Raw genomic sequence first — 57,671 nt, forward strand, 5'->3', positions numbered from 1 at the left:
TGAAGAGCAAATACAAGGAAACCGCCCGCGGCGGCCTCGCCGTGAACATCATCGAATGCTGAAAAGCACCCTCTCCCCAGCCCTCTCCCGCAAGCGGGAGAGGGAGCTTGTCTCCCCTCGCCCTTCAGGGAGAGGGGCCGGGGGAGAGGGTCGCCCCAACCCGCACCGACTTTCGCTTTGGAGCCTTACATGACCGACCTCGCCAAAACCCCGCTGCACGCCCTGCACCTCGAACTCGGCGCCCGCATGGTGCCCTTCGCCGGCTACGACATGCCGGTGCAGTACCCGCTCGGCGTGCTCAAGGAGCACCTGCACACCCGCGAGCAGGCCGGCCTGTTCGACGTCTCGCACATGGGCCAGGTCCTCCTGCGCGGCGAGAACGCCGCCCGCGCCCTGGAAAGCCTGGTACCGGTGGACATCCTCGACCTGCCGGTGGGCATGCAGCGCTACGCGCTGTTCACCGACGACAACGGCGGCATCCTCGACGACCTGATGGTTGCCCGCCTCGCCGACGACGAACTGTTCGTGGTGGTCAACGCCGCCTGCAAGGAGCAGGACCTGGCGCACCTGCAGAAGCACCTCGGCGGGCAGTGCGAAATCGAATCGCTGTTCGAGTCCCGCGCCCTGATTGCCTTGCAGGGGCCCAAGGCTGCCCAGGCGTTGAGTCGCTTGGCGTCGGACGTAGCCGGCATGACATTCATGCAATTCACCACGCTCGAACTGATGGGTGTGAATTGCTACGTCAGCCGCTCCGGCTACACCGGCGAAGACGGCTACGAGATTTCCGTTCCGGTCGAGCATGCAGACGCTCTGGCGCGTGCCCTGCTCGAGCAGCCGGAAGTCCAGCCGATCGGCCTCGGCGCGCGCGACTCGCTGCGCCTGGAAGCCGGCCTGTGCCTCTACGGCCACGACATGAGCACCGCCACCACGCCGATCGAGGCCAGCCTCGGCTGGGCCATCTCCAAGGCCCGCCGCGCCGATGGCGTGCGCGCCGGCAACTTCCCCGGCGCCAGCACGGTGTTCGCCCAGCAGGGTGACGGCGTACCCAGCAAGCGCGTCGGCCTGCTGCCGCAGGAGCGCGTGCCGGTGCGCGAAGGCGCCGAGATCGTCGATGCCGAGGGCACGGTGATTGGCCAAGTCACCAGCGGCGGCTTCGGCCCCAGCCTCGGTGCCCCGGTGGCCATGGGTTACGTGAGCGCCAGCCACGCGGCCTTGGACAGCGAGGTCTGGGCCCTGGTGCGCGGCAAGCGCGTGGCGATGAAAGTTGCCAAGACCCCCTTCGTGCCGCAGCGCTATTACCGCGGCTGAGGACTGTTGCTCTTGTAGGAGCGAGCTTGCTCGCGAACAAGAGCTTCGCGAGCAAGCTCGCTCCTACGAAAAACGCCGAGCCTTCGGAGCAAGAACATGACCGAAACCCAGATCACCCCGCGTCCGCAACCTTTGCAGGCCGGCGTAAAACTGCGCGGCGCCGAGAAGGTCGCGCGCATTCCCGTGAAGATCATTCCCACCGAGGACGTGCCGCGCAAACCGGACTGGATCCGCGTCCCCATTGCCACCTCGCCGGAGGTGGCCCGAATCAAGCAACTGCTGCGCAAGCACAAGCTGCACAGCGTTTGCGAGGAAGCCTCCTGCCCGAACCTGGGCGAATGCTTCTCCGGCGGTACCGCCACCTTCATGATCATGGGCGACATCTGCACCCGTCGCTGCCCCTTCTGCGACGTCGGCCACGGTCGGCCAAAGCCGCTGGATGCCGATGAGCCAAAGAACCTGGCCATCGCCATCGCCGACCTGCGCCTGAAATACGTGGTGATCACCTCGGTGGACCGCGACGACCTGCGCGACGGCGGTGCCCAGCACTTCGCCGACTGCCTGCGCGAGATCCGCAAGCTGTCCCCGGGCATCCAGCTTGAAACCCTGGTGCCGGACTACCGTGGACGCATGGACATCGCCCTGGAAATCACCGCCACCGAACCGCCGGATGTATTCAACCACAACCTGGAAACCGTGCCGCGCCTCTATCGCTCCTCGCGTCCGGGCTCGGATTTCGAGTGGTCGCTGGACCTGTTGCAGAAGTTCAAGCAACGGGTGCCGGGAGTGCCGACCAAATCCGGCCTGATGCTGGGCCTGGGCGAGACAGACGACGAAGTGATCGAAGTGATGCAGCGCATGCGCGAGCATGAGATCGACATGCTCACCCTCGGCCAGTACCTGCAACCGTCACGCAATCATTTGCCGGTGCAGCGCTTCGTCCACCCCGACACCTTCGCCTGGTTCGCCGAGAAGGGGGCCGAGATGGGATTTGCCAACGTGGCCTCCGGGCCGTTGGTGCGTTCCTCGTACCATGCCGATCAGCAGGTCCACGGCGGCCGGAAGATCAACTGATTCGGTGGCTTTGCGCGGCCCCTGTGGGGGCGAATTCATTCGCCAAGGGCCGCGCAGCGGCCCCGTAGGGTGGTCCGTGCCGAAATGAGCATTGGCTGTTGTCGACAGCCCAGTTAACTTGAGACAAACTCACCGAGTTACGATTTATCTCAAATTCCGCTCATGGAGGGCCGCCATGCTCGAGCTGCGCCATCTCAAGACCCTGCACGCCTTGCGCGAAGCCGACAGCCTGGTGGAAGCCGCGGAACGCTTGCACCTCACCCAGTCCGCCCTCTCCCACCAGTTCAAGGAACTGGAAGAGCGCCTGGGCATGCAGCTGTTCGTGCGCAAGACCAAACCGGTGCGTTTCACCAGCGCCGGATTGCGACTGCTGCAACTGGCCGACAGTCTCCTGCCGCAACTGCGCAGCGCCGAGCGCGACCTGGCGCGTCTGGCCGGGGGCACTGCCGGCCGTCTGCACATGGCCATCGAGTGCCACAGCTGCTTCCAGTGGCTGATGCCCACCATCGACCAGTTCCGCGACGCCTGGCCGGAGGTGGAGCTGGACCTGGCTTCGGGTTTCTCGTTCGCCCCTCTGCCTGCTCTGGCGCGGGGCGACCTGGACCTGGTGGTGACTGCCGACCCGGTGGACCTCGCCGGTATCACCTATGTGCCGCTCTTCACCTACGAAGCCCTGCTGGCTGTGGATAACCAGCATGCCCTGGCGAGCAAGCCGTTCATCGTCCCCGAGGACCTGGCCAGCCTGACCCTGATCACCTACCCGGTGGAACGCGATCGCCTGGACGTCTTCACCCGCTTCCTGGAACCGGCGGACGTGGAGCCCGCCCAGGTGCGCACGTCCGAACTCACGGTGATGATGATGCAATTGGTGGCAAGCGGCCGTGGTGTCTGCTGCCTGCCCAATTGGGCATTGCACGAATACAGCTCGCGCGGCTACGTCACCGCCAAGCGCCTGGGCGAGAAAGGTCTGTATTGCACTCTGTTCGCGGCCATCCGCGCCGACATGCTGGATGCCCCCTTCATGCGCGACTTCCTGCTGACGGCGAAGGACACGTCGTTCGCAACGCTGGAAGGGGTCAGTGCGGCGCGGTGAACGAGCCGCCGTTCCCTGTGGGGGCGAATTCATTCGCAATGGGCGGCGCAGCCGCCCCGTAGGTTGGTCCGAGCGGAGCGAGGCCCAACGGTCCCGGCATCGGCCGCGAAACGTTGGGTTTCGTTCCTCTACCCAACCTACAAGTGCCGCCACGTAGGTTGGTCCGCTGCCTCAGCGATCCACCATCGGCGGTGCCTCGCCCCCTAGATCAACGCTCGGATGCATCGGCAGCGACGGCCCCAGATATTCGTTGGCCTGCTGGATATCGTCCGCCCCCAGCGACCCCACCGAAGCCGCCAGGCGCAAGCGCGAAAGCAGGTAGCGCAGCTTGGCCTCCAGCAGGTCGCGGCGGGCGATGAACGCCTGTTCCTCGGCATTGAGGATGTCCAGGTTGGTACTGGTGCCAGCCTGGAAACCCTTGCGCGCGGACTCCTGGGCGCGTTCGCTGGATACCACCGCGGTCTCCAGGGCCCGGACCCGTTGCTCGCCGCTCTGCACCCCACGGAATTCGCGGGTGGTGCCGGACAGCACCTCTTCGCGGCTGGAGTTCAACTGATCATTGGCCAGCTCCCGGTTGGCCGAAGCCTGGCGCACCTGGGCGCTGGTGGCGCCACCGGTGAAGATCGGCATGCGGAACTCCACGCCGACCGAACCGTATTTGTTGTGCTGGTTCTGGGTCGAAACCGAATCGCTCTCCGTGTCGTTGTAGGCGGCGACGAAATCCAGGGTCGGCCAGTGCCCGGCCTTGGCCCGGTCCACCTCGAAGTCCGCGATATCCAGGCTGCGGCTGCGGGCGATGATGGTCGGGTTGTTGGCCCGCGCATCGCTGATCCAGTCCTGCAGGGTCGGCGGCTCCAGCGGCGGGGTGGGAAACTCGGTACGCAGGGTGGACATCTCTTCCGGCAGCACGCCGAGCAGCTCCTGCAGCAGACGTCGCGCCACCAGCAGGTTGTCCTCGGCCTCGATCAACTCGGCCTGGGCCAGGTCGCGTCGGGCAGAGGCCTGATCGACGTCGATCACGGTGCCGTCACCCAGTTCGAATCGGCGCTTGGCGGACTTCACCTGGTTCTCCAGGTTGTTCAGCTTGACCTTGGCCAGATCGATGGTTTCCAGCGCCAGCAACACGGCGAAGTAGCGGCTGGCCAGGCTGACCGCCGATTCCTGGGTCTTCACATCGAACACCGCATCACTGAACAGGGTTCGTTGCTTGCCCTGGCGGTACTCGGCCATCCGCTGCTTGTTGAACAGCGGTTGGCGCAACTCCACCACCGCCCCCTTTGAGTCGTACTCCAGGTCATTCTCCACCGAGTTGCCCAGGACGTTGTCCTGCTCGCTGGTGCCGTCCACCCGCTTCCAGTAGGCGGTACTGCTGATGTTCGGCAGCAGGCCAGCCTTGCCCAGTTCCTTGTATTCCTGGCCGGCCTGGCGTTCGTGGACCGACGCCAGGTAGGTCGGTCCCTGGGTCTGGTAGACGCCCCAGGCTTCGCTGAGGTCCATGGCCGCCGCAGGCAGGGCGACGGCTCCGAACAAACCGGCTATGGCCATCCGGGCTCTCATGTCACTGCTCCTTGAATGCGTTTCCGACACGGCCCAGCAGCGGCTTCATCAGGTAGCTCATCAGGCTGCGTTCACCGGTCTTGATGGTTACGGTGGCCGGCATGCCTGCGCGGATATTGTTCGGCCCGAGCATCTTCATGCCTTCTTCGGTCACTTCCACCTGGGTCAAGTAATAGGGCTGTTTGCTGGCTTCGTCCACCAGCCGGTCGGCGGCAACCGTCAGCACCCGTCCCGGAATGTTGGGAGTCTGTGCGTGGTTGAAGGCCGGGAAGGTGATGTCCACCGGCAGCCCGGGGACCATCTTGTCGATGGCCTGCACCGGAACCTGGGCGTCCACCTGCAGGGGCTCACTGTCCGGTATCACGTCCATGAGCCGCGCGCCGGGCTGGATGATCCCGCCGACGGTGGTGATGGTCAGGCCCAGGACGATGCCGTCGATGGGCGAACGGATCACCGTGTTGTCCACCTGGTAGTCCACCGAACGCAACCGCTCGCCGAGGGAGGTGGCTTCCTTCTGCACATCGGTCAGCTGGGATTCCACTTCCTTCTGGAAATCCTGCTCGCGCTGGAGGATGCGCAGCTTGAGTTCGGCGATCTGGTTACGGGTGCGGCCGATATCGGCGATGTTCTGCGCCATGGAGCCATTCAGTTCCGAGGCATTGCGCTCCAGTTCCAGCATACGGTTGCGCGGGATGTAGCCTTCGGCGGCCAGGCTGCGCACGCCTTCCAGTTCCTGGCCAAGCAGGCTCGACTGGCTGGCGCGGGTGGCCTGGACCTGGCGCAGGCCCTTGAGCTGCTCTTCGGCACCGTTGAGGTTCTCGTGGAGGATGCCGATTTCACCCAGCAGCGCCTTGCGCCGGGTCTGGAACAACCGCTGCTGCAGGGCGATGGATTCCATCAGGCGCGGATCGCCGCTGAAGCGCTCCAGCAGTTCCGGGGCGAAGGTCACGGTGTCGGCGCCATCGCGCTCGGCAACCAGACGGTCTTCCACGGTCTTGGCGACGATGTACTGGGAGCTGAGGGCGCCCTGCTCGGCGATGGCCTGGGTCGGGTCCAGGCGCACCAGCTCCTGGCCGGCGCGTACCTTGTCGCCTTCGCGCACGAGAATGGCGTCCACCTCACCGCCGGTGAGGTGCTGCACGGTCTTGCGCGCATTGGTGACGTTGACCGTGGCGTTGGCCACCACGCCGGCATCCAGCGGGGCCATCACGGCCCAGACCAGGAAGCCGCCGAATCCTGCCAGCACCATCCAGACACCCCAACGCGCCGGCCGGGAGTCATCCATGTCCACCTGTGTCGGTTCTTCGACCCGTACCAGGGCCTTGCTTTCGCTTGCCGCTTGCATGATCGATTACTCCTTTGCCCGCACGGACGCGAGGTTGGGCGTGCCCACGGAGGGCATGACGCTGGCCTGGCGCAATGCTGAGAAGACCTCATCACGAGGACCGAACATCTGCATACCGCCGTCTCTCAGCAGCAGGACCTTGTCTATCGTGCCGAGCACGCTGGGGCGGTGGGAGATCAGGACCAGCGTCTTGCCCCGCTTCTTCAGGTCGAGGATGGCCTCCACCAGCGCCGCTTCGCCCACGTCGTCGAGGTTGGCGTTGGGCTCGTCCAGCACGATCATCGAGGGATCGCCATAGATGGCCCGGGCCAGGGCGATGCGCTGCTTCTGTCCGCCGGAGAGCGGGCTGCCGTCGAGGCCAAGGGGCGTGTCGTAACCTTTGTCGAAGCGCAGGATCATCTCGTGCACGCCAGCGCGCTTGGCCGCCAGAATCACCTCCTCGCTGTTCACTTCGCCGAAGCGGGCGATGTTGTCGGCGATGGTGCCTTCGAACAGCTCCACGTCCTGGGGCAGATAGCCGAGCCAAGGACCGAGTTCCGCCTTGTTCCACTGGAAGATGTCAGCGCCGTCCAGGCGTACCGTGCCCCCTTGCGCCGGCCAGACCCCCACCAGCAACCGGGCCAGGGTGGATTTGCCGGCGGCGGATGGGCCGATGATGCCGAGTGCTTCGCCGGGCGCCAGGGCGAAATTGACCCCACGCAGGATAGTGGCGGTACCACCGGGCGCTGCGGTCATGGCGTTCTCCACCGCCAGTGCGCCCTGGGGCTTGGGCAGCGCCATGGCGTCCTTGCGGGCGGGGAAGTCAGCCAGCAGCTTGGTCAGGCGTTCCCAGGAAGCACGGGCGGAGAGCAACTGTTTCCAGACGCCGATGGCCTGTTCAACCGGCGCCATGGCGCGACCGCTGAGCACCGAACTGGCGATCATCATCCCGGCGGTGATCTCACCCTTGATGGCCAGCAGCGCGCCGGCACCCAGGATCAGCGACTGCAGGGTGATCCGCACAAAACGGCTGGCGCCGTTGATGTAGGCCGCACGGTCCGAAGCCTGGGTCTGTTTCTCGAGGATGCGCTGGTGGCTGCTGTACCAGCGTTCGCGAATGGCCGGCAGCATGCCCATCGCCTCGATCACTTCGGTATTGCGCAGGTTGTTGTTGGCGAAGGTGCCGGACGCCATCGAAGCCTGGTTGGCTTCCATCAGCGGACCCCGGGTAACCACTTCAGTGAGCAGTGCCAGCGCGAAGAGAATCGCCGAGCCGATCAGGGTGACGACGCCCAGTAGCGGGTGCACAAGGAAGATCACCAGCAGGTAGATGGGGGTCCACGGCGCGTCGAAGAACGCGAACAGGCCATTGCCGGTGAGGAACTGGCGAACCTGGGACAAGTCCTGGAGTGCCTGGGCCGGGTTGCCGCCGGCTCGGCGCAGGTTGCGCTCGAAGGAAGCATTGAAGATGCGCTTGTTCAGGCTCATGTCCAGGCGGTTGCCAAGGCGGATGAGCACTGTCGAACGAACCACCTCCAGCAATGACATGAGCACGTAGAGCCCGAGCATCAGCACTGTCAGCATCACCAGGGTGGTGATGTTGCTGCTTGCCAGCACGCGATCGTAGACCTGCAGCATGTAGAGCGCCGGCGCCAGCATCATCAGGTTGATGACGCCGCTGAAGCCGCCGACCACATAAAAGGTGTGGCGCAGGCGATTCAGGGCTTCGGACAGTTCTGTACGGGGCTGCGAGAAATTCTTCATCTCGGCGCTCCATTGACGGAGTGGTGGGTTCGGCCGGGTCCGACCGCCTTCTTATAATTCAAGCCCCTGGAGCGAAACGGCGCTGCCCCCACAGAAGCCTACCCACATCCTTAGCCAAGACTCCGGCCCCCCGCCAGCCTCCAACCCCGTCTGCCGGACGGCTGCGGGATTAACCCCGACCGACGACATGGGCCTTTTGCGCGAGAGCGTTTCTCATCAAGGCTGGAAGCACCGAGCTAGAGCGCTTTACCCACTTTTGGGGAAAATGCCGACGGCGCCAGCAGGACAGAACTGGCGCCGGATAAATGACGTATAGCTCCGACGAGTGAATCGACGCAGGATGGATAGAGTCGCGCTATGCATCCTGGGCACCGGAAACACCGCCGGTGCGCACGGCGCACCCTACCAGGGCTGTCCACCCACTCACGTGGCCAACCGTGGGGTCAGTTCGCCCTGACCCGTAGCGCCGGGCTGAACGTCAGCATGTCCATCAGGCTGTTAACCAGGTTTTCCGCCTCGTCCGCCAGGGAATAGCCATTGGGTACCAGCAGCCAGTTGGTCTGGATGCCTTCCATATAGGCATGCACGCTGACAGCGGCGCGGCGACAGTCCAGGTCTCGGGGCAACTGACCACGGCTCACTGCATTGCGCAGTGCCTTGGCGATGCGCTCATCGCATTCGGCGCTCAGGTCCTGGATCTGCTGGCGCAGGTCGCCCAGTTCCTCGGTGTATTCCACCTTGAACCGGAGGATCTCGTGGATGCGCCGGCTCTGCGGGTCCAGTTCCACGCGCTTGAGCAGGCGCACCAGCAGCTGGTGCATGCGACCCAGCGGGTCGGGCTCATCTTCGCTCTCGCTGGCACGCGCCAGCTGTTCCAGCGGCATGTGGATGCGTTCGAGCATCGCCTGGAACAGGTCGCTCTTGTTCTCGAAGTGCCAGTAGATGGCGCCTCGACTCACGCCGGCAGCCGCAGCGATTTCAGCCAGAGAGGCGCGGGAAACACCCTTCTCGTGAAATACCCGCTCCGTAGCATCGAGTATCTGCACGCGGGTCTCTTCGGCTTCCTCTTTGGTGCGTCTGGCCATTCGCCACTTTTACCTATCTGATTGCTATCAAAGGAAAAATCATCAAGCCGAGGAAACAAATTCTGACAGCGGCTTCGGAAGATTCGATTTACAAACATTCACGCATGTAAGTATATTCGTACACCTTCGCAAGAATCCAGAACCTGCCCTGCGCCCAGCCTTCCCTTCAGGAAGCTGTACCCCAGAAAATAGAGGTCCCTTCAGATGCCCATGAAGCCAGCCTTTGCCGCCTTGGTTTCCGCCATCGCACTGGCCACGCTCGTCCTCACCGGCTGCCAGGAAGCCTCGGCTCCCCCGCCCGCCCAGACGCCCAAGGTCGGTGTCGTCACCCTGCAACCCCAGAGCTTCACCCTGACCACCGAACTCCCCGGTCGCACCAGCGCCTATCGCATCGCCGAAGTACGCCCTCAGGTCGACGGCATCATCCAGAAGCGCCTGTTCACCGAAGGCAGCGAGGTCAAGGCCGGCCAGCAGCTCTATCAGATCGACCCGTCCGTCTACACCGCCACCTTCAAGAGCGCCCAGGCCAGCCTGGCCTCGGCGCAGTCCCTGGCGGACCGCTACAAGGACCTGGTCAGCGACCAGGCCGTGAGCAAGCAGGCCTATGACGAGTCCCAGGCCGCCCGCCTGCAGGCCGAGGCCGCGCTGGAGAAGGCCAAGATCGACCTGCGCTACACCAAGGTGCTGGCCCCCATTTCCGGACGTGTCGGCCGTTCGGCGGTCACCGAAGGGGCGCTGGTGAACAACGGCCAGACCCTGGCCATGGCCACCATCCAGCAACTCGACCCGATCTACGTCGACGTGACCCAGTCCACCAAGGACCTGCTGCGCCTGCGTCGGGAAATGGCCGAAGGCCAACTGGAAAAAGCCGGTGCCAGCGGCGCCAGGGTTTCCCTGCTGCTCGAAGACGGCAGCGAATACCCGCACAAGGGCAGCCTGGAGTTCTCCGAAGTCTCGGTAGACGAAGGCACCGGTTCGGTGACCCTGCGCGCGGTCTTCCCCAATCCGGAACACAACCTGCTGCCCGGCATGTTCGTCCACGCCCGTCTGGGCTCGGCAGTGAAGCAGGAAGCCATCCTCGCACCGCAGCAAGGCGTGACCCGTGATCTCAAGGGCCAGGCCACCGCCATGGTGGTGAATGCCGAGAACAAGGTGGAACTGCGCCACCTGAAGGCCGAACGCACCGTCGGCGACCGTTGGCTGGTCAGCGAAGGCCTCAACCCCGGCGACCGCCTGATCACCGAAGGCCTGCAGTTCGTGCGACCGGGCGTTGAAGTGAACGCAGCACCGGCAACCAACGTGGCAGCCCAGCAACCCGCGGGCGACAACCTGGCCAAGAGCCACTGAGGAGCCCATAGATGTCGAGATTCTTCATCGATCGCCCGATCTTCGCCTGGGTGATCGCGCTGGTGATCATGCTCGCCGGCGGCCTGTCGATCCTCAAACTGCCGATCAACCAGTACCCCAGCATTGCCGCGCCTGCGGTGGGCATCCAGGTCAGCTACCCCGGCGCCTCGGCGCAGACGGTGCAGGACACCGTGGTGCAGATCATCGAGCAGCAGCTCAATGGCATCGACGGCCTGCGCTACATCTCCTCGGAGAGCAACTCCGACGGCAGCATGACCATCACCGCCACCTTCGAGCAGGGCACCAACCCTGACATCGCCCAGGTGCAGGTACAGAACAAGCTCCAGTTGGCCACCCCGCTGCTGCCGCAGGAAGTGCAGCAGCAGGGCATCCGCGTGACCAAGGCAGTGAAGAACTTCCTGCTGGTCATCGGCGTGGTGTCCGAAGACGGCAGCATGGACAAGAACGACCTGGCCAACTACATCGTCTCCAACATCCAGGACCCGATCTCGCGGACCAAGGGCGTGGGTGACTTCCAGGTGTTCGGTGCCCAGTACGCGATGCGTATCTGGCTGGACCCGGCGCGGCTGAACAACTACCAGCTGACGCCGGTGGACGTGAAGACTGCCATCCAGGCGCAGAACGTGCAGATTTCCTCCGGCCAGCTCGGCGGCCTGCCCGCCTCGCCCGGTACCCAGCTCAACGCCACGATCATCGGCAAGACCCGCCTGCAGACCCCGGAGCAATTCGGCGAAATCCTCCTGAAGGTGAATCGCGACGGCTCCCAGGTGCGCCTGCGTGACGTGGCGAAGATCGAGCTGGGTGGCGAGAACTACAGCATCAGCGCCCAGTTCAACGGCAAGCCGGCTTCCGGCATGGCGATCAAGCTGGCCACCGGCGCCAACGCCCTGGACACCGCCAAGGCGATCCGCGAGACCGTCAAGCAACTGGAACCCTTCATGCCCGCCGGGATGAAGGTGGTCTTCCCCTACGACACCACCCCGGTGGTTTCCGCCTCCATCGAAGGCGTGATCCATACCCTGGGCGAGGCCATCATCCTGGTGTTCCTGGTGATGTTCCTGTTCCTGCAGAACTTCCGCGCCACCATCATCCCGACCCTTGCGGTGCCGGTGGTGCTGCTCGGCACCTTCGGCGTGCTGGCGATGTTCGGCTTCACCATCAACACCCTGACCATGTTCGCCATGGTGCTCGCCATCGGCCTGCTGGTGGACGACGCCATCGTGGTGGTGGAAAACGTCGAGCGGGTAATGGCCGAGGAAGGCCTCTCGCCGCTGGAAGCCACACGCAAATCCATGGGCCAGATCCAGGGCGCGCTGGTGGGTATCGCCCTGGTGCTCTCGGCGGTGTTCCTGCCCATGGCGTTCTTCGGCGGCTCCACGGGCGTGATCTACAAGCAGTTCTCCATCACCATCGTCTCGGCCATGGCCTTGTCGGTGCTGGTGGCGCTGATCTTCACCCCGGCCCTGTGCGCCACCCTGCTCAAGCCCATCGGCAAGGGACATCACGAGAAGCGCGGCTTCTTCGGCTGGTTCAACCGCAGCTTCGACCGCAGCGTGCAGAGCTACGAGCGCGGCGTGCGCGGCGTGCTCAAGCGCAAGGTGCCCTACCTGATGCTCTACGTGGTGATCCTGATCGCCATGGGCTGGCTGTTCACCCGCATTCCCACCGCCTTCCTCCCCGAGGAAGACCAGGGCGTGCTCTTCGCCCAGGTGCAAACGCCGTCCGGCGCCAGCGCCGAGCGTACCCAGGTGGTCGTGGACCAGATGCGCGAATACCTGCTGGACCAGGAAAAGGACACCGTGAAGTCCGTGTTCACCGTCACCGGTTTCAACTTCGCCGGTCGCGGCCAGAGCTCGGGCATGGCCTTCATCATGCTCAAGCCGTGGGAAGAGCGCACGGCCGAAGGCCAGAGCGTGTTCGACCTGGCCCAGCGTGCGCAGAAGCATTTCTTCAGCTTCCGCGATGCGATGGTCTTCGCCTTCGCCCCGCCGGCGGTGATGGAGCTGGGTAACGCCACCGGTTTCAACCTGTTCCTGCAGGACCGCGCCGGTGTCGGCCACGAGGCGCTCAACGCCGCCCGTGACCAGTTCCTCGAACTGGCGGCGAAAGACCCGGTGCTCAACCGCGTGCGCGCCAACGGCCTGCGCGACGAGCCCCAGTACCAGCTGCAGATCGACGACGAGAAGGCCCGTGCCCACGGCATTTCCCTGTCCGACATCAACAACACCGTGTCCATCGCCTGGGGCGCCAGCTACGTCAACGACTTCATCGACCGTGGCCGGGTGAAGAAGGTCTACCTGCAAGGCGAACCCGAAGCACGGATGAACCCGGAAGACCTGAACAAGTGGTACGTGCGCAACGACCAGGGCCAGATGGTGCCGTTCAGCGCCTTCGCCAGTGGCGAATGGATCTACGGCGCGCCCAAGCTGGCCCGCTACAACGGCGTGCCGGCGGTGGAAATCCTCGGCGAGGCGGCACCGGGCCACAGCTCGGGTGAAGCCATGGCCGCCGTGGAAGAGATCGCCAAGCAGCTGCCGGCGGGCGTCGGCTACTCCTGGACCGGCCTCTCCTACGAGGAACGCCTGTCCGGTTCCCAGGCACCGGCCCTCTACGCGCTGTCGCTGCTGGTGGTGTTCCTCTGCCTGGCGGCGCTGTACGAGAGCTGGTCGATTCCGTTCTCGGTGATGCTGGTGGTGCCGCTGGGTGTGATCGGCGCGCTGATGTTCACCAGCCTGCGCGGTCTGTCCAACGACGTGTTCTTCCAGGTCGGCCTGCTCACCACCATCGGCCTCTCGGCGAAGAACGCGATCCTCATCGTCGAGTTCGCCAAGGAGCTGCACGAGCAGGGCAAGAGCCTGTTCGAAGCCGCCGTGGAAGCCTGCCGCATGCGCCTGCGCCCGATCATCATGACCTCGCTGGCGTTCATCCTCGGCGTGGTGCCCCTGGCCATCTCCAACGGTGCCGGCTCCGGCAGCCAGCACGCCATTGGTACCGGCGTGATCGGCGGCATGCTCACCGCGACCGTCCTGGCCATTTTCTGGGTGCCGCTGTTCTACGTGCTGGTCGGCTCGCTGTTCAAGGACAAGGCGAGCAAGGCTGCGATCAAGAAGGAGGCCCTGCAGTGAGGCGTTCCCTGATGTCCCTGGCCATCGCCGCGACCCTGCTCGGTGGCTGCTCCATGATCCCCGACTACCAGCGCCCGGAAGCGCCGGTGGAGGCCGACTGGCCCCAGGGGGAGGCGTACAGCGACGGTGCGGCCCAGGTGAACACCGCCGCCGCCGACCTCGACTGGAACGCGTTCTTCCAGGACCCGGCGCTGCGCCAACTGGTGCAGCTCGCCCTGGACAACAACCGCGACCTGCGCACCGCCGCGCTGAACGTCGAGGCCTATCGCGCGCTCTATCGCATCCAGCGTTCCGAGCTGTTCCCCAGCATCTCGGCTGATGGAGGCGCCACCCGCCAGCGCACCCCCGGCATCATGAGCCAGAGCGGCCAGGCCGACACCAGCAGCAGCTACAGCGCCACCCTAGGCACCAATGCCTGGGAACTGGACTTCTTCGGCCGCCTGCGCAGCCTCAACGAGCAGGCCCTGGAACAGTACTTCGCCACCGAACAGGCACGCCGCAGCACTCAGATCAGCCTGGTGGCCTCGGTAGCCACCGCCTACCTCGACTGGCAGGCCGACCAGGCCCTGCTGCAGCTGACCCGCGACACCCTGAAGACCTATCAGGAAAGCTACGCCCTCACCCAGCGCAGCTTCGACGTGGGCGTCGCCGATGCCCTGGCCCTGAGCCAGGCGCGCACCGCCGTGGAAAGCGCCCAGGTCAGCCTGGCGCAGTACACCCGTCTGGTGGCCCAGGACCGCAACGCCCTGACCCAGCTGGTGGGTACCGGTATTCCGGCGGACTTGCCCAGAGGCCTGGCGCTGGACGCCGACCTGCTGGCCGAAGTGCCGCCGGGCTTGCCGTCCGACCTGCTGCAACGCCGCCCGGACGTGGTCCAGGCCGAGCACCTGCTCAAATCGGCCAACGCCAACATCGGCGCAGCGCGCGCGGCCTTCTTCCCCAGCGTGAGCCTGACCGCCAACGCCGGCACCATGAGCAACGAGTTGTCCGGCCTGTTCGATGCCGGCTCGGGCAGCTGGCTGTTCCAGCCGAGCATCAGCCTGCCGATCTTCACCGCCGGCCGCCTGAAAGCGAACCTCGACTACACCGAGCTGCAGAAGGACATCCAGGTGGCGCATTACGAGAAGGCCATCCAGGTCGCCTTCCAGGAAGTCGCCGATGGCCTCGCCGCGCGTACGACCTACCAGCAGCAACTGGACTCCCAGCGCGCACTGGTGAAGACCACCGAGGAGTACTACCGCCTCGCCGAGCGTCGCTACCGCACGGGCGTCGACAGCTATCTGACCCTGCTGGACGCCCAGCGCCAACTGTTCAGCGCCCGTCAGCAACTGATCGGCGACCGCCTCAACCAGTTGGCCAGCGAAGTGAACCTGTACAAGGCCCTTGGCGGCGGCTGGAAAGAACAAGGGGAACATTCCCCGAACGCTTGATCCGCGACTCCCCAATCCTCACGGACGAGGAATCCACGCGGCGCCCCTGCCCTTCTCGGCGGGGGCGTATTTTTTTGGGGCTCCAGGTTTGCGCGCGCCAGCCTGAAGCAACCCTCACCCCCGCCCCCTCTCCCAAGGGGCGAGGGGTGACTCGCGCCGGCGAGGGACAAACCATCCTGAAAGCCGGTCGTAGCCTGAAATTAAGCCGAAGAGGTGGCGGGCGATGAATCGGCACCAGGATTGCTCCATTGCATCAATCGCGAGTCACCCCTCTACCTCTGGGAGAGGGGCCGGGGGTGAGGGATGGGCATAAACCTCGGAAATCCCCATGCCAATCAAGGCCTTGCAAACGCCCATCGGTCAATTTTCCGGCCATCCGTCAGGCTATCCGCTCCAGCCGTAATAATCGCCGATGCTGTTCGTCCAACTCGTGGGGAGGCGAGCCGGGAACAAGAGGAAACGACAAATGAAATCCACACTCACCACAACGACCCTCAGCGGCCTGCTTCTGGCCCTGGCGGTGACAACGGGACCGGGCACTGCCCTGGCGGAGAATGGAAGCGACCGCCTGGACGAGTTCCGGATGCGCAACGAGCAAGTCCTGCAGATGAGGGAGGACTCCAGCGAGCGCTTCACACGAATGGTCGAGGAACAACCCACCGCGTCCGGCCGTAGCTATGAGGACGAAGATGCGTACTCGGGCGAGCGGCAAATGCCGAAATACCAATCGTGGATACACCAGCAGCGAGTCGAGTTCGGTAAGTAACCGATGACTCCCCGCCCGTCGGACGTGCGCAGTCTTGCGCCGCCGGCGGGCAGAAAAAGACCCCACTTTCCGACAACCGGCCAGCGCCTCCAGGGCCCGATCCAGAGCTGTCCTGACTGCCTCGACCGCTCCCAGCCCGTGCCGCACATCCCCTGCCGCTTGCGGCGCCGACCGTCCTGATCCTAGTGTGTCCACATCCCTGAACCGGCGGAGGGTTTCCTCTATGCCGGTGATTCGCTCAACGGATTGATCCACCGCAGAACCCGGCCCCGGCCGCTTTCCCCTGGAGAGTCAAACCGTTGCAGAAGCCCGCCTCTCGCCGCTTCGGCGTCCCCCTGTCCTGGCAATTGCTCACGCTCGCCCTTTTCAGCGGCAGCCTGCTCTTGGGCGCTGGGGACGCCAGGGCCGCCTGGAGCGCCGATCCCGTGCTGCGCAAGGCGGAAAAGCGCTACGGCCGCAGCGGCCCGGCCAAGGATCGCCTCCAGGCCTGGCATGACCTGTTGGAAACCGGTCGTCGCCTGACCGAACGACAGCAGCTCGAGGCCGTCAACCGCCAGTTCAATCGTCAGGTGCGTTTCACCGACGACAGCGCCCTCTGGCAACGCCGCGACTACTGGGCCACGCCCGTGGAAACCCTGGCCAAGGGCGCCGGGGACTGCGAAGACTTCGCCCTGGCCAAATACTTCACGCTGCTGCAGCTAGGCGTTGAGCCGAGCAAGCTGCGCATCACCTACGCGCGGGCCCTTGAGCTGAACCAGGCGCACATGGTGGTGACCTACCACGAGTCGCCGGATGCCGAGCCGCTGGTGCTCGACAACCTGGTGGACGACATCCTCCCCGCGTCCCGGCGCAAGGACCTGGCCCTGCGCTACGCCTTCGACGCCGACGGTCTTTACACCTTGAAGGGCGGCGCGCCCAGACGCGTCGGCAATACCGCCGAACTGCCGTTCTGGCAGGGCCTGCTGGCGCGCATGGAGCGGGAAGGCTTCGTGCTGTAACTACGGAGCCGCCCCTACCTACTGGTAGCTGCCCAGGAATGCCTCGGCGAAACCCTGCAACGACGAGGCCGGCAAACGGTTGATGCCAGCGGCGCGCTTGCGTCCTCCTCCGGTTGCGAAGCCCCGGCAGAAAGCATCCGCTTCCAGGCTGGCGTCGGCCGGCACTCGCAGGCTGAAAGTCCAGTCCCCATCGCCCCGTGCACTCAGCAGGCCCAATGCCCGCCGCGGGTCCCGCGCTGCCAATTGGTTGGCCAGCACCCCGCTGACCCGCCGCGCCCAGGGTTCTGCCGGCAAGCGATAGAGCGTCGCGCCCTCCCCCGCTTGCCAGGGCTCGAGTCGGGTCGCAGCCGCCATGTCGGCACCGTACCCCTCACGCAAGCGGGCGAAGCTGGGGCTCTGCCGGATGAAGTCCAACGGATCGTCGTAGGGCGACAGCTCCGCCGCCAGCGCCAGCGGATCGAAATGCAAGTCGTCCAGGCTGTCGCCATAGGCGTTGTAGTTCAGCAACTGGCCCAGCTCTGCTAGCGCCTCGATATCTACCGCGCCCAGCCCATGACGCTCGGCCAGCGCCCTGGCCGGCCCGGCCATGCCATCCCCGAAGGCCGCCGCCACCGTCCAGCGATGGAATCGCCCCGCGAGGAAGCGATCCACCAGCAGGCTGGTGCAGACATCCGCGGCCGTGTCGATGAAGGACTCGAACGCCGGGTGCTCAGGCAGTTCACCCGCGAAGTGGTGATCGAAGTAGCGGACTCGGGCCCCCGCATCGAGCAGGCGCGCGACGTCCGAGCGATTCTGTTCATGGGCGATGTCCAGCACCGTGACCCGCTCGCCCGGGCCGGCCTGCACCCGGTCGAGCAGGCCGATATCGCGCTTCACGCCACTGACGAGGTGCACGTCGGCGGCCAGTTCGCCGGCCAAGCGCAATTGCTGGAGGGCGCAGAGTCCGTCCGCGTCGCCGTTGAAGGCGCAATGATCGAGCATCTTCATTCCCCCGCGCTCAGCGCATCAGCTCGCCGCCGTTGGCGTCCAGTTGCGCGCCGTTGATGGCGCTGGCGTAGTCGGAGACCAGGAACAACGCCGCACGGGCGCATTCCTCGTCGCCCGGCATGCGTCCGCCGGGAATGCCCTGGCTGAACTCCGCGCGCACCTGTTCCTCGCTGACACCGCGCGCGGCGGCGGCCTGGCGCACATGGGCCTGCACCGGCTCGCCCCACATCCAGCCACAGGCCAGGCCGTTCACCCGCAAGCCGTGCCCGGCGAGTTCGGCGGCCAGGTAGCGCACCGCCACCGCCAGGCTGCCCTTGGAGATCGCATAGGCGCCGCCCCCCGCGTAGGGCTTGAACACGCCCAGGGTGCTGATCATGGTGATGGCACCGGAACGCTGCGCCTTCATCTGTGGCAGCACCGCACGGGTCAGGTGCAGCGAGCCGAACAGGTTGACCTCCAGGGCCTCCTGCAGCAGCGGGTCGGTGCAGCTTTCCAGGGATTCGAAACCGCCGTGGGCGTAAGCGCTGTTGACCAGGGCATCGATGCGTCCGAAGCGTTCCACCGTTGCCTCGGCGAATCGGCGACAGGCGTCGGCGTCGCTCACATCGGTGGGCATCCACAGCACCTGGCAATCGGTTCCCAGGGCCTGGATGCGCTGCTCCGCCTCGCGCAGGCGCTCTTCATTGCGGGCACAAATCGCCACGGCACGTGCGCCTTCACGCGCCGCTTCCAGGGCGAGCTTGATACCCATACCCGGGCCGATACCGGAGATCATTACAACCTTGTCGTTCAGCAGCATGTTCGTGTCCTTTTGTTGTTATTGATCTGCTTTTCGTAGGAGCGAGCTTGCTCGCGAACGCGGAGCCCGATTCGCGAGCAAGCTCGCTCCTACACGGAAGCACCAGTCAGATAGCGGCTTCGGTAATCGCCGTAGTCGCGCTGCAGGCGCGCGTCGTCGAGGCCGAAGGTGGCCGGGTCGTACTGGTGCGCTGCACGCTTCTCGCGGCCATTGCGCGAGAGCCAGTCCGCCATCGCCTCACGCACCTCAGGCGTCAGTTCCAGGCCGGCGAAGCGATAGATGCGTTCGGCCACGCCCAGCGGGTCGGTCACCGTGTCCTCGAAGTGCAGGTCGAAGAACGCGCCGTCCGACAGGCCTTCGCGCACCGCCATGCTGTGGCGCAGGGCGCGGGCCATGCGGCTGTTCCACTGCTCGCCGACCTGGGCGGGATCGGCCTGGTCGCTGTAGATCTGCCAGAGGGTGTGGATAAAGCTCGCCAGTGACGGAATGGTCTTGCCCGGATCGCGATGGGTGAGGATCACCTGCGCCTTCGGGAACACTTTCAACAGGACTTCCAGGGTGTGCAGGTGCTGCGGGCTCTTCAGCAGCCAGCGACGCCCCGGCGCGATGCCGCGACGCGCCTGCTGCCATTGCAGGAACTGCAGCATCTTCTTCAGGTACGCGTAGACCTGGGTCTGGTCCTGGCGGTCGAGCCAGGCGGTGTAGGCCGGCACGTTGACGTAGGAATCCATCGCACAGAGGAACGAGTGCTCCATAAGCATGAACTCTTCATCCGGCTGCTCGGCGTCCAGCGGATGGATCGCCAGGATCTGCGGCACGAACTCGATCATCGCCGCGACCTCGGCGCGTGCCCGCTCGATCCGCACCTGCGGCCGCTCCAGGGTTTCGCCCTCCAGCGGGGCCGGGTAGCGGGTTTCCCACCACTGCGCCTTGCTGAACTGCGGGTCTACCGACAGCAGCCGTTGCAGCAGCGTGGTGCCGGTGCGTGGCAGGCCGACGATCACCAACGGGTCGTCGATGGGCTGCTGGAGAATCTCCGGGTGGTGCTTGCAGTGATCCTCGATCACCAGGCGGTTCACCAGCTGCGCCACCAGCTTTTCCCGAAGCAGCGCCCGGCCTTGGGCAGACAATTGCGCCTCTGCGTGCAAGGCATCGGCCAGCACCACAAGGGCCTGGCGGTAGTCACCGGGGCCGAAGTCATCCAGCCCACCAGCGCGGCGGCTGGCTTCGGCGAGCAGACTGTCCAGGGAGAAATCGTCACCGGCGGAAATGGGACTGGTCATTGCAACTCCTTGAGGTGGTCGAGCTTGACCACGCGGGTAACGGGGTGGAAGGGACGCTCGGCGCCGACCCAGCGCAGGCAGAAGGTGCCGTCGGCGTGGCCGGCGGTTTCCAGCCAGTTGGGCAGGCCCGGGTCGCGGTGGCTCAGCACCATGCGCACGCCGCCGTGTGCGTCCGGCTGCGCCGAATGCTTGTTCAGGCAGATGCGGTGATGGCGGTAGTCGAGGGACTCCATCCAGTAGTTGTTGATCTGCAGGTTCCAGAAGTCGCAATCCGGTACCTGGTCGACCTCGATCAGCAGCGCTTCGTCGTCCGCCAGCGACCAGTAGCCGTGGTAGTAGAAGATGTTCGGGTCGCCGCCCACCGCCTGGCACAGGGCCTGGTCCGCCGGAGGCAGCTGGTTGGTATGGGTCTGGTAGCCCTGGGCCCAGTTGGCGAACAGACGCGCAGTGTTCTCGACGAAGCTGGCGACCCGCCCCAGGCTCTGCTGCAGACGTTCTGCACTCAGCGGTTCGGGCTTCTGCTGGCTATCCAGACGTTCGATGCGCAGCTGCGCAGGCTGCTCGCTGGCGCGGTCGAGGAAGGTCTGGCGGACGATCAGCGCGTTGCTTTCGGGCTCCAGACGCAGCCAATTGCCGGCGTTCACGCGGTCCTGGCTGAGGATGATTTCGAAGCTGCCGTCAGCGTCGAGCTGCAGTTGGCTGGCGTCGATGAAACCGGTCTGGATCATCTTGCCGTCGCTCTCGTAGCCGCCCTTCTGGGTGCCGAAACTCAGGTAGGACACACTCCCCCGACGGCCACTGACGCGGTACTGATTCGCGCCGTTGAGGCGGGCGTACTGGTAGAGGTTGTCCGGGTTGTCGGCGCCTATCTTCGCGGTCTCATGGGACGGCGAGAAGAAGCCGGGGAAGTCCGGATCGGCGAACTCCAGGTGCATTTCCAGGGCGATGCGCAGCAGGCGGGTCAGGTAGCGGAAGCCCTCGGCGCGGGTCTGCGCATCGCTGGGTGCCTCACTTCGCAGGATCTGCTCACCGCTCCGTTTGAGCTGGTCGCAGAAATCGCTCCAGACCTGCCCGGTCAGCACCTGCTGTTCGATTCCATCTGTGGCCATTTCGGTCTCCTCTGGTCCGGCGGAACACCCGCCACTGCGGAAACCTTAGGGAGATGGACAGGACGGATTCTTCGTCTGGGCGGACTAAATCACCGGCTGGCTCGCTGCTGGATGTAGGAGCGAGCTTGCTCGCGAAAAGGGGCGCGCTATTCGCCAGCAAGCTGGCTCCTACAAGGGGAACCTAGGCTCGTAGGGTGGGCTTCAGCCCACCAACCAAGGCCGTGGGTCGAAGGAGACGGGAACCTAGTCCACCCGGACGAGGAACTGGCGGCAGCGGGCGCGGAGCATCGGCCGGATCGGCGTCGCGCGGTGCGGTGCCTGTTTCCCGAGGAATCCCCGATGGCTGAAGAGAAGAACCTGGTGCGGTCGCTGACCGTGGATATCGCCGCCCCCGCCGAGCTGGTCTGGTCAGTGCTGGTGGACCTTGCGCGCTACCCCGAATGGAACCCCTTCACCGTGAAGGTGGAGTCCAGCCTGCGTCTGGGCGAGCCGGTGAACCTGTACCTGCCCAACCCCGCCAGCCCCGGTGAGCTGCTGCATGTGGTCGAGCAACTGGCCAGCTTCGAGCCACCGCGCCTGCTGGCCTGGGAGATGCACGCCAGCGCGAGCAATCCCGACGCCGCGCGCCGCGAGCAGCTGATCGAAGCCACCGGGCCGAAGAGTTGCCGCTACCACACCACCGACCTGTTCCTCGGTGACACCGCCGACCAGGTGATGGAACTGCATGGACCCTGGGTCAAGCAGGGCTTCGATGCGGTGGCCCTGGCGGTCAAGGCACGCGCCGAAGCGCTGTTCGCCGAGCTCCGCTGAAACTTCGTCTGCTCGGACGAAGAACCCCCGACGACGCTTTCCCTACCGTGGAAAAAAGCCGGCTCACAGCACGTGGAGCCGGCCTCACCCAAGGAGGCAAGCGATGCTGACTCACCTGCAACGCCTGGAAGCCGAAAGCGTCCAGATCATCCGCGAAGTGGTCGCCGAGTGTGAAAACCCGGTGATGCTCTACTCCATCGGCAAGGACAGCGCGGTCATGCTGCACCTGGCGATGAAGGCCTTCGCTCCGGGCAAACCGCCCTTCCCTCTGCTGCACGTGGACACCACCTGGAAGTTCCGCGAAATGATCGCCTTCCGCGACCAGACCGCCGAGCGTCTGGGCCTGGAACTGCTGGTGCACATCAACCCGGAAGGCCAGGAACGCGGGATCAACCCCTTCACCCACGGCTCGGCGCTGCACACCGATATCTGGAAGACCCAGGGACTGAAGCAGGCCCTGGACCTGTACGGCTTCGACGCGGCCTTCGGCGGTGCCCGCCGTGACGAGGAGAAATCCCGGGCCAAGGAGCGCGTGTTCTCGATCCGCTCCGAGCAGCACCGCTGGGACCCCAAGCAGCAGCGCCCGGAACTCTGGCGCCTGTACAACACCCGCAAGCGCAAGGGCGAAAGCCTGCGGGTGTTCCCGCTCTCCAACTGGACCGAGCTGGATATCTGGCAATACATCTACCTCGAGGGCATTCCAATCGTGCCGCTCTACTTCGCCCAGGAGCGCCCAGTGGTGCGCCGCGACGGCACGCTGATCATGGTCGATGACGAGCGCATGCCGCTGCTCCCCGGCGAATCCCCCGAGCTGCGCAAGGTGCGCTTCCGCACCCTCGGCTGCTATCCCCTGACCGGCGCCATCGACAGCGACGCCGACAACCTGCCGGCGATCATCCAGGAAATGCTGGTGAGCCGTACCTCCGAGCGCCAGGGTCGGCTGATCGACAGCGACTCGGCCGGTTCCATGGAGAAGAAGAAACAAGAGGGCTACTTCTGATGAACGCCAAGATCGAACTCGACCAGTACCTTGAGCAGCAACAACAGAAGGACCTGCTGCGCTTCATCACCTGCGGCAGCGTCGACGACGGCAAGAGCACCCTGATCGGGCGCCTGCTGTACGAAACCAAGGTGCTATTCGAAGACCAGCTCGGCCAACTGGAGGCGGACTCGAAGAAGCTCGGCACCCAGGGCGGCGAACTGGACTTTGCACTGCTGGTGGATGGCCTGGCCGCTGAGCGCGAGCAAGGCATCACCATCGACGTCGCCTACCGTTTCTTCGCCACCGACAAGCGCAAGTTCATCGTCGCCGATACCCCCGGCCACGAGCAGTACACGCGCAACATGGTCACCGGCGCCTCCACGGCCGACCTGGCGGTGATCCTCATCGACGCCCGCCAGGGCCTGCTGCCGCAAACCCGTCGGCACAGCTACCTGGTGTCGCTGCTGGGCATCCGCCAGGTGCTGGTGGCGGTGAACAAGATGGACCTGATGGATTACTCGGAGGAGGTCTTCAATCGCATCGAAGCCGATTACCGCGCCTTCGCCGCACAGCTTGGCCTCACCGACATCCAGTGCATTCCGCTGTCGGCGCTCAAGGGTGACAACCTCTTGGAAGGCAGCGCCAACATGCCTTGGTACCAGGGCCCGAGCCTGCTCCAGCACCTGGAGAACGCGCCCCTGGAAGCGGCCCGTGCCGGTGCCGCCTTCCGCCTTCCGGTGCAATGGGTGAACCGCCCGAACCTGGACTTCCGTGGTTTCGCCGGCAACGTCGCGGCGGGGACCATCCGCGTCGGCGAACGCATTCGCGTGCTGCCCTCGGGTCAGCAGAGCCGCGTCGCCGGCATCCTCGGCATGGCTGGCGCACAGGAAGAAGCCATCAGCGGCCAGGCCGTGACCCTGACTCTGGAAGACGAGATCGACATCAGCCGTGGCGACCTGATCGTCCGCGCCGATGCGCCGCCCGCCGTGGCCGACCAGTTCGAAGCCACCCTGGTGTGGATGGGCGAGGAGCCCATGCTGCCCGGCCGCCCCTACCTGATGAAAATCGGCTGCCGCACCCTCGGCATGAGCTGCGCCACCTTGAAGCACAAGGTCAACGTCAACAGCCTCGAACAGCTCGCGGCGAAAACCCTGGAGCTCAACGAGATCGGGGTGTGCAACCTGAGCCTGGACCAGGCGATCGCCTTCGATCCCTACGGGGAAAACCGCGATACCGGCGGTTTCATCATCATCGACCGGCTGAGCAACCAGACCGTCGGCGCCGGCATGCTGCACTTCGCCCTGCGTCGCGCACAGAACGTGCACTGGCAGGCCATCGACGTGAACGGCGCGGCCCGCGCCACGCTGAAGGGCCAGACACCGCGCATCCTCTGGTTCACCGGGCTTTCCGGGGCGGGCAAGTCCACCATCGCCAACCTGGTAGAGCGCAAGCTCCATGCCCTGGGCCGGCACACCTACCTGCTGGACGGCGACAACGTGCGCCACGGCCTCAACCGCGACCTGGGCTTCAGCGAAGCCGACCGGGTGGAGAACATCCGCCGGGTAGCCGAAGTGGCGCGGCTGATGCTGGATGCGGGGCTGATCACGCTGGTGTCGTTCATCTCCCCCTTCCGCGCCGAACGCGAACTGGCACGCAGCCTCGCGGGCGACGGTGCCTTCCTGGAGATCTTCATCGACGCATCCCTGGAGCTGGCCGAGAGCCGCGACCCCAAGGGCCTCTACCAGAAAGCCCGGCGCGGTGAACTGAAGAACTTCACCGGCATCGATTCGCCCTACGAGCCACCGCTGGCGCCGGACCTGCGCATCGATACGGCGAGCGAATCAGCCGAAGCCGCCGCCGAGCGCATCGTTGAGCACCTGTTGGCGCTCTAAGCCCGCTTGGTCTGTAGGAGCGAGCTTGCTCGCGAATGTCCCGTACTCGGAAGTTCGCGAGCAGAGCTCGCTCCTACATTTCCCAGCCAACCAAATCGATCCCCTACCGCCACTAGGCCGAACGGACGATTTATCCACAGCCAGCGCCGCCAATACTCAGCCGATCCAGCCCGACAACCACAACAAGAGAAGCGAGGATGGACGACCTTCGACATGCCCATGAACTGGCGGGAATCAGTGCCGCCGAACTCAGCGAACTGCTGGCACTGAACTACCGCGGACCGCAGGAACCCACACCCTGGGCCAGCCTGCTGGAAGCGCTGCGCCAGCGTTTGGACGCGAGCTACCTCACTCTCGTGCTGCGCAATCCCGCCCACGAGCGACCGGGGCTGATCGTCAATGCCTCGATCCATGGCCCGCACCTGCCCGGCGAGCCCTCCTACAGCGAGCATTACTACGCCATCTGCCCCTTCCTCAACTGGCCCGCCGACCAGGTCGCCAGCGCCGACCAGGTGCTGGGGACCGAACACTGGCTGGCCCACGACTTCTACCAGAGCTACCTGCGCCCGCTCGACCTGCGCTACGTGCTGGTGGCCAACATGCAGACGGCGGCCGGCATGCACTGCGCCCTGTTCGCGTGCCGGGGACATGCCGGACGGGATTTCGACGCCGCGGAAACAGCCCTGGTGCGACTGCTCCTGCCGCACCTGCAACAAGCCGTGGACTTGCACTCGACGATGGACCAACTGGACTCAGAGCGCCGCCTCTATGCCGTGACCATCGACCGGTTGCTGGTGGGCACCGCCATCCTCGACCAGACCGGCAAGGTGATGAACAGCAACCAGGCCGCCCAGCGCCTGTTCGCCGCCCGGGATGGCCTCGAATGCCACCAGGACAAGCTGCGGGCCTTCGCCGGCCAGGACAACCGCAACCTGCAGCGCAACATCCAGACCATGCTGCAGCACCACCAGCACGGCAGGGACGACTGCATCGAGGTATTGACCCTGACGCGCCCCACCGGAGAGGTGCCGCTCAACCTGCTGCTGCGCCCCATCGCCCTGAACTACGAGGGCCAGGGCAACGCCCGCCGTCCTGCGGTGGCCGTGTTCATCCGCGATCCGGGCGATTCGCCGCAAGCCTCGCGATGCCTGCTGCGCAGCCTGTTCCAGCTGACCCGCACGGAAACCGAAGTGGCGATGCTGATGATGGATGGCCTGACCCTGGACGAAAGCGCCGAGCGACTCGGCGTATCACGCAACACCGTACGCGCCCACCTACGCGGTGTATTCGCCAAGACCGGCGCCACGCGCCAGGCGCAATTGGTGAAGACCTTGCTGAACAGCGTGGCTTCGTTGGCGTGAGAGAAGCGGTAATCCCCTCGCGCCGGCACCGTTTTGTGTAGGAGCGAGCTTGCTCGCGAAAGATCGCGCTCGAACTCTTCGCGAGCAAGCTCGCTCCTACAAAGTTCCTAGGAGGCCAGTCTTCGCAACGCGTCCTTGGTCACCTTGCCGGCGGCATTCAACGGCATGGCGTCCAACACCTGCGCACGGCGCGGGACCTTGTAGTTGGCCATCTGCTCGCGGCACCAGCCGAGGAACTCACCGGTATCCAGCTGCTGGCCGGACGCGGGCAGGAGGAAGGCCATGGCCACCTCTCCCAGGCGCTCGTCAGGAATGCCGATCACCGCTGCCTGGGCCACGCCCGGATAGCGCAGGATCACCTGTTCGATCTCCGCCGGGTACACGTTGAAGCCGCCGGTGATGAACATGTCCTTGATGCGGTCGGTGATGCGCAGGTAACCGTCCTCATCCAGCACGCCGATGTCGCCGGTGTGCAGCCAACCCTCGGCATCGATGGCTTCAGTGGTGGCTTCGGGGTTGTTGAAGTAGCCCTGCATCAGGTTGTAGCCACGCACCAGCAATTCGCCCGGTTCGCCCGGCGGTACCGAGTTGCCACTGGCATCGACGCAGCGCACTTCCACATCGGGGAAGGCGCGGCCCGAGGTGGTCGCCACCCGCTCGGCGGAATCCTCCGGACGGCAGATGGTAACGAAGCCGCAGGCCTCGGTCAGGCCGTAGGCGGTGACGATGGTTTCGAAGCCAAGCTCGCTGCGCATGCGCCGCACCATTTCCACCGGCACCGAAGCCGCACCGGTCACCGCGACCCGCAAGCTGGAAAGGTCGAAGCGCTGGCGCTCGGGGAAGGCCAGGATCGATTGGTACAGGGTCGGCGGCCCGGGGAGCACGTTCACCCGCTCGCGGGCAACGCGTTCGAGCATCACCGGCACATCGAACACCTGCTGCGGCAGGATGCAGCAACCGCGCATCAGCGCGGCCAGCCAGCCGGCCTTGTAGCCGAAGCTGTGGAAGAACGGGTTGACGATCAGGTAGCGATCACCCTGGCGCAGGCCGACCATGGCGCTCCAGTCGCGGACGATGCGCAGGTTCTGGCCGTGGGCGGTCATCACGCCCTTGGGTTTGCCGGTGGTGCCTGAGGTGAACAACAGGTCCGACAGGCTGTGCTCGTCCACCTGGCTTTCGCGCACCACCAGCTCCGCCGGGGATACCTCGTCCGCCAGCGCCATGAAATCGTCCCAGCCCAGGCAACCCGGTGCCGCGCCGCGCAAGCAGATACGCGTGCGCAGATCCGGCAGCGCTTCACCGGCCAGCAGCGACGGGTAGTCGGTGCCAAGGAATTCGCCGATCACGAACAGCAGGCTGGCGCCGCTCTCGCGCAGGATGAAGCCCGCCTCGCTGCCTTTCATCCGCGTGTTCAGCGGCACCAGCACCGCGCCGACGCTTTGCAGGGCGATGGCGGCGACTATCCACTCGTGGACGTTCGGCGCCCAGATCGCCACCCGCTCGCCGGCCTGGATGTCCAGCGCCAGCAGGGCGAGGGCGGCCTGACGGCGCAACTGGTCGAGCCGGTGGTAGCTGATGCGGACGCTGTCGTCCTCGATGGCCATGGATTCGCCGTAGCGGGTCGCGGTGGCGGCCAGCAGCTGAGGAATGGTCAGGACGCTTTCCAGGTCGGTCATGGGCTTTTCTCGGGGCGCGACGGGGCAGCGGCCGGGTAAACCCGGCCGTGGCATGGATGGGAAATCAGGCTTGCGGCGGTGCGAAACGGCGGCCGGCGGAGAAGCCGCCATCCACCGCGATCATCTGTCCGCTGACGAAGGAGGCATCGTCGGACGCGAGGAACAGCGCCACGCTGGCCACCTCTTCCGGCTGCCCGGCACGGCAGAGCATGTGCTGGGACGCGAAGTAGGCGTGGAACTCCTTCTGCTCCTTGACCATCTGGGTCATGGGCGTGTCGATCAGTCCCGGGCAGAGGCCGTTGACGCGGACATTGGCGTGGCCGTAGTCGATGGCCATGGAGCGGGTCAGCTGGGTGATGCCGCCCTTGGCGGTGTTGTAGGCGGCGTTGCCGTCGCAACCCTGCAGGCCGAAGATCGAACCGAAGTTGATGATCGAGCCGCCGCGCTGGGCGACCATTTGCGGCAGTGCGTAGCGGCTGGTGAGCATGGAGCCGGTCAGGTGGATATCCAGGACCCGGCGCCATTCCTCGGTGCTGGTCTCGGTGATGCTGCCACGGCTGGCGATGCCGGCGGCGTTGACCAGTGCGTCGATGCGGCCGAAGCGTGCAACCACTTCTTCCATGACGGCCTGCACCCGCGCTTCATCGCACACATCGAGGCTCATGAACACCGGTGCCGGGCTCAGCCCTTCCAGGCTCGCGGCGACATCCGCGCGAGGCTCACCCAGATCCAGTCCGATGACCTGCGCGCCTTCGGCGGCGAAACGACGAACACAGGCGAGACCGATACCCGATGCAGCTCCGGTGATGACCGCGACCTTGCTAGACAGACGTGCCATGGGAAACCTCGTTGCTTGTTCTTGGAATGGGGTTTTCGGCGGAGTTTACCGTCGGAGTGGGCAGGAGTGATCGTCCGTTGAGACTACGCGTCCCTCCCTTGTGGGAGCGATTTCAATCGCGAATGCCGCGCCCACCGGAAACACCGTTGGTGGAAGTGAAAAGCGACTTCCACCCTACACGCTACGCCGTCCCCGTAGGTTGTGGCTGAGCTACGCGAAGCCCAACAAATCCATGCCCCCTGTTGGGCTTCGCTGCGCTCTGCCCAACCTACATCTTCAAATAAAAAACCCGGCCGAAGCCGGGTGTAAAGGCACTGACATACACGCTCAATACCACCCGCAAGGGCGGTAGTCCCCGGCTGTCACCCCGGAAACTTCAGTTTCAGCCGCGCGCTGCCGGGGCGGCCCTGGCATGCCAGGGTCCAGCCTTCGGCAAGTTCCGCGGGGCTGAGAATATCGTTGCGGGAGAGCACCACTTCGCCCTCCTCCACCTTGCACATGCAGGCGCCGCAGAAGCCTTCTTCGCAGGAGTAAGGCGCGTCGAGGCCGGCATTGCGCATGCTCTGCAGCAGGGTCTCGCCCGATTGCACGGGCACTTCGCTGAGCTGGCCGTCGAGTTCCACCAGCAGTTGCTCCGCCTCGACGCCGGCGGCCGCCGGAACGGTCTCCTGGGCATCCGGATCGGGCGGCGAGACAAAGCGCTCCACATGAATGCGCTCACGCGCTTCCCCCAGCCCCAGTAGCGCCCCTTCCACGGTGTCCATGAAAGGACCAGGCCCGCAGATGTAGAACTCCGCACCGGCGTGGCCGCGCACCAGCTGGCGCACTTCGCCCTGGCTGAGGAAGCCCTGCACCGAATCCAGCACATGCACCACTTCCAGCTGGTCCACATGGGCCTTGGCCAGTGCCTTCAGCTCATCGCGGAAGATCACCGAGGCTTCGTCGCGATTGGCATACACCAGCTTGATCCGGCGGTCGGTGGTCTTCAGCGCCGATTTGAGAATGGAGAACACCGGGGTGATCCCCGAACCGCCGCCGAACAGCACCAGGTCATGCGAACCGGGACGCAGGTGGAAATGCCCCGCGGGCGGCAGCACCTCCAGCAGGTCGCCGGGACGCACCTGGTCGTTGAACCAGTTGGATACCCGGCCGCCGTCCACCCGTTTGACGGTGACCTTCGGCAGGGTGTCGCAATCCGGCGAACTGGACATGGAATAGCAGCGTGTCAGTCGCTTGCCACCGAGCACCACGCGAAAGCCCAGGTACTGCCCCGGCTTGTACTGGAAGCGCGCTTCCAGCCCAGCGGGAATCCGCAGCACCAGCGAACGGCTGTCGTGGGTCTCGTTGATCACCTCGGCCACTTCCAGCTGGAAGGCGCCGGACTGCTGCGGCTCGATCACAAGTGGCTGCACGCTACCCATCACACTCTCCGGATCAAAGCAGGCCGCTGACGGTCTGCGCGTTGTCGATGCGCATCTCGCTGCCGTTGATGAAGCGCGATTCATCGGAGGCGAGGAAGAGCACCAGGTTGGCGATGTCGCGCGGGGCGCACATGCGGTTCTTCGGATTCTGGTCCAGCACGTCCTGGGGAATCGCCTGGAAACCAGTCAGGGCCTGGGTCATGGGGGTGTTGATGCCGTCCGGGTGCACGCTGTTGCAACGGATGCGGTAGCCCTGCTCCTTGCAGTGCAGCGCCACCGAGCGAGTCAGCGCGGCCACTGCGCCTTTGGAAGCGGAGTAGGCGCAGAAGGCCGGCATGCCGCCCAGGGCCGCTACCGAGGACATGTTGACGATGGAACCGCCACCGCTGTCCTTCATTGCCGAAATCGCGTATTTGCAGCCGAGGAAGTAACCGTCGCTGTTGATGCGCTGGACCTTCTGCCACAGCTCCAGGCTGGTGTCCTCGACACTGGCCATGGCCAAAATGGCGGCGTTGTTCACCAGCACGTCGAGACGGCCGAACTTCTCCAGGGTGAGCTTGATGACGTTCTGCCAATCGGCCTCGCTGGCGATGTCCTGGCGGACGAAGATCGCATTGGCGCCGATCTCGGCAGCCACCTGGCGGCCGGCTTCCTCATTGAGGTCGGTGAGCACCACCTTCGCCCCTTCGCTGGCCAGCAACAGCGCGTCTTCGCGCCCTACCCCGCTGGCGGCGCCAGTGACGATACAAACCTTGCCTTCGACTCGTTTCATTGTTGTTCTCCTTGGGAAGCCAGAGCGGCACGAACCAGGCCCGCCACATGGGCACCGACCCGACGTCCGGAGTGGACGCAGTCGGCCAGGGACAGGCCGGACACATAGAAATTGGAGGCCACGCCCACCGCATTGCGGCCGGCGCTGAACAGGCCGGGGACGGGCTGACCGTCATCCGCCAACACCTGCCCGCTGCGTTCGCACACGGTCAGGCCGCCGAGGGTGATCACCGGGCAGGGGAAGAGCTTGCTATCGAACGAGAGGTCCAGGGCGTACCAGGGGCCTTCGTCCAGGGGCGCGAGGAAGGCGCGGGACTTGCCCAACTCGTCTTCGCGATCCCCCCTCGCCGCAGCGTTGTAGGCGGCAACCGTGCGTTCGAGGTTCGCTTGCGGCAAGCCGCTGCGCTCCGCCAGCTCGGCCAGGCTGCGGCCACGGCGGGCGTTGAACAGCATGTTGAGCACCGCAGGCAGGCGCTGGAAGGACCAGACCTTGCCCGGCCCGACCTGCGCGTAGGCTTCCTTCATCAACGCACGGTTGAGAATGAGGATGGCGCGGCCGCCCTGCTCCTCCACCATGGCGTGGCCGAGCTTGGCGCCGTACACCTCTTCGTTGCAGTAGCGCCGCCCTTCGGCATTGACGATCAGGCCACGGGCCCAGGCCAGCGGCGGATTGATGAAGCGCCAGGCGCTCGCCCGTTCCATGCGTGCGGTGCGGCCGCCGGCACTCTGGCCGAGGCGGATGCCGCTGCCATCGCATCCACTGGTGCCCAGTGGCAGGCCGTCGAGATAGCGCGGCGCATGCACGGTCAGCATGGCGCGGTTGAAAACGAATCCACCCGAGCTGAGCAGCACGCCGTGGTGGGCGCGAATCAGCCGACGCTTGGCTTGGTTCAGCTCCAGCGCACGCAGCTTGCGGCGCCAGCGATCGGCAAGCGCTGGCGCATAAGGATGGATGGCATCGGTCCAGCGGCTCAGGCGTGCATGTTTTTTTGCCGCGCCGCTACCCGCCGGCAACGCCCAGGCTTCGACGCCGAGCACGGCACCGGAATCGTCCAGTACCAGCCGCCGCACCTCGCACTGGCGCCGCAGGCGCACGCCGAGTTGCTGCGCGCTGGCAGCCAGCGGGCGGAACAGGTTGATGCCGGACATTCCCGAGCCCAGGGCCCGATGGCCACGCGGCGCCGGACGGGCCTGCGCGGCATAGCTCGGGACCGCCTCGTTGCCGGAGTAGTAGAGGAAATACTGGTCGCTGGGGTAAGAGGTTTTCAGCGGCGGCACACTGCCCTGGAAGGCCGCGCCGTGGCGTTCCAGCCAGGCCAGGTTGGCGACGCTGTTCTCGCAGAACTCGCGCAGGGTCTCGGCTGAAACGGCATTTCCGACTTCCTGGCGTAGGTAGTCGAACATGGCCTCGGGCGAGTCCTCCACACCGGCTTCGGCCTGATGCGGGGTGCCGCCACCGGCATAGACCACACCGCCGCTGCGCGCCGTGGCGCCACCGCCAGCGAAACGCTCCAGGGCGAGCACGGAAACGCCCTGGCTGGCAGCCTCGATGGCGGCGCAGACACCGGCGCCCCCAAAACCGACCACTAGTAGGTCGGCGCTGTCATCCCAGTTCAGCTGCGCGGCGTCACGTACGCGCAGCGGCGTTTCGGGGCTTTGCTCCATGGCGGTCATGGCGTGCCCTCAGCTCGCTACTGCCAGGGACGATGCCGTGGTGGTGTAGGCGCCATTGAGATAGACCAGCGGGCTGATCTCGGCGCTATTGTGAATCTCCACGATGCGGCCGATGAAGATGGTGTGGGTGCCGTAGCTGAACTTGCCGTCCTGCTGGCAGAGGATGGCGGACTGGGCATCGCCCAGGTACGGAATGCCACCCTCGCTGCTGCGCCAGTCGCCCTGCTGGAAGCGCGCTTCACCCTTCACCGGGCCGCTGCACAGGTGGGAGAGTTCCTCCTGCTCCAGCCCGAGGATGTTCACGCAGAAGTCCGCGCCCGCATCCAGCACGGCGTGTAGGGACGCGGTCTTGTTCACGCAGATGAGCAGCGACGGCGGCTCGGTGGAAAGCGAATCCACCGCAGTGGCGGACATGGCGAACCGCTCCTGGCCGTTGCTGGTGGTGATGATGGTCACGGACTTGGCCAGACGACGCATCGCCTGGAGCATCTCGCCTTTCAGATCGGCCTGGCTCATCGCACTGCCCTCTTGTTGTTCTCAAGTGGAGCCGATTCTTCGCCAGGGCCGGGCGGGCAACATCGTCCGAGGGGACTAGTCAGATCGCCGGTATGTGGGGCTCTTCACCTGTGGGGGCGAATTCATTCGCTATGCAGGCCGAAGGTCTGCCCTTCGGTCCCACAGGTGGCAGCTGCGCTGCCATTAGCGAATGAATTCGCCCCCACAAAGAGCCAGCAGCCCCCCACCTCCGGCATATGGTCCGTTTGAAGGATGCCGCCCCGCTTGCCCGTTGTTTGAATGCCCGGCGATAGGTGGAAAAGCCTTCAACAGGAGAACAACAACATGCTCGACCAAGACCTGATCCGCCAACGCCTGAAACAACGTGCCAAAGAACTGGTGCCCGTGCTGCGCGAACGCGCGCCGCTGGCTGCGAAGAACGGCCAGTTGCCCGAGGAAACCATCCGCGATTTCCACGAAGCGGGTTTCTTCCGCATCCTCCAGCCCGCGCGCTGGGAAGGCTACGAACTGGAGCCGCGTGATTTCTTCGAAGTGCAGATGACCCTCGCCGAGGGCTGCATGTCGTCCGCCTGGGTGCTGGGCGTGGTGGCCATCCACAACTGGCAGCTGGCGCTGTTCGACGACCGCGCGGCGCAGGATGTCTGGGGCCAGGATTCGAGCGTGCTGATCTCCTCCTCCTACATGCCGGTGGGCAAGGTCACCCGCGTCGACGGCGGCTTCCGCCTCAGCGGCCGCTGGGGCTTCTCCTCGGGCAGCAAGCACTGCCAGTGGGCCTTCCTCGGCGCCATGGTCCCGCCGGAGAAGGAAGGCGACGGCCCGGATTACCGCACCTTCCTGGTGCCGCGCAGCGACTACAGCATCGTCGACAACTGGGACGTGATGGGCCTGGAAGCCACCGGCTCCCACGACGTGCTGGTGCAGGACGTGTTCGTGCCAGAGCACCGCACCCACCGCTCCATCGACGGTTTCCTGCAGAACAGCCCGGGCAATGCGGTGAACACCGCTCCGCTGTTCCGTCTGCCCTTCGGGCAGATATTCGTGCGGGCGGTTTCCTCCTCCACCATCGGGGCATTGCAGGGCGCCATTGACCTGTTCGTCGAGGCCAACAAGAGCCGCGTCGGCGTGAACGATGGCCGCAAGATCATCCAGGACCCCGGCGCCCAGACGGCCCTGGCCAACGCCATGGTCACGGTGGATGAATGCCGCACGGTGTTGCTGCGCAACTTCGACCTGATGATGCAGCGCGCCAAGGCCGGCGAAGGGCTGACCATGGCTGAACGGGTGAAGATGCGCTACGACTCGGCCATCGTCCCGGACAAGTGCGCCCAGGCGGTAGAAGCGCTGATGTACAACAGCGGCGCCTCCACCATTTTCCGCAAGCACGGCATCAACCGCGCCTTCCGCGATATCCACACCGGCCGCGCCCACGTGGCCAACTGCCCGGGCAAGTACGCGCTCAACCTGGGCGGTGTGGGGATGGGGCTGGATAGCACCGACTTCTTCCTCTGATCCCTTGTAGGTGGGGTTTCGTTCCGTGTTATACCCATCCTGCGTAAGAGCTAGCTTCTGTAGGATGGGTGGAGCTTGCGATACCCATCAATCCGCGATGATGGGTATCGCTCCGCTCCACCACATCCTACGGTCCTGAGATCGCGATTCGCCGTAGGAGCCAGCTTGCTGGCGAACCCGCCTCGCCACGACGCCCGCCCCGCGCGGGCGTCGTGCTGTGTGGGGCATCAAGATGACTAGTCCCTTTGGGGGATTCAGCGCGGTTTTCGATCCCACACCATGCGCTCAAGACCCGACCTCTCCGGGTTGACCGAACGAAGAACAAGAAGGGCCAAGCGCATGAAATTCTCCCTGATCTACGAGGCACAGACGATCGACTCCAGCCGCGAGGGCGACCGTCGCATTTTCGACGAAACCGTCGAGCAGGCCGTACTCGCCGACAAGCTCGGCTTCGACACCTTCTGGTGCGTGGAACACACCGCGCTGACCAACTACTCCCACATGTCGGCGCCGGAAACCATGCTGGCCTTCGTCGCCGGCAAGACCGAGCGCATCGGCATCGGCCACGGCGTGGTCTGCCTGCCGCCGGCCATGAACCACCCGGTCAAGGTGGCCGAGCGCATCGCCACTCTCGACCTCCTGTCCAAGGGCCGCGTGCACTTCGGCGTGGGCAAGGGCGGCACCCAGCAGGAGGCCGGCACCTTCGGCTACGACCTGGCCACCCTGCAGCCGCAGATCGACGAAGCCATGTACCTGATCCCGAAGATGTTCGTGCAGGACGAGATCGAACATAACGGCGACTTCGTGAAGATCCCGAAACGCCCGATCCATCCCAAGCCCTACCAGGACCCGCACCCGCCGATGTACCTGGCCTGCACCAACACCGAGTCGCTGAAGAACGCCGGCGGCCGTGGCATGGGCGCGCTAGTACTGGGCTTCGGCGGCCCGGAGGAGATCGCCAAGAAGGTCGCCGTGTACCACGAGGCCTGGGACAACCGTGACGAGAAGAACCAGGTTGGCTTCCGCCCCAATCGCCACATCGCCGCCCTGTGCCCGGCCATCGTCCTGGAAGACAACGAGAAGGCTCGCCACATCGGCATCCGTGGCCAGCGCTACTTCATGGAATCCCTGGCGTACTGGTACGCCGGCGGTGAGCGCCCGGACCCGGAGAAGTGGAAGGACGACACCTTCGTCGACGGCAACGGCCAGGCGGTGATCAAGTCGCGCTTCGCTTCCGAGGAGGTTAAGGTCGACTTCTCCGACCCGACCATGGCGATGATGAACCCCAACCATGCCTACGGCACCGTGAGCGACTGCATCGGCTACGTGCAGCGCCTGATCGACGCCGGCGCCGACGAGATCCTCTTCATCTGCCAGATGGGCACCGTGCCGCAGTGGGCGCAGCTGGAGACGCTGAAGAACATCGGCGAGCACGTGATTCCCTACTTCCGCAAACAGAAGGACTGACCTGAGCAGCGGAGTGAGGAATGAAAAACGGGCCTTCGGGCCCGTTTTTCTTTTGGGATGGCACAACGGTAGGGGCTCTTCCTGTGGGGGCGAATTCATTCGCTAATGCAGGTCGAAGATCTGCCATTGGAATTCCGAGCGGGGCACTACTTCCCTCACCCCCAGCCCCTCTCCCAGAGGGAGAGGGGTGACTCGCGACGGCACCGCCCTGCCCTCGCACACCTCCTGTGGGGGCGAATTCATTCGCTGCAGATCGAAGATCTGCCGTAGGTTGGTGCCGAGGAACGAGGCCCAACGTTGCGGTCTCGATCGTTGGGTTTCGCTTCGCTCTACCACAACCTACTTGACTCGCAGACCCCACAATACTTCCTCGCTGCTTCTCAACCCGATTTCTTCACAATCACCTCGGCAATGCTCGCCGGTACCTCGGCGTAGCGGGCGAATTCCATGGAGAAGCTGGCCCGGCCCTGGGACATGGAGCGTACATCGGTGGCGTACCCGAACATTTCACCCAGGGGCACTTCGGCGCGGATGATCTTGCCGGACACGCCGTCGTCCATGCCGTGGATCAGGCCCCGCCGGCGGTTGAGGTCGCCCATGATGTCGCCCATGTAATCCTCTGGCGTCACCACTTCCAGCTTCATCACAGGTTCCAGCAACACTGCGCCGCCTTTCTGCGAGAGCTGCTTGGTGGCCATGGACGCGGCGACCTTGAACGCCATCTCGCTGGAGTCCACATCGTGGTAGGAACCGTCGAACACCGCAGCCTTCAGGCCGATCAGCGGGTAGCCGGCGAGTACGCCGTTCTTCATCTGTTCCTCGATGCCTTTCTGGATAGCCGGAACGAACTCGCGGGGCACGACGCCACCCACCACTTCGTTGATGAACACCAGCCCCTCCTGCCCTTCGTCGGCTGGCGCAAAGCGAATCCAGCAGTGGCCGTACTGGCCGCGACCGCCGGACTGGCGGACGAACTTGCCTTCGATCTCGCAGGTCTTGCGGATCGTCTCGCGGTAGGCCACCTGGGGCTTGCCGGTATTGGCCTCGACATTGAACTCGCGCTTCATGCGGTCGACGATGATGTCCAGGTGCAATTCGCCCATGCCGGAGATGATGGTCTGTCCGGTCTCTTCATCGGTCTTGACGCGGAATGACGGGTCTTCCTGGGCAAGCCTGCCAAGGGCGATGCCCATCTTTTCCTGGTCGGCCTTGGTCTTGGGTTCTACTGCGATGGAAATCACCGGCTCAGGGAAGTCCATGCGTTCCAGAATGATCGGTTTGTTCAGGTCGCAGAGGGTGTCGCCGGTGGTGACGTCCTTCATGCCGATCAGCGCAGCGATATCCCCGGCGCGCACTTCCTTGATCTCCGCGCGGTGGTTGGCGTGCATCTGCACCATGCGGCCGACGCGCTCCTTCTTGCCCTTCACCGAGTTGAGCACGGCATCCCCCGAGCTCAGCACGCCGGAATAGACGCGAACGAAGGTCAGGGTGCCGACGAAGGGATCGGTAGCAATCTTGAAGGCCAGGGACGAGAAGGGTTCGGTGTCGTCGGCATGACGTTCGTCTTCCTTCTCCGGGTGGTCCGGATGGGTGCCGCGAATGGACGGAATCTCGGTGGGCGCCGGCAGCAACTCCACCACGGCATCCAGCACCAGGGGCACGCCCTTATTCTTGAAGGAGGAGCCACACACGGCCGGCACCACGTCGCAGGACAGGGTGCGAATGCGCAGGCCGGTCTTGATTTCCTCCTCGGAAAGATTGCCGCCGTCGAGGTACTTGGTCATCAGCTCCTCATTGGCCTCGGCCGCGGCTTCCAGCATCACGTTGTGCCAGTGATCGGCCTCTTCCCGCAGTTCGGCGGGAATCTCCTCCTCACGGAAGCTGGCGCCCTGGTCGGTGTCGTTCCAGTAGATGGCTTTCATGCGGATCAGGTCGATCTGGCCGTTGAAGTGCTCTTCCTGGCCGATGGGCAGCTGGATCGGCACCGGCGTATGGCCGAGGCGCTTCTTGATCTGCTCCACCACCCGTAGGAAGTCGGCGCCGGCGCGGTCCATCTTGTTCACGTAGGCAATGCGCGGTACGTGGTATTTGTCGGCCTGGCGCCAGACGGTCTCGGACTGCGGCTCCACGCCATCGGCGCCACTGAACACCACTACCGCACCATCCAGCACGCGCAAGGAACGCTCCACCTCGATGGTGAAGTCGACGTGGCCGGGGGTGTCGATGATGTTGATGCGGAACTTGTCGAGCTGCTTGCGCGAACCGCTCCAGAACGCCGTGGTGGCCGCCGAGGTGATGGTGATGCCGCGCTCCTGCTCCTGGACCATCCAGTCCATGGTCGCGGCGCCGTCATGCACCTCGCCCATTTTGTGGTTGACCCCGGTGTAGTAGAGAACCCGTTCGGTGGTGGTGGTCTTGCCGGCATCCACGTGGGCCACTATGCCGATGTTGCGGTAGTGGCTGATGGGGGTTGTACGGGCCATGGCGATCACCTCCGTGCGGGTTATGGGTTATGGCAGGGCCGCACGCACTCCGGCGGTGCCAACGGCACCGGGTTCGAGTACAAGGGTTGTGGGCGAATGGCCTGCTGCACGGGAATGGCAGTCCCCAAGGCCGCACGTCCCCTCCCCTAACGCTAGCACCGCCTCGACCATGCCACTGGCCACTCATCCGCTAGTCCGGGTGGACGATGCCGGGCCGCGCGCCAGACCGCATGGTCTGGGCGCCTCCATAAAAACAAGGACCTTGCCGTGGAAAAGATCATCTACACCCTGTGGCGCGCCCCGCAGGACAGCGTCGAAAACTTCTCCCAGAAACTGCGCGGCGCGATCGCCGAACAGCTGTTCACTCTGGGCGCACGAGGCCTGCAGGTGAACCTGGCGGATGCCGACGTCGCCCCTGCCGCCGGGCTGCGCCAGGAGAACAACCGGCCGCTGCCGGACGCCACCCTGTCGCTCTGGGTCGACAGCGCCAACACCGACGTCCGCCGCCCCTTCGATGACGTCCTGAAAGCGATTTCCAGTCGCCTGGCCGCCTACCTGGTGTGCGAATCGGTGGCGATTCGCAATACCCGCTTCCCCGCCCATCCCGGCCAGCGTACCCACGGTTTCTCGCAAATCGCCTTCCTCAGCTGCCCGCCGCGCCTGACCCGCGATGCCTGGCTGGATGTCTGGCGCAACCACCACACCCGGGTCGCCATCGACACTCAGGACAACTTCCTCTACGTGCAGAACCTGGTGGTACGCGCCCTCACCCACGGCGCCGCGCCGGTGGACGCCATAGTCGAGGAAGCCTTCCCGCCGGCCGCCATGACCGATCCCATGGCGTTCTTCGATGCGGTGGGCGATGAAGTGAAGTTCCAGAAGAACCTGGCGGCGATGATGGACAGCTGCAATCGCTTCATCGACTTCGACAAGCTCGATGTGCTGCCCACCAGCCAGTACCTGCTCAAGGCAGCCGCCGCGCTGTGAGCCCAAGGGGAGCGGCCGCTCGTGCTGCTCCCCGTTCAAGGGCTCGACTCTTTACAGGCCGCCGAGCAGACGCCGGAACTCCTGCTCCGAGTAACCACGCAATGTCTGCGTCCTGACATTGCCCAACTGGCCCGTCTTGAGCAACAAGGTGGTCGCCGCTTCCTCATCCCCCTCGACTATCAGCACCAGGTCGTAGCTGCCTACCGTCCAGTAGACGGTCTTGACCGAAAGACCAAGCTGCTCGGCCAACCCTTTGAAGGCGACGAAGCGATCCGGGGAATCCTTGACGCTGCGAATACCCTGGTCGGTGAAGCTCGCCAGCGTGATGAACGTAGCCATGCGCGCGCTCCTGATTGGAGGGCGACGGTCGGGATTGCGGAAGTCACTGCACTGGAAGAAGGCCGCCACTCTTCCCGCCATGCATGCCCATTCGGCGCAACGCGCCACGGGCCCTGTCGACAGCGAGCTTCCGACGACCTCCACAAGGTAGGAATAGCACTCCCGGACCGGGGCGCATGACCACTGATCCACTGTCTGCCGGGCAGGCGCGGGAGGCCGACCTATACTTTCAGGCCCGGAAGGCTCAAGGGCCTGCCGCGATAGCCGCCAGGCACTGGCGGGCCCAAACAGCCAGACAAAGGAGGACGTACATGGCAATCCGCATTGGTGACGAAGCACCCGACTTCACCGTGGACAGCACCGAAGGAACCATCAATTTCCACCAGTGGATCGGTGACCAGTGGGCCATCCTGTTCTCCCACCCGAAGGACTTCACGCCGGTCTGCACCACCGAGCTGGGCTACATGGCCAAGCTCAAGCCCGAATTCGACAAGCGCAATACCAAGGTCATCGGCCTGTCCGTGGACCCGGTCAGCGATCACCGCAAATGGGTCGGTGATATCGAGGAAACCCAGGGCCATGCGGTCAACTACCCGATGATCGGCGACGAGAACCTGGTGGTGGCCAAGCTCTACGACATGATCCACCCCAATGCCAGCGCCGGCCCCCGCACCGCAGTGGATAACGCCACGGTGCGTTCGGTGTTCCTCATCGGCCCGGACAAGAAGGTCAAGGCCATGCTGGTCTACCCCATGAGCGCCGGCCGCAACTTCGACGAAGTGCTGCGCCTGCTGGATTCGCTGCAACTCAACGCCAAGCACACGGTGGCGACGCCGGTGAACTGGCGACCCGGCGAGGACGTGATCATTCCCACCTCGGTCTCCGACGAAGACGCGAAGAAGAAGTACCCGGACGGCTACAAGACCCTGAAGCCGTACCTGCGGGTCGTCGCCCAGCCGAAATGACCGGTCGCGCGCCCTCCCACGGAGGGCGCGCCACGGGCTGCCATACTGTCCTGCATGGTCAGGGCAACGTTCCGATTCTACGAAGAGCTCAATGACTTCCTGCCCACCGAGCGGCGCCGGCAGGCCTTCACCTGTGCCTGCGCGCGGGCGGCCACGGTCAAGCACATGATCGAGGCGCTGGGCGTGCCGCACACCGAAGTCGAACTGGTACTGCTCAATGGCGAGTCGGTCGGTTTCGAGCGGGTGATACTCGATGGCGACCGGGTGGCGGTCTATCCCAAGTTCGAAACGCTGGACATCAGCCCCCTGCTCAAGGTCCGCGCACACCCGCTGCGGGTGCTGCGCTTCGTAGCCGACGCCCACCTGGGCGGCCTCGCCAGCCTGTTGCGCATGAGCGGTTTCGACACCCTTTACGACAACGGCTTCGAGGATGGGCAAATCGCCGAGATTTCCGCCCATGAAGGGCGCATCGTGCTGACCCGCGACCGCGAGCTGCTCAAGCGCCGCATCATCACCCACGGCTGCTACGTACATGCGCTGAAACCCTCGCTCCAACTGCGCGAGCTGTTCGAACGGCTGGACCTGGCCCGCAGCGCCAATCCCTTCAGCATCTGCCTGCACTGCAACCATCCGCTCCACGAGATCGCCCCGGAACTCGCCCGCCCCCGAGTACCGCCCAAGGTTGGCGCCCTCTATTCGCGATTCCTCAGCTGTGCGGCCTGCGACCGGCTGTATTGGGAAGGCTCTCATTGGCGCAGCATGTGCACCCTGCTCGCCCCCTTGCTGGCTGTGGATAAGTCCGGCGAAGACTGATCGGCGCATACCCACAAAAACGGTGGATGAAGCTGTGGATAAGCTGTCGGGCGATGGCCAGGCGCCAGGTCTGGCGGGGGGCTGCTTGGGTTGGGTCAATTTCTGAGCTATTACAAGCGGTTAGGGCCGATGCCAGCGATGGGTCTGCTTTTACTGTGGGGGCGAATTTATTCGCGAAGGGGCACGAAGTGCCCCCTGTGGCATTGCAGGGCAGACTTTCAGTCTGCTTAGCGAATGAATTCGCCCCCACAAGGTGAGTGCCCAACCCGCACCTACAACGGCATCCGCGCCCGTCTCGACTGCTGCCCAACCGGCGTTGCCGCCGGCTGGCGGATCAGCGCCGCGCGCCATTCATTGGCGGTGGTCGGATCGGTGTCCTGCAGCAGGTTCACCTTGCCCGCCACCAGCGTTGCCACCGGCACGCCATCGCGGAACAGCAGGCGATTGCCCGCCACCGCCGGCACCTTGGTGCCGTTGAGCAAGGTCCCCAGCAGGTTCAGTGGATCGCAGGCCGAGAGGCTGGTCAGTTGTCCAGCCAGCGGACGCTTGCGCACTTCGCGTAGCAGTCCCACGGCTTCCGGCAGGGCGAACTGTTCGCCGGAGACGCCGGCCACGAAGCGCCCACCCCTGATCTCGCCGCGCGCTTCCAGTCGGTGATAGACCCGCAGCAGGTCGCGCCAGGGCGGCAGCCAGTTGGCCTCGCGCTCCAACAGGCGCCAGCCCACTACGCCATAGCGGCGCAACAGGGTGCGGGCCACGTGTTCCAGCGCATCGGCCGGAACCTTGCCAGTGCCCTCTTCGGCCTTGCCGCGCAGCAGTGCCCAGCGCCCGGCGTCCTGCATGTTGGCCAGGGCCAGGCGTGCACGGCGGTCATGCCGGCTACGTCGGGCCGCCGGCAGCAACAGTGAACGCAGGCCAGCGAAACTATCGGCATTGGCCAGGCCTAGGGCCACCAGTTCACCGAGGCAATCCTCCAGTTCACTGCGCAGCAGGTGGGCCTCGTCCATCAATTCGTCGAAGAACAGCGCGCCCTGGCCGGCCAGCACCTGGCGCACCCGCTCGGCACGCGGCGAAGGCTCGGGCGTCGGCGCATCCTGCAGGCAGGCACGCCAGAGCCCCAGGTTCTTGCGCGGCAGCAAGAGGATGGGCGTACCGCGCACCGGCCCTGCGGCCTTGCCGCGTCCACCCAGGCGACACCAGACCACCCGGCCGGCACGGCAGAGGTCGTCCAGCCAGTTGATGCCGTAATCGGCCACCCGGCTGGGAAGAATCTCGCTTTCCCAGGCAGCGGCGGCGGCCTCGAAACCTTCCAGTTGCCCCAGCACCATCGCCAGGGCTTCGGCGCCACGAACCTGGGTTGCCGGGGCGATGCGCTGCCAGTCGAACAGGAACCGCATGAAATCGGCCCGTTCCACCGGCTCGATCTCGCGGCGCAGGCGCTTGACGGTGTAGCGATGGATGCGCGCCAGCAGATGGCGCTCGCACCACTCCTCCTCCACCGCGCCCGGCGTGAAACGACCGCGCAGCACCTGCCCTTCGCGCTCCAGGCTCGCCAGGGCAACGCCGAGCATCGCCGGAGACTGATGCAGGTCGCTGGCCAGCCGCACCAGGGACAACGGGCCGAAGCCGCCCATGCGCGCACGCACGACCTCCACCAACGCCGCCTCGGCTTCCCATGCGGAGGTGAATCCTTCCGGTGCCGTAATGGCCGGTTTGAGCACGGCATCGGGAAAAATCGCGTGGAACTGTGCCAGACGCTCGGCCGCCACCCACATTGCCGGCTTGCCTTCCAGTTGCAGGCAACTCGCCCGACGGGCCTTGGCCAGTTGCGCCAGCCAGCCGACCCAGCCTTCATTGGCCTGCGCCTCTGCGTGGGTAATACAGGCCAGGGCGAGCAGCGCTTCGTGCATCTCGTCGGCATCGCGCACCTGCGGCCAGGCCTCTTCGGCCACCGCGGCGATGGCTTCCAGATCCAGCGCCCCCAGATCGTCGGCGGACTCCGGATCGCTCCAGCGACGCTGCTGCACAGCCTGGGTACGTCGCTCCTCCAGCGGAGCGTCATCGAGGTAGGCATAGGGCCGCGCCCCGAGGATTTCTGCCGCCAGGGAGGATGGCGCCGGCAGATCGCGGGCGACCAGTTGCACCTCGCCACGCTCCATGCGTCGCAGCAGGGCCAGCCAGCCCTCGGCATCCATGGCTTCGTGCAGGCAGTCATCGAGGGTCTGGGCCACCAGCGGGTGGTCGGGAATCTCGCGCTCGCCCACCAGGTTTTCCTGGCAGGCCGCCTGGTCGGGGAAGACGCTGGCCAGCAGGTCCTCGCTGCGCATGCGCTGGATCTGTGGCGCTACCTTGCGACCGCCGGAATAGCGCGGCAGGGCCAGTGCCGCGGACGCGTTCCAGCGCCAGCGCACGCCGAACAGCGGCGCATCGAGGATGGCCTGGATCAGAATGTGTTCTGCGCTGCTCGAATGCAGATAGCGCCAGACTTCCTCCAGCGGGAAGCTGTGGCTGGTGGCGAGCGACAGTATCAGCGCATCTTCCGTCGCCGCCGCCTGCAATTCGAAGTTGAAACTGCGGCAGAAGCGCTTGCGCAACGCCAATCCCCATGCCCGGTTGAGCCGGCTGCCAAAGGGGGAATGGATGATCAGCTGCATGCCGCCGGATTCGTCGAAAAAGCGCTCCATCACCAGCCGCTGCTGAGTCGGCAGCGCCCCCAGCGCAGCCCGTGCCCGCGCCAGGTACTCGACAATCTGCCGCGCCGCCGCCTCGCTGAGGCCAATGTTTTCGCGCAATGCCTCGATCGCCCGCTCGTTCTGCTCCCCTCTCCCTCCGGGAGAGGGGCCGGGGGTGAGGGTGTCCAGGTCCGGCTCGGACTCCGCCAACGAGTCCTCCACCATCCCCCGCAACCTCGCCACCCCCGCCGACAACTCGTCCGTGCGCCCCGGCGCCTCCCCCAGCCAGAACGGAATGCTCGGCGGCTGCCCGTGGGCGTCCTCCACCCGCACGCGGCCCGGCTCCACCCGGAGAATGCGATAGGACTGGTTGCCCAGCTGGAACACATCGCCCGCCAGGCTCTCCACGGCGAAGTCCTCGTGCACGCTGCCCACCGGCATTCCCTGGGGCTCCAGCAGCACCGCGTAATCGGCGGTTTCAGGAATGGCACCGCCGGACGTGATGGCGGTCAGGCGAGCCGAACGGCGACCACGTAGGCGGCGATTCACCGCATCGCGGTGCAGGTAGGCGCCGCGCACGCCCTGACGGCCGTTGTAGCCCTCGGAGAGCATTTTCACCAACGCGTCGAACTGCGCCCGGGCCAGGTCCGCATAAGGCATGGCCTGGGTCATCAGCCGATACAGTTCGTCCTCGCCCCATTCCTGACTGGCCACTTCGGCCACCATCTGTTGCGCCAGCACATCCAGCGGCGCATGGGGAATCACCAGGGCATCCAGTTCGTCACGGCGCACGCAATCCAGCAGCGCCGCGCATTCGATCAGGTCGTCCCGTGACTGCGGGAACAGCCGGCCCTTGGGGGTGCCGCCGACGCTGTGTCCGGAACGGCCGACCCGCTGCAGGAAGCCGGCAATGCTGCGTGGCGAGCCGAGCTGGCAGACCAGTTCGACATCGCCGATATCGATGCCCAGCTCCAGCGACGCCGTTGCCACCAGCACCTTGAGATCACCCCGTTTGAGCCGCTGTTCCGCATCCAGCCTGAGTTCCCGCGCCAGGCTTCCATGGTGCGCGGCGACGGCGGCATTGCCGAGGCGCTCGGAGAGGTGGCGGCTGGCGCGTTCGGCCAGCCGGCGGGTGTTGACGAACACCAGGGTGGTGCGATGTTCGGCCACCAGCTCGGCCAGCCGGTCATAGACCTTCTCCCAGGCTTCATTGCTCAGCACCGCTTCCAGCGGTACGGGCGGCACTTCGATGGCGAGGTCGCGCTCGCGGCTGTAGCCCACATCCACCAGGGTGCAGGCGTCGCGCCCCTGGCCCATGAGAAAGGCCGCCACGCGCTCGATGGGTTTCTGCGTGGCCGACAGGCCGATGCGCTGCAAGCTGCGCCCGCACAGCGACTCCAGGCGTTCGGCGCTGAGCATCAGGTGGCTGCCGCGCTTGCTGCCGGCGATGGCGTGGATTTCGTCGATGATCAGGCTGCGACAGCCGGCCAGCATGGCGCGGCCGGACTCCGAACCGAGCAGGATGTAGAGCGATTCCGGCGTGGTGACCAGGATGTGCGGCGGACGCTTGCGCATGGCGTCGCGCTCCGCCTGGGGCGTATCGCCGGTGCGCACGGCGGTGCGGATATCCACATCCTCCAGCCCCAGCCGCGAAAGCTCCGCGCGGATGCCCGCCAGGGGCTCCTCCAGATTGATGCGGATGTCATTGGACAATGCCTTCAACGGCGAGACGTAGACCACCGTGCAACGGTCCGGCAGGCCGCCCTGCTCTAGCCCTTCGTGGACCAGTTCGTCGATGGCGGAAAGGAAGGCGGTGAGGGTCTTGCCCGAGCCGGTGGGTGCCGCCACCAGCGTGCTCGCCCCAGCCCGGATGGCCGTCCAGGCGAGGGCCTGGGCCGGCGTCGGAGCGGGGAAGCTGGCGCGGAACCAGGCGGCGACGGCGGGGTGGAAATCCTCCAGCGCGGCCGGTGCGGGTCGGCGAGTCGAAGTCATGGCATCCACTATGGTGGCCGCCCGACAGTGACTCAAGGAGGCCGGACCGATGGTCGCCCCGCCACGGCGGCAGTTGATTGCCCGCAGACGGCAAGCGACTGCCGCCGGAGTGGCACGCCAGTACTTCGAAGTCCAGAACCCATGGGCCTTTCAGCCATCTGGCCCGAATAATGCTGAACAGGCGGTCAGATCGCGCAGAGGAACTGCCATGACCACCATTTCCAGCAACTCGGCCCTGGCCAGCTATCTGGGGCTCGCCTCCAGGAGCAACGCCAGCACGGCCGGCACTGCTAGCACCAGTACCAGCGCCGGCAAGAGCGAAGACAAGTCGACCACCACCCAGGACCCGGTCGGCGACCTGCGGCGCTATGCCAACGCCCTGATAGCCCAGAGCCGTGGCGGCCTGTTCCGCGCCATGAGCAGCGGCGGCAACGCCATCAGCGGCACCCAGACCGGCAGTACCCGACCGACGGAAACCACGCAGCCCAGCACCGACGCCAACAGAATCCAGCTTCCCGACGTGTCGGAACTGGAGCGAGACGATGCGCTGAAGCTGAAAGACAAGGTGCAGAAGCTGATCGATGCCGGCTTCGACGAGAAGGACAGCGGCATCGGCTTCATCGGTTACGACGGCGACAAGCAGACCACGTCCCTGACCACTTACCGCGACTGGTTGCAGGCCAAGTGCGGGGTCAGCATCTACGTCTGAAGGGCGCGCCGCTTATCGGCTGCACCCCCTCGGCCCGCAATGGACCATTGGCTGGCCACTAGACTGAAAGTGTCCTGCGATTGCGGGACACGGAAGGAGCCTCTCCAGCCATCACACCCCGGCTGCCGCGGCTCCTTCCATCGCCCCCACGGCTCCCGTCGCCGCTTTTCGCTGTCGCTCCGGCCAGATGGTTGCCCACTTGCCCGAGGAGGACAGGCGATGGACGAATCCAAACTCAACGACTTCATGGGCAAGCTGGTTACCGACATGGGTGGCGCGGCGATGCTCGCCAACATCATCCTCGGCGACGAACTCGGCCTCTATCGCGCCATGGCCGACAGCCAGCCGGTCACCCCGGAAGAACTGGCCACCCGGACAGGCTGCAACGCCCGCCTGCTGCGTGAATGGCTGAGCGCCCACGCCGCGTCCGGCTACATGGAACACGACAACGGGCGCTTCCGCCTTCCCGAGGAACAGGCCCTGGCCCTGGCGGTGGAAGACTCGCCGGTGTACGTGGCGGGCGGAGCTTCGGTCATCGCCGCCCTCTTCCACGACAAGGACAAGGTGGTGAAAGCCATGCGCGGCGATGGTGGACTGGCCTGGGGCGATCACCATCCCTGCATGTTCAGTGGCACCGAGCGTTTCTTCCGGCCCGGCTACCGCGCGCACCTCGTAAACGAATGGCTGCCGGCCCTGGATGGTGTCGTGGACAAGCTCAAGGCCGGTGCCAAGGTCGCCGACGTCGGCTGCGGTCACGGTGCCTCCACCGTGATCCTGGCGCAGGCGTTTCCCGCCTCGCGCTTCATCGGCTTCGACTACCACGGTCCCTCCATCGAAACCGCGACCCAACGGGCCCGGGAGGGGGGCGTGGCGGACCGGGCCACCTTCACCCAGGCCAGCGCCAAGGACTATCCGGGCGACGGCTTCGACCTGATCTGCTATTTCGACTGCCTGCACGACATGGGCGACCCGGTGGGTGCAGCCAAACACGCCTGGCAGACGCTGAAACCCGGTGGCACCGTGCTGCTGGTCGAGCCCTACGCCAACGACCAGCTCGACGACAACGCCACCCCGGTGGGTCGCCTGTTCTACTCGGCCTCCACCTTCATCTGCACGCCCAACTCGCTGTCCCAGGAAGTGGGCCTCGGCCTCGGCGCCCAGGCCGGCGAGGCACGCCTGCGCAAGGTGTTCGAAGAGGCCGGTTTCAGCCAGTTCCGCCGAGCCACGGAGACGCCCTTCAACCTCATCCTGGAAGCGCGCAAATGAACGGAACGGTGGACGGCGCGCCCGCCGTCCACCTCCCGGTGAACCGGAACATCTCCAAGAAAGTCCTTGTCAGACAGCCACTAATCTCGCTATTACGCTGAATCATGACTGCCGAATCCGTCCTGCAATAAATCCGTAACGTCGTAGTGCCCAGATAAGAAACACCGCCTCAACCTGCGCCAAGGATCATGGCGCCCAGCATTCCGCCGCGTCGGGTCGACCGGCCCTCCGGCATCGTTGCAAGGAAATTCCGAATGCCCAGAAGACAAGTCATCAATGCCCAGGTCAGCCCCAAGGGCGCCCTCGACACCCTCTCCCAGTTGGAAGTGCAGCAGCTCAGCGAAGCCGGTTCCGGCCGCATGTACCAGCTCTTCCGCCAATGCGCCCTGGCCATCCTCAATACCGGCGCCCACAGCGACAACGCCAAGACCATCCTCGACGCCTACAAGGACTTCGAAGTACGCATCCACCAGCAGGACCGCGGCGTGCGCCTGGAGCTGATCAATGCGCCGGCTGACGCCTTCGTCGACGGCGAGATGATCACCAGCACCCGCGAGATGCTGTTCAGTGCCCTGCGCGACATCGTCCACACCGAGAACGAACTGAAGAGCCACCGCTTCGACCTGGACAGTTCCGAGGGCATCACCGACTACGTGTTCCATCTGCTGCGCAACGCCCGCACCCTGCGTGCCGGCGTGGAGCCGAAGATCGTCGTGTGCTGGGGCGGCCACTCCATCAGCACCGAGGAATACAAGTACACCAAGAAGGTCGGCCACGAGCTGGGCCTGCGCCACCTGGACGTCTGCACCGGCTGCGGTCCGGGTGTGATGAAGGGCCCGATGAAGGGCGCCACCATCGGCCATGCCAAGCAGCGCACCCACGGTGGCCGCTACCTGGGCCTGACCGAGCCCGGCATCATCGCCGCCGAGGCGCCCAATCCCATCGTCAACGAACTGGTAATCCTGCCGGACATCGAGAAGCGCCTGGAAGCCTTCGTTCGGGTCGGTCACGGCATCATCATCTTCCCGGGTGGCGCCGGTACGGCCGAGGAATTCCTCTACCTGCTGGGCATCCTGATGCACCCGGACAACCAGGACCTGCCCTTCCCCCTCGTGCTCACCGGTCCGAAGAGCGCCGCCGCTTACCTGGAGCAGCTGCACGCCTTCGTCGGCGCCACGCTGGGCGAAGCCGCGCAGAGCCGCTACAAGATCATCATCGACGACCCCTGTGCGGTCGCCATCGAGATGGCCCACGGCCTGAAGGCGGTGAAGCAGTTCCGCCGCGAGCGCAACGACGCCTTCCACTACAACTGGCTGCTGAAGATCGACGAACGCTTCCAGCACCCGTTCGAACCCACCCACGAGAACATGGCCAGCCTCGAACTGCGCCGTGACCTGCCGCCCCACGAGCTGGCCGCCAACCTGCGCCGGGCCTTCTCCGGCATCGTCGCCGGTAACGTGAAGGACAAGGGCATTCGCCTGATCGAGCAGTACGGCCCCTACGAAATCCACGGCGATCCCGCAGTGATGCAGCCACTGGACGACCTGCTCAATGCCTTCGTCCGCCAGCATCGGATGAAACTCCCGGGCGGCGCGGCCTATGTGCCCTGCTACCGGGTGGTGCAAAGCCGCGTGGCGGAGCTGGCGGGCTGAGTTCTCGGGGAACAGAACTTCGCTCCGAAAACATGTAGGGGCGAATTTATTCGCCAAGGGCAACGCAGTTGCCCCTGACTCCATTGGGCAGGCCGTTGACCTGCTTGGCGAATGAATTCGCCCCTACAGGAAAAACCCGGCCTGTCACGCCCCAGAGGATTCCAGCAAGTAGCTGGCATCGCGAGATCCCGCCAGCGGGGCTAGGCTCTCCGGGACGCTCGACAGGGGGAAAAGCGCCATGCGATCCAGCCTCGCCAGCGGTGTGACACGCCGGGAAATCTGGGCCTGGGCGATGTTCGACTTCGCCAATTCCGGCTACACCACGGTGATCATCACCGCCGTTTTCAATGCCTATTTCGTCGCCGTCGTCGCCGAAGGCAAACCCTGGGGCACCCTGGCCTGGACCACGACGCTGGCCATTTCCTATGCCCTGGTCATACTTACCGCGCCACTGATCGGCGCCTACGCCGACGCCACCGCACGCAAGAAACGCCTGCTGCTGTTCAGCACCCTCGGCTGCGTGATGTTCACCGCTGCGCTAGCGTTCGCCGGCCCCGGTGCACTGGCCGTGGCGGTGCTGTTCGTGGTGCTGTCGAACTTCTGCTTCGGTACCGGGGAAAACCTGATCGCCGCCTTCCTTCCGGAGCTCGCACGCGATGATGCGCTGGGCCGGGTTTCCGGCTGGGGCTGGGGACTGGGTTATATCGGCGGACTGGTCAGCCTGGGCGCCTGCCTCGGTTACGTCAGCTGGGCACAGGGGCAGGGCCAGACGGCGGCGCAGTTCGTGCCGGTGTGCGTGATCATCACCGCCCTGCACTTCGCCCTCGCCAGCACGCCGACCTTCCTCTACCTGAAGGAACGCAGCCGACCGCAACCAAACTCGGAGGGCGGCGCATGGACACGCTTTGCCCGGACGATGCGCGAGGCCGGGCGCTACCGCGACCTGGTTCGGTTCCTGGCCTGCACGGTCTGCTACCAGGCGGGTATCGCTGCGGTGATCAGCCTGGCCGCCATCTACGCCAACCAGGTGATGGGATTCACCACCCAGGACACCCTGCTGCTGATCTTCGTCGTCAACATCACCGCTTCGATCGGGGCTGTGCTGTTCGGCTGGCTGCAGGACCGCATCGGCCATCGCCCCACCCTGGCGCTGACCCTGCTGGGCTGGCTGGCTATGGTCGGCATGATCTGGCTGGCCAGCGGCCCGGCGCTGTTCTGGGCCGCCGCCAATATCGCCGGCCTGTGCATGGGGGCCAGCCAGTCGGCGGGGCGCGCCATCGTCGGCCTGCTCGCCCCGCCCACGCGGCTGGCGGAGTTCTACGGGCTCTGGGGGCAGGCGGTGAAACTCTCCGCCATCCTCGGCCCCATGACCTACGGCCTGGCCAGTTGGCTGTCCGGCGGTGACCACCGCCTGGCCATGCTGATCACCGGCAGCTATTTCGTCGTCGGGCTGCTGCTTCTGGCCAGCGTGCGCCTGGAGCGCGGGCGACGCGCAGCGCTGGCCGGTTGAGGCTTCACACGCCGAACCAGTTCAACGCCGCCGGGCTGGTGTTCAGGTAGAGATGCTTGATCTCGCTGAACTCCTCCAGCCCGGCTCGCGACAACTCGCGACCGATCCCGCTGGACTTGTAGCCACCCCAGGGCGCCTGGGGAAAAGCCGCGTTGTAATCGTTGATCCACACCGTGCCTGCCCGTAGCCGGCGAGCCATGCGATGGGCCTTGGCGAGGTCGCGGGTCCAGACGCCGGCGGCGAGTCCGAAGGGCGTGTCGTTGGCCAGTTGCAGTGCTTCGGCTTCGCCTTCGAAGCGCTCCACCGTGATCACCGGACCAAAGATTTCCTCGCGGGCGATGCGCATGGATGCACGCACGTTGCCCAGCAGGGTTGGTTCCAGCCAGAAGCCCTTTTCGAACCCGCTGCCCTGCGGAACCCGTCCACCGGCCAACAGGTGGGCGCCTTCCTCCAGCGCGCCGCTCACCATGCCCAGGACCTGATCGCGCTGGCCGGCAGAGATCACCGGCCCCATCTGGGTACCCTCAGCCAGCCCATCGCCCAGACGAATCCGCCTGACCCGGTCAGCCAGTGCCTCGACGAAAGCATCGTGGATGCCGGCTTCCACCAGCAGCCGCGAACCCGCCGAGCAGACCTGGCCGGCATTGAAATAAACGGCGTTGAGCGCCTGGTCCAGAGCCACTTCGAAATCGGTATCGGCGAAGACGATGTTGGGATTCTTGCCGCCCAGCTCCAGCGCCACCCGCTTGAAGTTGCCGCTGGCCGCACGCATCACCTTGCCGCCCGCCGTGGCGCCTCCCGTCAGGGACACCAGGTCGACATCCGGGCTGGCGGCCAGCCGCTCGCCGATCTCACCCGGGCCGGTGAGCAGGTTGAACACCCCTGCCGGCAAACCCACTTGCTCGATCAGCTCGCACAGGCGCAGGGCCGTCAGCGGCGTCAGGCTGCTGGGTTTGACCACCAGTGTGTTGCCAGCGGCGAGTGCTGGGGCGACCTTCCAGGCGAGTTGCAGCAGCGGATAGTTCCAGGGTGCGATCAGTGCGCAGACGCCCACCGGCTCGCGCTGGTTGAAGCTGATGACATGGGCCGGCGCATGGGTGTTGACGGTCCCGCCCTCGGCTTCCAGCAAGGCGGCGTAGAAACGAAAGGTCGCCACCACGTTGGCCACGTCGCCCTGGCTTTCGCCGAGGGTCTTGCCGGCGTTGAGGGTTTCCAGACGCGCCAGGTGCTCGCCATCGACCTCGATGGCTTCGGCGATGCGCCGCAGAATCGCGGCCCGCTCACAGACACCCAGCCATGGCCATTCCCCCTGATCGAAGGCACGGCGCGCGGCATCGATCGCCAGGTCGGCATCCGCCGCAGCGGCGACCGCCACCTGTGCCAGCTCAACCTCGTTGGCAGGGTTGATCACTGGCCGCAGTCGGGGTTCGGCGGGGGCGCGCCACTGGCCGTCGATGAAGAGTTGATGGGTCGCCATGGGGATCTCCGAGGTTCGGGCTGAAGGTGGCGTCACTGTCAGCCAGCCGGCCAGGCGGTGGTTGATGGAATGCGGCGAAACCCTGGCGCATTGCGTCGGTTGAAGGAACGCGCCAGCAGAAGTCGTTTCGCATCAAGTTGCCCGACTCCGGCTCCCTAGACTCGAAGCCAACAACACACCCCGCATGGAGACCCCATGGACAAGCTCGATCACTGGCAGGCGCGGGTCGACCTCGCCTGCGCCTTCCGCTGGGCCGCCCGACTGGGGCTGCACGAGGCCATCGCCAACCACTTCAGCCTCGCGGTATCCGCCGATGGCCGGCAGTTCCTGATCAATCCCTACGGCAAGCACTTCTCGGAAATCCGCGCCAGCGACCTGATCCTGGTGGACGCCGACGACCCGAGCACCCTCGACCGCCCTGATGCCCCGGACATCACCGCCTGGGCCCTGCATGGCGCCCTGCACCGCAACCAGCCCCAGGCCCGCTGCGTGCTGCACACCCACTCGAAATACGCCACCGCGCTGGCCTGCCTGGCCGACTCGCGGCTGCCGCCCATCGAGCAGAACTGCATGCGCTTTTTCGAGCGGGTGGCGATAGACGAAGGTTTCGACGGCATGGGGCTGGGTGATGAAGCGGAACGGGTCAGTCGCCTGCTGGACGGCAAGCCGGTGCTGCTGATGGGCAACCACGGCGTGATGGTCGCCGCCACGAGCGTGGCCCAGGCCTTCGACGACCTCTACTACTTCGAGCGCGCCTGCGAGACCTACATCACCGCACTGGCCACCGGCCAACCGCTGCGCATCGCCAGCGACGAGGTGGCGCGCAAGACGGCCCGGCAATGGCTGGAGTATCCGGACTTCGCCGAGAAGCACTTTGCGGCGCTCAGGCGGATGCTGGATCGGGAAGAGGTGGAGTATCGGTTGTAGCCCAGCGGTCTTGCCGTAGGTTGTGGCTGAGCTCCGCGAAGCCCAACAGGGAATGTGCCCAGGATTGTTGGGCTTCGCTTCGCTCTGCCCAACCTACGGAAACATCGAGCAGGAAAATCGCTATCCCTCACCTCGGGGCTTTTCCCTGTGGGGGCGAATTCATTCGCCAAGCAGGCCGAAGGGCTGCCCTTGGGAGTTCGTGCGGGGCCCACTCCCCTCACCCCAACCCTCTCCCAGAGGGAGAGGGGGCTGTCCGTGCAAACTTCCGATTTGGTGTTCCACCTGTGGGGGCGATTTCAATCGCTAGAGCGGATCGCAGATCCGCCCTTCCCTACGCCCCCTGCCTGGTCAGCGGCTGGCGCATCACCGGGGCGGTCCAGGTCTGGCTGCGGTCTTCGCTGGGCGGGCAGCCGAAGCGGGCGCGGTAGGCGCGGGAGAAGTGTTCCAGGGAACCGAAGCCGGAACTGGCGGCCACCTGGGCGACGCTGAGGTTGGTCTGTTGCAGCAGGTTGTGGGCGCGGGCCAGGCGCAGGGCGATGTAGTACTTCAGCGGCGAGAGCCCGGTGTGCTGCTTGAACTGGCGCTCCAGTTGCCGGCGCGACAGGCCGACGCGGCTGGCGATGGCCTCGCAGTCCAGGGGTTCTTCCAGGGTCTGCTCCATCAACCGCACAGCCCGACGCAACTTGCCTTCGTGCAGCGGTTCACCCTTCTGGCCGTCGTCCAGCTGGCTCTCCGTCGGCGCGCGCACCTGCCCCACCAGCAGGTGCATGCCGATCTCCCGCGCCAGGTCAGCGTCGATCTGGCTACCCAGCCAGGTGAGCATCATGTCCAGAGTGGCGGCGGCACCGGCACAAGTCAGGCGCTGGCGATCCAGGCAATAGAGCTGGGCGCGGGAGCGCACCTTGGGATAACTCTCCTGGAAGCCCGGCAGGTTGTCCCAGTGCACCGCCGCGTCATAGCCATCCAGCACACCGGCCGCGGCCAGCAGCTCGGTGCCGGTTTCCACGCCCACCAGCACGGCACCGAACAACGCCTGCTTGCGCAGCCAGCTCTTCAGCAGGTTGTTGCGGCGGTGGCGGTGCACATCGAAGCTGGCGATGACGAAGCAGAGATCGAATTCCTGCTCCGGGCTGATGCCCGCCTCCACCTGGCTCGACAGGCCATTGCTGGCCTGTACCGGCTGGCCATCCAGCGACAGCAGGGTCCACTGAAACAGCGGTTTCTGGCTCAGCCAGTTGGCGATGGCCAGCGGTTCGGCGACCGCCGCCAATCCCAGGCTGGGGAATGACGGCAACAGCAGCAGGCCGACGCGCAGCGTGCTGTCGCCGCCCAGCGGGCGTTCCCGGGAGTTCAGGCCTTCCACGTTCGGCACCTCTCGTCAGTGCTCTGGTTATCGTTGTTGTCCACGCCAGTCCGGATGGGTCCATACCGGGACCTGGGCCGCCGGCAGGGGTGACTGGCCCCGGATCATATCGCTGGCCTTCTCCGCGATCATCACGGTTGGCGCATTGGTGTTGCCACTAACGATGATCGGCATGATCGACGCATCCACCACCCGCAGGCCTTCCAGCCCGTGCACCCGCAGCTCTGGATCGACCACCGCCTCCGGGTCGCTGGCCGGCCCCATCTTGCAGGTGCCGCTGGCGTGGTAACCAGTTTCGGTCACGCGGCGGGCCCAGTCGTCAAGCGCCCGGTCACTGAGGTTATCCGGCCCCGGCACCAGTTCCTTGCCTTTCAGCGCACGCATGGCCGGCTGCTCGATGATTTCCCGCACCAGCCGCGCGCCGGCGCGCATGTCCGCGCGGTCCTGCTCGGTCTTCAGGTAATTGAACTGGATGCGCGGCGACAGGCGTGGGTCGGCGCCACGCAGGGTGACGCTGCCAAGGCTGGTGGGGCGCATGAGGTCGATATGGATCTGGAAGGCGTGCGCCGGCACGAGGTCGACGCTGCCCGGTTGCACCGCGAGCGGCATGAAGGTGAGTTGCAGGTCCGGATGTTCGACGCCCGCTCGCGAACGGATAAAGGCCCCGGCCTCGAAATGGTTGCTCGCGGCCAGGCCGTCGTGGCTGACGAACCAGCGCGCCCCGATCCACCATTTGCCCGGCGCGCGGGTCCAGGGGTAGATGGACACCGGCTGCTTGCACAGGTACTGCACCACGGTATCCGGGTGATCGTTGAGGCGCCGGCCGACACCGGGCAGGTCATGCACGACCGGCAGGCCATGGGCGCGGATTTCCTCCGCCGGGCCGACGCCCGACAGCAACAGCAATTGCGGCGAGTTGATCGCCCCGGCAGCGAGGATCACCTCGCGGCGAGCGCGGGCCTGGTGCACCTGGCCGTTCTGCTCGTACTCGATGCCGCAGGCGCGGCGCCCCTCGAAGAGAATGCGCAGGCTCAAAGCACCGGTGGCGACCGTGACATTGCCGCGCTGCAACGCCTCGGCCAGGTAGCCACGGGCGGTGCTCCAGCGCTTGCCCTTGCGGGTGGTTCGATCCACCGGGCCGAAGCCTTCCTGGCGGAAGCCGTTGAGGTCGCGGCTCTCGCCATAGCCGGCTTCCACGCCGGCCTGGACGAAGGCGGAACAAAGCGGCGTATCGATGTTGCCCGCGGTCACGTGCAGGTGACCGGCGTCGCCGTGGTAGCCGTCGGCGCCGTGCTCGTGGTTCTCTGCCCGGATGAAGTAGGGCAGCACTTCCTGGTAGCTCCAGCCGTGGCAGCCCTGCTCGGCCCAGCTGTCGTAATCGCGGGCATGGCCACGGATGTAGACCATGCCGTTAATGGATGAGGAGCCACCCAGGGTACGCCCGCGCGGCGTGCCGATGCGGCGGTTGTCCAGCCAGGGCTCGGGCTCGGTGTTGTAGCTCCAGTTGTAGCGACTGCCGCCAACGACTATGCCCACGGCCGAAGGCATGTCGATGGTCCAGCTCTGGTCCAGCGGCCCGGCCTCCAGCACCAGCACCTTAACGCCGGGCTCGGCGCCCAGGCGGTTGGCCAGCACGCAGCCGGCGGAGCCGGCGCCGACAATCAGGTAATCGAACTCGGACATGGCACGTCCTCCGGAAGCGGGCTCAGGCCCGCTCCTCGCCGTGGATGCCCTTGAACACCAGGCGGTGGAAGTGATGCACCAGGTGCTCGCTCTCGTTGCTGCGCTGGGCGTCGATCATGTAGCGGCCCTGGTCGTAGCCGAGGGAATGCAGGCCCTTCTGCACGGTGATGTTGAGTTCGATGTCTTCCGGCCCCAGCTCTTCGTTCATCCAGCGCATGCAGGCCTTGCTGACCTCCGCTGTCTCTTCGTTCGAGCTGTAGTAGCCGAAGCGCAGCAGGGAACGCTCGGCATCCAGCGGAATCATGATGAAGGTGCCGAGGAACTCGGAGAACGGGAAGGTGTAGAAGGTGTTGTTCGGCCACATGCCGATGTTGAAGAAGCACTCGTCCGGGTTCAGGTCTTCCCGCAACTTCACGCCGTAGGCTTCGCCGGCCTGGAGGTTGGCAGGGGCGATGTAGGTCCACCAGTTGTCGCGCTTGGTCAGGCGGTAGCCCTTGAAGTCGATCAGCTTGGCCAAGTCGATGTGGCAGGGGCCGGACAGCTTGAAGTGATAACCCTCGATGGAGTTGTCCATGATCACTTTCCAGTTGGCCGGCACGATCACGTCCTGTTCCTCGATCAGGCGCATGCGTTCGAGGTTGGGGAACACCCGGTGCATCTCCTCGTTGGCGCCGGGGAACAGTTCGGCCAGGGACGGCGCCTTGGGGTCGAGGTTGAAGTAGATGAAGCCGCCCAGCTCCTCCACCCGCACCTGCGGGATGTTGAATTGCTGCAGCTCGAAGTCCTTCATCCGCTCGCAACGCGGCGCGCTGCGCAGGCTGCCGTCCATCTCGTAGCACCAGGAGT

At 65.5% G+C, this 57,671-nt stretch carries 42 protein-coding genes and 1 pseudogene (1 of these 43 running past the window's edge); 22 read left to right on the plus strand and 21 right to left on the minus strand.

Features of this window, described 5'->3' with window-relative positions; all coding sequences use genetic code 11:
• Positions 1-189 precede the first annotated feature (189 nt).
• From gcvT to metR, 3 genes are all read left to right on the plus strand, one after another.
• On the plus strand, positions 190-1,308 hold the full coding sequence (gene gcvT, locus E8E95_RS13060) for a glycine cleavage system aminomethyltransferase GcvT (protein ID WP_280350769.1): 1,119 nt from the start codon (positions 190-192) through the stop codon (positions 1,306-1,308).
• A gap of 96 nt (positions 1,309-1,404) precedes the next feature.
• A complete protein-coding gene (gene lipA, locus E8E95_RS13065) occupies positions 1,405-2,382 on the plus strand; it encodes a lipoyl synthase (protein WP_280350771.1) in 978 nt (325 codons plus the stop codon).
• Between the two features lie 175 nt (positions 2,383-2,557).
• Complete coding sequence (gene metR, locus E8E95_RS13070) at positions 2,558-3,475, plus strand: transcriptional regulator MetR (protein ID WP_280350772.1); 918 nt, start codon at positions 2,558-2,560, stop codon at positions 3,473-3,475.
• 171 nt (positions 3,476-3,646) lie between these two features.
• Here metR and E8E95_RS13075 read toward each other — a convergent pair whose 3' ends face one another.
• The 4 genes from E8E95_RS13075 to E8E95_RS13090 form a co-directional block, all read right to left on the minus strand.
• The gene (locus E8E95_RS13075; protein WP_280350774.1) at positions 3,647-5,032 is read right to left on the minus strand and encodes a TolC family outer membrane protein; all 1,386 of its coding nucleotides are present in this window, start codon (positions 5,030-5,032) and stop codon (positions 3,647-3,649) included.
• A 1-nt stretch (position 5,033) separates the two neighbouring features.
• Positions 5,034-6,377, minus strand: coding sequence for an HlyD family type I secretion periplasmic adaptor subunit (locus E8E95_RS13080; RefSeq protein WP_280350775.1), 1,344 nt, complete (start codon positions 6,375-6,377; stop codon positions 5,034-5,036).
• A 6-nt stretch (positions 6,378-6,383) separates the two neighbouring features.
• Positions 6,384-8,120, minus strand: coding sequence for a type I secretion system permease/ATPase (locus E8E95_RS13085; RefSeq protein ID WP_280350777.1), 1,737 nt, complete (start codon positions 8,118-8,120; stop codon positions 6,384-6,386).
• 443 nt (positions 8,121-8,563) lie between these two features.
• Entirely contained in the window at positions 8,564-9,205 is a 642-nt protein-coding gene (locus tag E8E95_RS13090) for a TetR family transcriptional regulator (RefSeq protein WP_280350779.1), read from the minus strand.
• A 204-nt stretch (positions 9,206-9,409) separates the two neighbouring features.
• Here E8E95_RS13090 and E8E95_RS13095 point away from each other — a divergent pair, with 204 nt between their 5' ends.
• The 5 genes from E8E95_RS13095 to E8E95_RS13115 all read left to right on the plus strand — a co-directional run bounded on the left by E8E95_RS13095 (position 9,410) and on the right by E8E95_RS13115 (position 16,892).
• Positions 9,410-10,552: an efflux RND transporter periplasmic adaptor subunit gene (locus tag E8E95_RS13095; protein ID WP_280350781.1), complete on the plus strand. Its 1,143-nt coding sequence runs from the start codon at positions 9,410-9,412 to the stop codon at positions 10,550-10,552.
• A gap of 11 nt (positions 10,553-10,563) precedes the next feature.
• On the plus strand, positions 10,564-13,698 hold the full coding sequence (locus E8E95_RS13100) for an efflux RND transporter permease subunit (RefSeq protein WP_280350783.1): 3,135 nt from the start codon (positions 10,564-10,566) through the stop codon (positions 13,696-13,698).
• Positions 13,695-15,128: an AdeC/AdeK/OprM family multidrug efflux complex outer membrane factor gene (locus E8E95_RS13105; RefSeq protein WP_280350785.1), complete on the plus strand. Its 1,434-nt coding sequence runs from the start codon at positions 13,695-13,697 to the stop codon at positions 15,126-15,128. Before E8E95_RS13100 ends, E8E95_RS13105 begins: the two co-directional genes overlap by 4 nt.
• Before the next feature lie 466 nt (positions 15,129-15,594).
• Positions 15,595-15,894, plus strand: coding sequence for a hypothetical protein (locus E8E95_RS13110; RefSeq protein ID WP_280350787.1), 300 nt, complete (start codon positions 15,595-15,597; stop codon positions 15,892-15,894).
• 299 nt (positions 15,895-16,193) lie between these two features.
• Entirely contained in the window at positions 16,194-16,892 is a 699-nt protein-coding gene (locus tag E8E95_RS13115; RefSeq protein WP_280350789.1) for a transglutaminase-like cysteine peptidase, read from the plus strand.
• An 18-nt stretch (positions 16,893-16,910) separates the two neighbouring features.
• Here the strand turns inward: E8E95_RS13115 and E8E95_RS13120 are convergent, their stop codons facing one another.
• From E8E95_RS13120 to E8E95_RS13135, 4 genes are all read right to left on the minus strand, one after another.
• Positions 16,911-17,879: a DHH family phosphoesterase gene (locus tag E8E95_RS13120; RefSeq protein WP_280350790.1), complete on the minus strand. Its 969-nt coding sequence runs from the start codon at positions 17,877-17,879 to the stop codon at positions 16,911-16,913.
• Positions 17,880-17,889: 10 nt separating this feature from the next.
• A complete protein-coding gene (locus E8E95_RS13125) occupies positions 17,890-18,678 on the minus strand; it encodes an SDR family oxidoreductase (RefSeq protein WP_280350792.1) in 789 nt (262 codons plus the stop codon).
• An 89-nt stretch (positions 18,679-18,767) separates the two neighbouring features.
• The gene (locus E8E95_RS13130; protein ID WP_280350793.1) at positions 18,768-19,961 is read right to left on the minus strand and encodes a sulfotransferase; all 1,194 of its coding nucleotides are present in this window, start codon (positions 19,959-19,961) and stop codon (positions 18,768-18,770) included.
• A complete protein-coding gene (locus tag E8E95_RS13135; RefSeq protein ID WP_280350795.1) occupies positions 19,958-21,070 on the minus strand; it encodes a DUF1214 domain-containing protein in 1,113 nt (370 codons plus the stop codon). Before E8E95_RS13135 ends, E8E95_RS13130 begins: the two co-directional genes overlap by 4 nt.
• 339 nt (positions 21,071-21,409) lie before the next feature.
• Between E8E95_RS13135 and E8E95_RS13140 the strand changes: the two genes are divergently transcribed.
• The 4 genes and pseudogenes from E8E95_RS13140 (at position 21,410) to E8E95_RS13155 (ending at position 26,115) form a co-directional block, all read left to right on the plus strand.
• The gene (locus E8E95_RS13140) at positions 21,410-21,880 is read left to right on the plus strand and encodes an SRPBCC domain-containing protein (protein ID WP_280350796.1); all 471 of its coding nucleotides are present in this window, start codon (positions 21,410-21,412) and stop codon (positions 21,878-21,880) included.
• A 94-nt stretch (positions 21,881-21,974) separates the two neighbouring features.
• Positions 21,975-22,880: pseudogene (gene cysD, locus E8E95_RS13145) on the plus strand (sulfate adenylyltransferase subunit CysD); the annotation flags it as partial.
• On the plus strand, positions 22,880-24,754 hold the full coding sequence (gene cysN, locus E8E95_RS13150) for a sulfate adenylyltransferase subunit CysN (RefSeq protein WP_280350798.1): 1,875 nt from the start codon (positions 22,880-22,882) through the stop codon (positions 24,752-24,754). The pseudogene cysD and the gene cysN, both read left to right, overlap by 1 nt.
• Before the next feature lie 197 nt (positions 24,755-24,951).
• Positions 24,952-26,115 (plus strand): helix-turn-helix transcriptional regulator, encoded by a 1,164-nt coding sequence (locus tag E8E95_RS13155; protein WP_280350800.1) that lies wholly within the window; start codon positions 24,952-24,954, stop codon positions 26,113-26,115.
• Positions 26,116-26,222: 107 nt separating this feature from the next.
• Here the strand turns inward: E8E95_RS13155 and E8E95_RS13160 are convergent, their stop codons facing one another.
• The 6 genes from E8E95_RS13160 to E8E95_RS13185 all read right to left on the minus strand — a co-directional run bounded on the left by E8E95_RS13160 (position 26,223) and on the right by E8E95_RS13185 (position 33,011).
• Entirely contained in the window at positions 26,223-27,791 is a 1,569-nt protein-coding gene (locus E8E95_RS13160) for a FadD3 family acyl-CoA ligase (protein ID WP_280350802.1), read from the minus strand.
• A 64-nt stretch (positions 27,792-27,855) separates the two neighbouring features.
• Positions 27,856-28,629, minus strand: coding sequence for an SDR family oxidoreductase (locus tag E8E95_RS13165; protein WP_280350805.1), 774 nt, complete (start codon positions 28,627-28,629; stop codon positions 27,856-27,858).
• A 362-nt stretch (positions 28,630-28,991) separates the two neighbouring features.
• Positions 28,992-30,050, minus strand: coding sequence for a ferredoxin--NADP reductase (locus E8E95_RS13170; protein ID WP_280350807.1), 1,059 nt, complete (start codon positions 30,048-30,050; stop codon positions 28,992-28,994).
• Positions 30,051-30,063: 13 nt separating this feature from the next.
• The gene (locus tag E8E95_RS13175) at positions 30,064-30,822 is read right to left on the minus strand and encodes a glucose 1-dehydrogenase (protein WP_280350809.1); all 759 of its coding nucleotides are present in this window, start codon (positions 30,820-30,822) and stop codon (positions 30,064-30,066) included.
• Positions 30,819-32,495: an FAD-binding protein gene (locus tag E8E95_RS13180; RefSeq protein WP_280350811.1), complete on the minus strand. Its 1,677-nt coding sequence runs from the start codon at positions 32,493-32,495 to the stop codon at positions 30,819-30,821. The genes E8E95_RS13175 and E8E95_RS13180 overlap by 4 nt, the downstream gene beginning before the upstream one ends.
• 9 nt (positions 32,496-32,504) lie before the next feature.
• The gene (locus E8E95_RS13185) at positions 32,505-33,011 is read right to left on the minus strand and encodes a flavin reductase family protein (RefSeq protein WP_280350813.1); all 507 of its coding nucleotides are present in this window, start codon (positions 33,009-33,011) and stop codon (positions 32,505-32,507) included.
• Positions 33,012-33,335: 324 nt separating this feature from the next.
• Here E8E95_RS13185 and E8E95_RS13190 point away from each other — a divergent pair, with 324 nt between their 5' ends.
• Entirely contained in the window at positions 33,336-34,520 is a 1,185-nt protein-coding gene (locus E8E95_RS13190; RefSeq protein ID WP_280350815.1) for a flavin-dependent monooxygenase, read from the plus strand.
• Between the two features lie 339 nt (positions 34,521-34,859).
• On the plus strand, positions 34,860-35,987 hold the full coding sequence (locus E8E95_RS13195; RefSeq protein WP_280350817.1) for an LLM class flavin-dependent oxidoreductase: 1,128 nt from the start codon (positions 34,860-34,862) through the stop codon (positions 35,985-35,987).
• A gap of 380 nt (positions 35,988-36,367) precedes the next feature.
• Here the strand turns inward: E8E95_RS13195 and fusA are convergent, their stop codons facing one another.
• Positions 36,368-38,470: an elongation factor G gene (gene fusA / locus E8E95_RS13200; RefSeq protein ID WP_280350819.1), complete on the minus strand. Its 2,103-nt coding sequence runs from the start codon at positions 38,468-38,470 to the stop codon at positions 36,368-36,370.
• 267 nt (positions 38,471-38,737) lie between these two features.
• On the opposite strand from fusA, the gene E8E95_RS13205 reads away from it, so the two are divergent.
• Positions 38,738-39,457: an EthD domain-containing protein gene (locus tag E8E95_RS13205; protein WP_280350821.1), complete on the plus strand. Its 720-nt coding sequence runs from the start codon at positions 38,738-38,740 to the stop codon at positions 39,455-39,457.
• A gap of 51 nt (positions 39,458-39,508) precedes the next feature.
• On the opposite strand, the gene E8E95_RS13210 is transcribed toward E8E95_RS13205, so the two are convergent.
• A complete protein-coding gene (locus E8E95_RS13210) occupies positions 39,509-39,796 on the minus strand; it encodes a GYD domain-containing protein (protein WP_077523970.1) in 288 nt (95 codons plus the stop codon).
• A 311-nt stretch (positions 39,797-40,107) separates the two neighbouring features.
• On the opposite strand from E8E95_RS13210, the gene E8E95_RS13215 reads away from it, so the two are divergent.
• The gene (locus tag E8E95_RS13215) at positions 40,108-40,761 is read left to right on the plus strand and encodes a peroxiredoxin (RefSeq protein ID WP_077523971.1); all 654 of its coding nucleotides are present in this window, start codon (positions 40,108-40,110) and stop codon (positions 40,759-40,761) included.
• Between the two features lie 54 nt (positions 40,762-40,815).
• A complete protein-coding gene (locus tag E8E95_RS13220; RefSeq protein WP_280350826.1) occupies positions 40,816-41,574 on the plus strand; it encodes a Mut7-C RNAse domain-containing protein in 759 nt (252 codons plus the stop codon).
• Positions 41,575-41,846: 272 nt separating this feature from the next.
• Here E8E95_RS13220 and E8E95_RS13225 read toward each other — a convergent pair whose 3' ends face one another.
• A complete protein-coding gene (locus tag E8E95_RS13225) occupies positions 41,847-46,250 on the minus strand; it encodes a DEAD/DEAH box helicase (protein WP_280351184.1) in 4,404 nt (1,467 codons plus the stop codon).
• A gap of 196 nt (positions 46,251-46,446) precedes the next feature.
• On the opposite strand from E8E95_RS13225, the gene E8E95_RS13230 reads away from it, so the two are divergent.
• The 4 genes from E8E95_RS13230 to E8E95_RS13245 all read left to right on the plus strand — a co-directional run bounded on the left by E8E95_RS13230 (position 46,447) and on the right by E8E95_RS13245 (position 51,375).
• On the plus strand, positions 46,447-46,947 hold the full coding sequence (locus tag E8E95_RS13230) for a hypothetical protein (protein ID WP_280350828.1): 501 nt from the start codon (positions 46,447-46,449) through the stop codon (positions 46,945-46,947).
• Between the two features lie 219 nt (positions 46,948-47,166).
• Positions 47,167-48,213, plus strand: coding sequence for a class I SAM-dependent methyltransferase (locus tag E8E95_RS13235; RefSeq protein WP_280350830.1), 1,047 nt, complete (start codon positions 47,167-47,169; stop codon positions 48,211-48,213).
• Positions 48,214-48,467: 254 nt separating this feature from the next.
• The gene (gene ppnN / locus E8E95_RS13240; RefSeq protein ID WP_280350832.1) at positions 48,468-49,865 is read left to right on the plus strand and encodes a nucleotide 5'-monophosphate nucleosidase PpnN; all 1,398 of its coding nucleotides are present in this window, start codon (positions 48,468-48,470) and stop codon (positions 49,863-49,865) included.
• A 238-nt stretch (positions 49,866-50,103) separates the two neighbouring features.
• A complete protein-coding gene (locus E8E95_RS13245) occupies positions 50,104-51,375 on the plus strand; it encodes an MFS transporter (RefSeq protein WP_280350834.1) in 1,272 nt (423 codons plus the stop codon).
• Positions 51,376-51,379: 4 nt separating this feature from the next.
• On the opposite strand, the gene E8E95_RS13250 is transcribed toward E8E95_RS13245, so the two are convergent.
• A complete protein-coding gene (locus E8E95_RS13250; protein ID WP_280350836.1) occupies positions 51,380-52,852 on the minus strand; it encodes an aldehyde dehydrogenase family protein in 1,473 nt (490 codons plus the stop codon).
• A 195-nt stretch (positions 52,853-53,047) separates the two neighbouring features.
• On the opposite strand from E8E95_RS13250, the gene E8E95_RS13255 reads away from it, so the two are divergent.
• Positions 53,048-53,779, plus strand: coding sequence for a class II aldolase and adducin N-terminal domain-containing protein (locus tag E8E95_RS13255; protein WP_280350838.1), 732 nt, complete (start codon positions 53,048-53,050; stop codon positions 53,777-53,779).
• Positions 53,780-54,110: 331 nt separating this feature from the next.
• Here E8E95_RS13255 and E8E95_RS13260 read toward each other — a convergent pair whose 3' ends face one another.
• The 3 genes in view from E8E95_RS13260 to E8E95_RS13270 are tightly spaced (at most 27 nt apart) and all read right to left on the minus strand, a layout consistent with a single transcriptional unit that may run on beyond the window.
• Positions 54,111-55,142: a GlxA family transcriptional regulator gene (locus E8E95_RS13260; protein ID WP_280350840.1), complete on the minus strand. Its 1,032-nt coding sequence runs from the start codon at positions 55,140-55,142 to the stop codon at positions 54,111-54,113.
• Positions 55,143-55,169: 27 nt separating this feature from the next.
• Entirely contained in the window at positions 55,170-56,825 is a 1,656-nt protein-coding gene (locus E8E95_RS13265) for a choline dehydrogenase (RefSeq protein WP_280350842.1), read from the minus strand.
• A 22-nt stretch (positions 56,826-56,847) separates the two neighbouring features.
• Positions 56,848-57,671, minus strand: partial view of an aromatic ring-hydroxylating dioxygenase subunit alpha gene (locus E8E95_RS13270; protein WP_280350844.1) — the 3' portion only. The gene runs 346 nt beyond the window's last position; only the last 824 of its 1,170 coding nucleotides appear in the window; its start codon lies off the right edge, out of view; the stop codon is at positions 56,848-56,850.

Source organism: Pseudomonas sp. BN414 (assembly GCF_029871275.1).
GTDB lineage: Bacteria > Pseudomonadota > Gammaproteobacteria > Pseudomonadales > Pseudomonadaceae > Metapseudomonas > Metapseudomonas resinovorans_C.

What these genes read in the sequence shown, in the direction of transcription:
- gcvT (WP_280350769.1), top strand. Translation starts at nt 190, where the DNA reads ATGACCGACCTCGCCAAAACCCCGCTGCACGCCCTGCACCTCGAACTC.
- lipA (WP_280350771.1), top strand. Translation starts at nt 1,405, where the DNA reads ATGACCGAAACCCAGATCACCCCGCGTCCGCAACCTTTGCAGGCCGGC.
- metR (WP_280350772.1), top strand. Translation starts at nt 2,558, where the DNA reads ATGCTCGAGCTGCGCCATCTCAAGACCCTGCACGCCTTGCGCGAAGCC.
- E8E95_RS13075 (WP_280350774.1), bottom strand. Translation starts at nt 5,032, where the DNA reads ATGAGAGCCCGGATGGCCATAGCCGGTTTGTTCGGAGCCGTCGCCCTG.
- E8E95_RS13080 (WP_280350775.1), bottom strand. Translation starts at nt 6,377, where the DNA reads ATGCAAGCGGCAAGCGAAAGCAAGGCCCTGGTACGGGTCGAAGAACCG.
- E8E95_RS13085 (WP_280350777.1), bottom strand. Translation starts at nt 8,120, where the DNA reads ATGAAGAATTTCTCGCAGCCCCGTACAGAACTGTCCGAAGCCCTGAAT.
- E8E95_RS13090 (WP_280350779.1), bottom strand. Translation starts at nt 9,205, where the DNA reads ATGGCCAGACGCACCAAAGAGGAAGCCGAAGAGACCCGCGTGCAGATA.
- E8E95_RS13095 (WP_280350781.1), top strand. Translation starts at nt 9,410, where the DNA reads ATGCCCATGAAGCCAGCCTTTGCCGCCTTGGTTTCCGCCATCGCACTG.
- E8E95_RS13100 (WP_280350783.1), top strand. Translation starts at nt 10,564, where the DNA reads ATGTCGAGATTCTTCATCGATCGCCCGATCTTCGCCTGGGTGATCGCG.
- E8E95_RS13110 (WP_280350787.1), top strand. Translation starts at nt 15,595, where the DNA reads ATGAAATCCACACTCACCACAACGACCCTCAGCGGCCTGCTTCTGGCC.
- E8E95_RS13120 (WP_280350790.1), bottom strand. Translation starts at nt 17,879, where the DNA reads ATGAAGATGCTCGATCATTGCGCCTTCAACGGCGACGCGGACGGACTC.
- E8E95_RS13125 (WP_280350792.1), bottom strand. Translation starts at nt 18,678, where the DNA reads ATGCTGCTGAACGACAAGGTTGTAATGATCTCCGGTATCGGCCCGGGT.
- E8E95_RS13130 (WP_280350793.1), bottom strand. Translation starts at nt 19,961, where the DNA reads ATGACCAGTCCCATTTCCGCCGGTGACGATTTCTCCCTGGACAGTCTG.
- E8E95_RS13135 (WP_280350795.1), bottom strand. Translation starts at nt 21,070, where the DNA reads ATGGCCACAGATGGAATCGAACAGCAGGTGCTGACCGGGCAGGTCTGG.
- E8E95_RS13140 (WP_280350796.1), top strand. Translation starts at nt 21,410, where the DNA reads ATGGCTGAAGAGAAGAACCTGGTGCGGTCGCTGACCGTGGATATCGCC.
- cysN (WP_280350798.1), top strand. Translation starts at nt 22,880, where the DNA reads ATGAACGCCAAGATCGAACTCGACCAGTACCTTGAGCAGCAACAACAG.
- E8E95_RS13155 (WP_280350800.1), top strand. Translation starts at nt 24,952, where the DNA reads ATGGACGACCTTCGACATGCCCATGAACTGGCGGGAATCAGTGCCGCC.
- E8E95_RS13160 (WP_280350802.1), bottom strand. Translation starts at nt 27,791, where the DNA reads ATGACCGACCTGGAAAGCGTCCTGACCATTCCTCAGCTGCTGGCCGCC.
- E8E95_RS13165 (WP_280350805.1), bottom strand. Translation starts at nt 28,629, where the DNA reads ATGGCACGTCTGTCTAGCAAGGTCGCGGTCATCACCGGAGCTGCATCG.
- E8E95_RS13170 (WP_280350807.1), bottom strand. Translation starts at nt 30,050, where the DNA reads ATGGGTAGCGTGCAGCCACTTGTGATCGAGCCGCAGCAGTCCGGCGCC.
- E8E95_RS13175 (WP_280350809.1), bottom strand. Translation starts at nt 30,822, where the DNA reads ATGAAACGAGTCGAAGGCAAGGTTTGTATCGTCACTGGCGCCGCCAGC.
- E8E95_RS13180 (WP_280350811.1), bottom strand. Translation starts at nt 32,495, where the DNA reads ATGACCGCCATGGAGCAAAGCCCCGAAACGCCGCTGCGCGTACGTGAC.
- E8E95_RS13185 (WP_280350813.1), bottom strand. Translation starts at nt 33,011, where the DNA reads ATGAGCCAGGCCGATCTGAAAGGCGAGATGCTCCAGGCGATGCGTCGT.
- E8E95_RS13190 (WP_280350815.1), top strand. Translation starts at nt 33,336, where the DNA reads ATGCTCGACCAAGACCTGATCCGCCAACGCCTGAAACAACGTGCCAAA.
- E8E95_RS13195 (WP_280350817.1), top strand. Translation starts at nt 34,860, where the DNA reads ATGAAATTCTCCCTGATCTACGAGGCACAGACGATCGACTCCAGCCGC.
- fusA (WP_280350819.1), bottom strand. Translation starts at nt 38,470, where the DNA reads ATGGCCCGTACAACCCCCATCAGCCACTACCGCAACATCGGCATAGTG.
- E8E95_RS13210 (WP_077523970.1), bottom strand. Translation starts at nt 39,796, where the DNA reads ATGGCTACGTTCATCACGCTGGCGAGCTTCACCGACCAGGGTATTCGC.
- E8E95_RS13215 (WP_077523971.1), top strand. Translation starts at nt 40,108, where the DNA reads ATGGCAATCCGCATTGGTGACGAAGCACCCGACTTCACCGTGGACAGC.
- E8E95_RS13220 (WP_280350826.1), top strand. Translation starts at nt 40,816, where the DNA reads ATGGTCAGGGCAACGTTCCGATTCTACGAAGAGCTCAATGACTTCCTG.
- E8E95_RS13230 (WP_280350828.1), top strand. Translation starts at nt 46,447, where the DNA reads ATGACCACCATTTCCAGCAACTCGGCCCTGGCCAGCTATCTGGGGCTC.
- E8E95_RS13235 (WP_280350830.1), top strand. Translation starts at nt 47,167, where the DNA reads ATGGACGAATCCAAACTCAACGACTTCATGGGCAAGCTGGTTACCGAC.
- ppnN (WP_280350832.1), top strand. Translation starts at nt 48,468, where the DNA reads ATGCCCAGAAGACAAGTCATCAATGCCCAGGTCAGCCCCAAGGGCGCC.
- E8E95_RS13245 (WP_280350834.1), top strand. Translation starts at nt 50,104, where the DNA reads ATGCGATCCAGCCTCGCCAGCGGTGTGACACGCCGGGAAATCTGGGCC.
- E8E95_RS13250 (WP_280350836.1), bottom strand. Translation starts at nt 52,852, where the DNA reads ATGGCGACCCATCAACTCTTCATCGACGGCCAGTGGCGCGCCCCCGCC.
- E8E95_RS13255 (WP_280350838.1), top strand. Translation starts at nt 53,048, where the DNA reads ATGGACAAGCTCGATCACTGGCAGGCGCGGGTCGACCTCGCCTGCGCC.
- E8E95_RS13265 (WP_280350842.1), bottom strand. Translation starts at nt 56,825, where the DNA reads ATGTCCGAGTTCGATTACCTGATTGTCGGCGCCGGCTCCGCCGGCTGC.